Source organism: Kribbella deserti (assembly GCF_042434725.1).
In the GTDB taxonomy this organism is placed as follows: domain Bacteria; phylum Actinomycetota; class Actinomycetes; order Propionibacteriales; family Kribbellaceae; genus Kribbella; species Kribbella deserti.
In genome coordinates this window covers 55812-113482 of record NZ_JBHLTC010000010.1, presented here as the reverse complement: position 1 = coordinate 113482, position 57671 = coordinate 55812, and the positions used below count along the sequence as shown (strand labels likewise).

Below are 57671 nucleotides of genomic sequence, written 5' to 3'. Positions count from 1 at the left end.
AGCAACGCCCACGCCCGGCCGGTCATCCGGTCGGTGGCGCTGGCGAGTGGGGTAGGCACGGAAAGGCTCCTCGGTTCTCGAAACAGAGGTCGGTTACCTCTTGTAACTGAACCCATCGTGCGGAACCATCAGGATTTATGGAAGAAGGCACTTTGAAGGAACCGAGTTCCTCCTGCTACACCGAGGAGGCGTTCCAGTGGGACACTCGCGAGGACTGCGAGGTCCGCCAGATCCTCGACCGGATCGGCGACAAGTGGTCGTTGCTGGTGATCGCGCTGCTCGACAACCACAAACTGCGATTCACCGAACTCAAGCGCACCATCGACGGCATCAGCCAGCGAATGCTGACCGTCACCTTGCGCCAGCTCGAACGCGATGGCCTGGTCCGGCGCACCGTGCACCCGGTCGTACCGCCGCGGGTCGACTACGAACTCACCCCGCTCGGCGTCACCCTGCACGCCACCATCCAGTCCCTCGTCACCTGGACCGAAACCCACCAACGCGAGATCGCCGAAGCCCGAGCCGCCTATGACGCTGCCGAGGCCCTCACAGCCTCATCCGCGAAGGAGTCCCCACGCCCCCTCACGGCGCTCGGGCGGGGTTAGCCGTTACTGCGAGGCTTATCGCGACCAGGCGGGGGTTAGGTTTGGGGGATGGAACTCGCCGTGCGGATCGCGTCCGCTCAGCTGCAAGGACGAATCCGCTCGCGCCGTCAGATCGTCGCCGGGCCGCTGGTGGGACTGCTGCACGATGAGGACGTCTGGTTCCTCTCGGGCGCGGTGGCCGCCGAACCCGGCGTCGCGTTCGACCCGGAGGAAGTCCCCTGGGCGCTGGAGACCGTTCGGAAGGCCTTCGCGGCCGAAGGCCGTTGGCTGCACGCGGAGCTGATCGAAGAGGCCAACCCAGGTCTAGCCGACGCGCTCGCGTCCGAAGGCATGACGATCGTGTCGCGCCCTCCGCTCCTCACGGTCGAGCCGGACGGCCTGCGCGTACCGGAGCTTCCAGCCTCGGTCACCGCCTCGGTAGTGCTGTCGGAGGCGGAACAGGCCGAGGCCGATCGCGTAGCCGTCGCGTCGTACGACGATGAGGACGTGGCCTCGCCGTTCAAGGCAGATCCGGCCGAGGGCGGTAGCGTCCTGATCCGGTGGGACGGCGTACCGGTCGCGACGGCCCTCTGGACCGCCGTGGCGGACGGGGTTACCGAGATCGCCGGCGTCGGCACGCTGCCGGAATACCGTCGCCGCGGTCTAGGCGCTCTCGCAACGGCCTACGCCACTCAAACCGCCTTCAAATCCGCCGGCGCCACCCTCGCCTGGCTGACCCCCGGCGACGACGGCGCCGACCGCGTCTACCGCACCATCGGCTACACGCCCACCGCCACCGCCGTACACCTAGGCGACCCCGGCGGCCACCTAGCCTCCCTCCGCTGACAGCGACAAGGTACGGGTCTCCACGGTGATGAAGTACGGCCAGCCGTGGCGAGGGGTGCGGACCGCCGTGGCCCGGATTCGCGAGTCCTGGCAGGAGGAACGGGTTCCTAGCAGGGGTATCCGCGTCTGAGCAGCCGTTATTACCCCTGCTCGGACGCGATTACGGGTGCTCGGTTCCCACGAGGTGTCCCCAGTGCAACGGGCGCGGGGTCGCTACGACGCGCGCGGCGTCGGGTGGTGCGTCACCCCAAAGGTGTACGGCGGCGGCGTGAGGCGGCCTCCAACTGTGGCGAGGCCTGGCCGGGTACCGAGCGGAAGGGCCGAGCGGAAGGGCCGAGCGAGAGGGCTTAGCGGCGGGCGTTGCGGTTGCGGGGGTGGTTGCGGGCGACTCGTTCGTTGCCGTGTTTGTAGGCGCCGGTCCAGCGGGCCATCACCATTTGCGGGTCGTCGTCGACCTCTTCAAGGAACTCCGCCGCCCGGCCTCCGCGCAACGTGGTGGCGGGCTTGCCGTGGTGGGTGATCCGGATGACGCCGTCGGACTGCACGGTGTAGTCGAATCCATGGGGAGCGGGCATCGCCGTATTCCACCAGCGCTGCCACCACCGGGCAACCCGATTACCCGGCCAGCACTGAAAACGGCGATCGGCCCGGCCCCCTCAACGTGGAAACCGGGCCGATCGCCGTACAAAACCTCAGCCTGGTGCCGCCAATCGATGGCGCCAGTCAGCCGACAACAACCCCGACTCCCCGACGACCAGTCGTCCAACGGCGGGAGGCCTTAACGCACGGTGAAGCCTGCGCGGCGGAAGGCGTCTGCGAGCGAGCCTTCGTCCATCGGCTGCTTCGGGTCGGCACCCTTGCCCTGACCGCCCGCGCCACCGCGTCCACCGGAACCACCCGGCCGACCGGAACCGCCCGAGCCGCCACGGCCCGGACCGCCGGAACCGCCGCGCCCTTGACCGCCAGGCCCGCGACCCTGACCGCCTTGACCACCCGGACCGCCTTGGCCCCCTTGGGCGGAGCCGCCCCGGGGACCACGAGCCGGGGCTGCGCCGGGCTCGTCGTCGAGGCGCAGGGTGAGGGAGATGCGCTTGCGTTCGGTGTCGACCTCGAGCACCTTCACCTTGACGATGTCGCCGGGCTTGACCACCTCGCGCGGGTCCTTGACGAAGTTCTTCGACAGGGCCGAAACGTGGGCCAGACCGTCCTGGTGCACGCCGATGTCGATGAAGGCACCAAAGGCTGCGACGTTGGTGACCTGGCCTTCCAGCCGCATACCGGGCTTGAGGTCCGCGATCTTGTCGACGCCCTCCGCGAAGGTGGCGGTCTTGAACGCGGGCCGCGGGTCACGCCCGGGCTTCTCTAGCTCGCTCAGGATGTCCGTCACCGTGGGCAGACCGAACTTGTCGTCCACGAAGTCGGTCGGCTTCAGCGACTTCAGCGCGGACGAGTTGCCGATCAGGGTCTTCAGCTCCTGCCCGGTCGCGGCCAGGATGCGCCGCACGACGGGATAGGCCTCCGGGTGCACGCTGGAGGAGTCGAGTGGGTCGTCGCCGCCGGGAATCCGGAGGAAGCCGGCCGCCTGCTCGAAGGCCTTCGGCCCAAGGCGCGGGACCTCCTTGAGCGCGGAACGCGAACGGAAGGGCCCGTTCTGATCGCGGTGGCTGACGATGTTCTCCGCGAGACCGGTGGTGATACCGGAAACGCGGGTGAGCAGCGGCGCCGAGGCGGTGTTGACGTCCACGCCGACGGCGTTCACACAGTCTTCGACGACGGCGTCCAGCGAACGCGACAGCGACGACTCGGACAGATCGTGCTGGTACTGCCCGACGCCGATGGACTTCGGGTCGATCTTCACCAGTTCGGCCAGTGGGTCCTGCAGGCGGCGGGCGATCGAGACCGCGCCGCGCAGCGAAACGTCCATGCCGGGCAGCTCGGCGGACGCGAAGGCCGACGCCGAGTAGACCGAAGCGCCCGCCTCGGACACGACCACCTTGGTGAGCTTGAGCTCCGGGTGCTTCGCGATCAGCTCCGCGGCCAGCTTGTCGGTCTCCCGCGACGCCGTTCCGTTGCCGATGGCGATCAGTTCGACGTTGTGCGCGGCGGCCAGCTGGGCCAGCTGCGCGATCGACTTGTCCCACTGGTTCTGCGGCACGTGCGGGTAGATGACGCCGGTCGCGGTGACCTTGCCGGTGGCGTCGACGACGGCCACCTTGACGCCCGTACGAAAACCGGGGTCGAGTCCCATCGTCGCGCGTGTCCCGGCGGGGGCGGCCAGCAGCAGGTCGCGCAGGTTGGACGCGAACACGCGCACAGCCTCGTCCTCAGCGACCTGGCGCAACCGCATCCGCAGGTCGATGCCGAGGTGGACCAGGATCTTCGTGCGCCAGGCCCAGCGAACCGTGTCGATCAGCCACGCGTCGGCCGGGCGGCCGTTGTTCTCAACGCCGACCTTGCGGGCGATGGTCGCCTCATACTCACTGGGGCCTTCGACCGGCTCGGCGTCGGCCGGAGCCGGCTCGATCGTCAGCGAGAGCACGTCCTCCTTCTCGCCGCGGAACAGCGCGAGGATCCGGTGCGACGGCATCTTCGTGAACGGCTCGTCGAACTCGAAGTAGTCCGAGAACTTCGCGCCCTCGACCTCCTTGCCCTCGCGCACCGCCGAGGCCAGCCGGCCTTGGCTCCACAGGCGCTCGCGCAGCTCACCGATCAGGTCCGCGTCTTCGGCGAAGCGCTCGACCAGGATCGACCGCGCGCCGTCCAGCGCGGCCTGCGCGTCCACGACGCCCAGCTCGGGATTGACGAACACGGCCGCGGCGGCCTGCGGGTCGACAGTCGGGTCCGACATCAGGCCGTCGGCGAGCGGCTCCAGCCCGGCCTCGCGGGCGATCATCGCCTTGGTCCGGCGCTTCGGCTTGAACGGGAGGTAGATGTCCTCCAGTCGCGACTTGGTATCGGCCGCGAGGATCGACGCCTTCAGCGCGTCGTCGAGCTTGCCCTGGCTCTCGATCGACTCGAGCACCGTCTGGCGGCGCTCCTCCAGCTCACGCAGGTAGCGCAGCCGCTCCTCGATGGTGCGCAGTTGCGCGTCGTCGAGCATGCCGGTGATCTCTTTGCGGTACCGCGCGATGAACGGCACGGTGGATCCCTCGTCGAGCAGGGCGACCGCCGCGCGGATCTGATTCTCCCCGACCTCTAGCTCTTCGGCGATCTTCTGCTCGATCGACTGCAAAACCACTGTTTCGGTTCCCCTCTTCGGTGCCACCACGAATGCCTCCGTGCATTCTGCCGTTCACCACCGACAACACGAAGTCGCCCCCGCCGCCCTGTGGAAAACCACCGCCGCCACTACGCCGTACGCGCCTCTCCGGCGGCAACTTTGTGACTCCACGACGGTCTCCGCAGCGGGAGGGGTCAGGCATCGTCCCCGGTCGGCCACAACCTGAGCAGCGCCATCCCCGTCACCATCACCGCGGCCTGAAGGAACTTCGACAACAAGAAGCTCTCGGCGCCGGGGGAGCAAGCCCTGGCGCCGAGAGCGAGAAGAAGCGTTAGGTCAGGCCGCTTCGAGGCTTACCTCGGAAGACGCGGCCTCAGCCTCGTCGGACGGGCGCTCCGGCCGCATCACCGTGAGGGCGATGACGATGGCGGCGGCGACGATGACCGCCGCGATGCCGAAGGCGAACTGGTAGCCGCCGGTCAGGGCCGCCTCGACGGAACGACCCGTGCCTTCCAGACCGGCGCTCTGCGTGGCCGCCAGCGTCGCGAGTACGGCGAGACCCAGCGCGGCGCCGACCTCGGCCGTCGTACCGATCAGGCCGGAGGCAAGACCCGCGTCCTCTTCGGTGGCCCCCGACATCGCGAGTGTCATCACGGCAGGGAAGCACACGCCGCCACCGAGGCCTAGCAGGATCATCACCGGCAGCACGTGTACGACGTACGTGCCGTCGACCGGCGCCTGCGTGAAGTAGGCCAGGCCGAGCACGATCAGCGCCAGTCCGGCGATCAGCGAGCGGCGGGCGCCGTACCGCATCACGAGCTTCTCCGAGTACCGCACCGACAGCAGGCCCATCATGATCGTGGTCGGCAGGAAGGCCAGGCCGATCTCCAGGGCGTCGTACCCGAGGACGCGCTGCAGGTAGAGCGAGCCGAGGAAGAAGATGCCGAACATGCCCGAGCTGGACAGGGCCTGGATCAGGTTGGATCCGGTCAGATTGCGCGAACGGAAGATCCGCAGCGGTACCAACGGGCTGGCCGCGGTCGCCTCGCGGGCGATGAATCCGGCCAGCAGCACCAGCGTGATCACACCGAGCACGAGCGTTTCACCGGCGGTCCAGCCGAGTTCGGCGGCGGGCTTCACGATCGTGTAGACACCGACCATCAGAGCCGCGGTGATCAGCACCGCGCCGGGCAGATCCGCGCCGCGCTGCCAGCCGATGCCGCTGTCCTTGTCGATCAGCTTGATCGCGAGTGCGCCGGTGATCAGCCCGATCGGCAGATTGATGAAGAAGATCCAGTGCCAGTTGATCGCCTGGGTCAGCACGCCACCGGCCAGCAGGCCGATCGAGCCACCCGCCGAGGCCACGAACGCGTAGATACCGATGGCCTTCGCCTGCTCACGCGGTTCGGGGAAGAGCGTCACGATCATGCCGAGAATGACCGCGGACGTGAGCGCACCGCCGACGCCCTGCAGGAATCGGGCCGCGACGAGCACTTCCTGGGTCTGGGCCAGCCCGCACAGCAGCGAGGCGACGGTGAAAACGGCGAGACCCGCGACGAAGATCGTGCGCCGGCCGAGCAGGTCACCGAGGCGTCCGGCCAGCAGGAGCAGACCGCCGAAGGGGATCAGATAGCCGTTCACCACCCAGGCCAGGCTGGAGCTGCTGAAGCCCAGGTCGTCCTGGATCGCGGGCAGCGCCACGTTCACCACGGTGACGTCGAGCACGATCATCAGCATGCCCGCGCAGAGAACGTAGAGCGCGAGCCATCGGGAGCGGTTCGCTGTCCGCTGACTTGTGCTGGTGCTCAATGCGTCGTTCACAGCTTCTCCTCGACACCGTGACCAGGGCGTCTCCCGGGTCTCTACAGATAAGTCGGATGAGAAGTCGCGATTTAGACATCGGGTCCAAAATTTTTTTTTGGATTCGGCCGCTTACTGCCCGGTAGAGCCCGCCGGCGGTACGGCGAGAGGCCAGCTCGGCCCGTCGGGATCATCCAGCCACAGCCGCTGGCCATCGGCGTCAACGGTCAGGCCGAAACGGTCGCGCTCAGGTTTGCCGTGCTCGAGCTGGATCTGCCGGATCTCCTCCAGCCGGGACCACAGCCGGGTCGGACCGGCCTCCAGCACCTCGTCGCCGCGCACCTCGGCGATCGAGCCGTCGACCGACCAGATCCGCGCGGCCGTCGGTTTACCGTGCGCGTCGAGGGTGTCCACGTCGTACTGGTAGACGAATCGCGGCATCAGCAGGCTGGTCAGGAAGCGCAGGCTGTTCCCGGTGAGCACGCTCGCCCGTACGTCGGTGGGCCGGGGCATGCCGGTCGGCAGGTCGGGCCGGACCAGGTTCTGCGCGACCTCGACACCGCGCAACGGCATGAAATACGCGGGCGTACGCAGGAACCGGCCGTCCGCCTGGATCGCCGTACCGTCGCCGTGGTTCTCCAGGCGGATCACGCCCGCGCCGAGCGGTGCCACCACCAGGCCGCCCGGCGTGAGCTGCTCGAGCCAGGCGGTTGGCACGTACTCCAGGCCTACCGTGGCGATGATCCGCTGGTACGGCGCACGGCCCTCGTACCCCTCCAGGCCGTTGCCGGTAGCAACCAAGGGCTGGTAGCCGACATCCGCGAGGCGGGACCGGGCCAGGCTGGTGATATCGGGGTCGACGTCGATCGTCACCACCCGGTACTCCCCGAGCCGGTGGCACAGCAGCGCGGCGTTGTAGCCGGTGCCGGTTCCGATCTCCAGGACTCGCTCGTTGCCCTCCAGCCGTAAGGCCTCCAGCATGATCGCCATCAGGCTCGGCTGGCTGCTCGACGACACCACGATGCCCTCGGCCAACTGGGTGGCCAGGGCCTCGTCGGTATAAACCTCGGCGAGCCAGGTCGTCACCTGTTCCGGCTGGTGCCGGCTGACCGGATTCTGCTGCTTGTCGTAGAACAGCGGAACGAACTCGTGCCGCGGTACCTCCTCGAACGCCCGCCGCCAGGCCGGATCCGCCAGATCACCACGGGTCACCATGGCAGCCACCAGCCGGCGACGATGTTCCGCCGCCCGCCGAGCCACCTCGTCCCCGCTAATCCGAACCGCCTCCTGCCATTGCCGCAAGCGTCACCGGATGCCTTGTCGGTTCACTTCCGAGTGTGGCGGAACCTGACACGTAAACCATGCAACCCGCCCACTTTTCTCGCCCACCGGCACTCTTTCCCCGCCCAACGGTCGTTCCCCGTCAACCCCCTGGTACCCGGCCCGCGCCATCCCACCTCCCCGAAACCCCGCCACACCGCCCATTCCAGTCCGCACGGGCGCTCAGGCGGTTTGGGTGATGAGGATTCGGGCGTGGGTGTAGTGCTCCAGGTGGGTTTTGAGGGGGGAGCCGTGGCCGCCCAGGTGGGCGAGGCTGGGGACGAGGACCAGGCGGATGCCGCGGCGTTGCAGGGCCTCGATCAGGGCGTGGTACGCCTCGGGCTGACTCTCCGGGCGGTCGACGTAGACCCGGTCGAGCGTGAGGTCTTCCTTGACGGCGTACGCCGCGAGGTGTTCTTTGGCGGCGGTGATCTCGCCGCGGGTGGTGAGCGGGTTGGTACGGACATATCCGAGCGCGATGGGCTTCATCAGCAATTCCCCAGAAATCGGCAATCGACAAACCCAACCCTCGGCTCTGTACGGCCGTCCGGGGAGGCCATTTCGCCGGGCAACCCGGGGCATTCCGGGGCAGATCGCCCCTCCGCTGACGCACCCCTTTCACGAGCGGCCGCGTCCGCACCGATGAGGCGTCTTGGTGAGTCCACTGGACGTTCTCGCGGCCGGAAAACGTCCAGTGGGCTCACCAAGCTAGGCTTTCCGCCCCCGCGTCGAGGTGGCGAGAAAGTGACGGGGCGTCTCGTGGCCGGGAAGGAATCTCCCGCTCGGCTCTGCGGGTGTATATGATTCGCGGCGTGCGGCACCTTGGGGAGGGAATTCAGCAGCTCGTGGGCGTTCCGCCGCACCTTTTTAATGCTTATCTGGTCGACGGCGTGCTCGTGGACGCCTGTACGCCGGCCGCGTCGCGCCGCCTGCTGCGGCAGTTGAAGGGCGCCGAGGTCAACGCTCATCTCGTCACCCACGCACACCCGGACCACTTCGGCTCGAGTCACGCCGTCTGCGAAGCGCTGGACCTTCCGCTATGGGCCGGCGCCGGTGACGTCGAGGCGATCGAGACGGCGACACCCGTGACCGGCCCGGGCCGGATTCCCGCGCTGATGTCGAAGATGAAGATGCCGCCACCGCATCCGGTCGCCCGGGCGCTTCGCGAGGGTGACGAGGTCGGCAGTTTCACCGTGCTCGACGTACCGGGTCACTCACCCGGGCACATCGCGTTGTGGCGCGAGAAGGACCGGACCCTGATCTGCGGCGACGTGTTCTACCGGCTGCCGAAGGTCAGCGGGCCATGGGCGATCACCACCGCGGACATGGAACGCAACCGCGAGTCCATGCGCCGGCTGGCCGCGCTCCGCCCGCGGCTGGTGCTCTTCGGGCACGGCCGGCCGCTGCGCGATGACCCCGACCGGCTCACCCGTGCCGCAGGATGAGCCCGTGGACACGACCCTGGAACGCCCGGACGAGCTGAATCGCATCGCCGCCGCGCTCGACGCGGCGGCGGCCGGCAACGGGCAGGTCGTGGTCATCGAGGGGCAGGCCGGTATCGGCAAGACCCACCTCGTGCGCGAGACCCGGGCGATGGCGAAGCAGCGCGGGTTCGTCCGGATGCAGGCCGTCGGCGACGAGCTGGAGAGCGCGATGGCCTGGGGCGTCGTACGCCAGATGGTCGAGCGGTCCATCTCGCGCTACTCCGGCGCCACTCGCGAGGCGATCATCGCCGGGCCGACCGGTCGCGCGCTGGAGGCACTGGCGAACGCCCGTCCCGACGCCGGGGACGCCGAGGTCGCCCGGACGTTGCACGCCTTGTGGTGGGTGGCGGTGGATCTCGCCTCGCCGCGGCCGTTGCTGGTCACGGTGGACGACGCGCAGTGGTCGGACCTGCCGTCACAGCGCTTCCTCTCGTACTTGTCGCGCCGCGTGAGTGATCTCCCGATCGCCCTGGTGGTCGCGACCCGGCCGCCGCCGGACCGGTTCGGCCCGCTCGCGGAGCTGACGGTGTCGCGTCACGTCGAGCGGTTGTTGCCGCGTCCGCTGACGCGCCGGGCCGTGGCCGAGATGAGCACTTTGCGTGGCACGAAACCTGCCGCGAAGGTGGTCGACGCCGTGCACGCCGCGAGTGGCGGAAACCCCTTCCTGGCCGAGGCTTTGTACGACGAACTGATCGCCATGGACCGGCCGGTGGACGATCCGGAAACCGCGAAGGCCGTCACCGGTCTCGGCCCGAGTACGGTCTCGCGCGCCATGCTCGGGCGGCTCACCCCGGACGCGTTGCGCCTGGCCGGGGCGGTCGCCGTACTGGGCACGCGTACGGATCCCTGGCTCGCCGGGAACGTCGCCGGGCTCGAGGCTGAACAACTCGGCGCGGCGGTCGAAGCCCTTGTCGCGGCGAACGTCGTCGAGGCGGATTCGGGCCAACTGAACTTCCTGCATCCGGTGATTCACGAGGCGATGCTGTCCACGCTCGGCGCCTTCGAGTGTGCCGCGCTGCACGGCAAAGCCGCCGTCGCCCTGTACGCCGAACGCGCGCAGGCCGACCGGATCGCGGCTCATCTCGCGCTCGCCCCGAACGGCGTATTGCCCGAGGCCGCGACCGTCTTCCAGGAGGCGGCGACCAGGTCGTTGGCGGCGGGGGATACCGCTACGGCCTCGAAATACCTGGCCCGTGCGCTTGAGGCCGATCCCGAAAACGCTTCCCTGCAACGCGATCTGGGCCTCACGCTGATGCGCGCGGGTGATGCGCGAGCCGCCCGGGAGCACTTCCGCGCCGCAGCCGAGGCCACGGACGACGTACAGCAGCGAGCCGAACTTCTCGGCGCGGTGGCCTCCGCGACGGCGGCGGTGGACGGCGCACTGACGGCGATCGCGGAATTGCAGGGCTGGCTCGACGGGTGGCCGGGTGATCCGTACGACCCGGCGCGGCTGACCTTGGAAGCACGGCTTGGCGTGACCCGGTCGTTCCTGCCCGGCGAACGGCGGATCGCCTCGGTGCACCTGCATCGCTTCAAGGATCTGCCCGGCAATACGCCGCACGCGAGGACCTTGCTCGCGCTGCTCGCGCAGTCCGGGCGGTACGAGGTGAGTCCGCATCTGGAGGTCGCGAACACCGCCGAGCGCGCATTGCGGCATGGCGCGCTGTTCAAGGATTCCGCGGGTAGCGCCGACACGCTGGTGAGCTGGCTGCTCGCGATGATGTCGCTGATCGCGGCCGACGGTATCGATCTGGCCCGCGAGGAGATCGCGCAGGCGCAGGCCTGGGTTCGCCGCCACGGTTCGCCGATCGAGTTCGCGATGGTTGCCAACGTCAACGATTTCCTGGCCTGGCGATGCGGTGATCTGACCGCGGTCGAGGCCGACTCGGACGGTGTACTGGCCGCGGTCGCGCCGGAGGAACTCACGCCGCAGGTGGTCGCCTTGCGGGCCACCGCCGTGCACTTCGGGGTGTACGCCGCACTGGAGCGAGGGGATCTCGCCGGCGCGGCGGCGTTGCTGAACAGCTTCGACGAGCAATGCGCCGGTGCGCCGCCGGTGATCGCGATGTTGTGGTTGCACGAGGCAAGGGCCCGGTTGGCGCTGGACCAGGACGATCCGGATCTCGCGCTGATGCACGCGTACCGGCTGCGTGACGAGATGGCCGCGGCCCAGATGGACGCACCCGCCGTACCGTGGCGAGCGCCGGCCGCGTTGGCGCTGCTGCGCTTCGGCGACGAGACGACGGCCCGCGCGCTGGCCGCCGATCACCTGGCGCTCGCACAGCAGTGGGGTGGTTCCGCCGATCTCGGTACGGCGCTGCGGCTCGTGGCGAAGGTGGGCGAGAGCGGCAGCCGGATCGACACCCTGACCGAGGCGATCGCCATGCTCGAGCGGTCCCCGTCCCAGCTCGAACTCGCGAAGGCTCTGGTCGATCTCGGCGAGGCCTACCGCGTTGCGAACCGCCGTACGGAAGCGCGGGAGCCGTTGCTGCGTGGCGGCGAACTAGCGGCCAAGTGTGGTTCGCCGGTACAGCGTCAGCGGGCTGCCGAGGCTCTGGAGGCGTTGGGGGACAGGCCGCGCACGCTCACCTCGTCGGGCCAGGACTCGCTCACGGCGAGTGAACGCCGGGTAGCGGGGCTGGCACTCAGTGGGCGTACCAACCGGGATATCGCGCAGGAGCTGTTCGTATCGCCCAAGACGGTGGAGAACCACCTAGGCCGGATCTACGTGAAACTCGGCATTACCGGGCGGCGGGAGCTGGCCCGGGCTATGACCTGAGCAACCGGTTCGTGTACGTGACCGAGGGGCGGCCCGTTGTGGGCCGCCCCTCGATCTCCCTCCCCCCGGAGTTCTGTCTGGCTCAGCCGACCGGCGGGGCCGCGGCGAACCAGTTGAAGCCCTCCACGAACTGCGTGGTGGTGCCGACGTAGTTGTCGCCGGTCAGCTTCCAGTAGGTGCGCTGGACGACGTACGGCTCGCCTTCCTCGGGGACGACCTTCACGTTCACCAGCTGGCGGGTCAGCTTCACGGTCTCGTAGCGGTAGTCCGACTGGGTGTCGAGGTAGCCGTCGGTCTTGTGGTCCGCGGCGCGGCCCGGGTCGGCCAGCGTCAGCTCGACCACTCCGGTGCCGAGATCACCCTTGGCCGAGACGACCGTGGTGATGTGACCACCATCCCGGGTGTAGGTGCGGTCGCCGTTGGCGTTGTATCGGCCGTACCAGATCTGCACCGGAGCATGGGCCGTCTTCTTCGCGATCTCCAGCCCGAACTCCGGGTTGTCGTGGGAGTTGATCTGGCCGCGATCCACGAACCAGCCGTTGGCCTTCGCCGTTTCGGTCGCCGCGTCGAAGGCGGCCCGGTTCTCCCCAGCGCTCGAACCGGTCGGGTTGGCGCCCATGCCGGCCTTCGAGCCGAGCCAGCCGATCCACGCGGTCACCATCGGGTAGTGCGCCGGCGTCTTCGGGTTGTACTCGGTCAGGTTCTGCCCGTTCGGCAGGATCCGGGCCGGCAGGCCCTTCCTCTCGCCGAGGTAGTAGAGCACGTTGTACAGGCTGGCCGGGCCGCAGTGGGTGCTGCCGTTCTTGGCCAGGTTGGTGCGGAACTGGTCGACGTCGGTGACACCGCACAGCCGGACCTCGAAGTGCGAGCCGATGGTGTCGCGGACCTCGGCACAGGCCGGTCCAATCGGCAGATCGGCGTGGGCGACGGTCGGGGCCAAGGTGGCGGCGGCGAATCCGGAGATGACGAGCGTGGTGACGGCTGATCGGAAGACGGTGCGGTTCATGACTGGTACCCCCAAGGTAAGTGGTTTGCTTTTGCTTGCGTTTGGTTTGGTGCGGGCTCAGCCGACGGGCGGAGCTGCTTCGAAGTAGTTGAAGGCCTCGACGTAGGCCAGGCTCGGACCCGGGTACTCCGGGCCGATCAGCCGCCAGTAGGTGCGGATGACGTTGTACGGCTCGCCCTGCTCGGGCACGACCTTGACGCGGATCGACGTCCGGTAGAGCGTGACCTTCTCTTCGCGCACCGACGACTGGCTGTCGAGGTATCCGGCCGTCTTGTGGTCGTCGGACCGGGCCGGGTCGTGCAGCGTCAGTTCGACCTTGCCGGAGCCGACGTCACCCTTGGCCGCGACGACGGTGACAGCGTGTCCACCGGTCCGCGTGTGGGTGAGGTCGCTCGAGTCGTAGCTGTAGCGCCCGTACCAAAGCTGGACGGGAGCGTGCTTGAGCCGCTTGGCGAGCTCGAGGCCGAACTCCGGCGTGTTGTTGGTACCGACCCCCGCACTGTTGACCGTCCATCCGGCCTCCTTCGCGCCGACCGTCGCTGCGGCGAAGGCCTCGCGGTTCTCGGCGGCGCTGGAACCACCGCCGTTCGGGCCCATGCCCGCCTTGTAGCCGAGCCAGCCGATCCAGGCCGTCGCCGCGTCGTAGTCCGCCGGCTTGGCCGGGTCGTACTCGTCCATGCGCTGGCCGTTCGGCGTGACCCGGGCTGGCAGGCCCCGGTGCTCGGCGAGGTAGTACATGGCGTTGTAGAGGCTGGACGGGCCGCAGTGGCTGTTGCCGCTCGCCGCGAGGTGGGTACGGAACTGGTCGACGTCGGTGACGTCGCAAAGCTTCACGTTGAACTGCGTGCCGACCGTGTCCCGAACCTCCGAGCAGGGCGTGCCCAGCGGCAGATTCGTGGTGGCGGCTTGGGCCGGTACGGCGATGCCGCCGGCCGCGATTCCCAGTGCCAACGCGAGGCCTGTGTAGCGCTTCATATCCCTGAACCCCCAGAGTGTGCGTCGGGCCTTTCCGTCCGGCCCGTCTCGATGCCTCAACTCTGGCTGGGGTGGCACCCCCACGGCATGAGGGTCAACCCCTCATTCCCAGCCCTGGGGGTGGGTGGGGGTGCCTAGGGGAAGGCTCCGACGGAGTCCGACCGGCGGTCGGGCACCACGGACGGACGACGGCGATCGTGCGCCCTACTCGCGAGTCGTCACCTGTAGCTTCCCGCGAGTGGACGCGTATGCACGCCGCGAGTGATGCACTGCTTTGGCGTGCGGCCTGTTCCGGGCTGAAAATGTGGGTGGGTGGCCGTGGACTCGGTGTTGCTGTGGTTCGTTTGGGCTGTCTTGGGAGTGGTTGTGTCGGTGTTCGGTGGGGTTGCCGGGTTGTGGTGCGGCTGCCCGGTTGCAGCCGGGTAGCCGGTACAAAACTCGGTAGCGGGCTCGCGGGAAGCCGGTAGCCGCGCTGGAACTCGGTAGCCAGGCCCAGCGGACGCCGCGCGGCGGGGGTGGTGGCCGAAGGCTTTTCCGCGAGTGGACGCGTATGCACGCGTCCACTCGCGGGACGTGGGGCGTATCGGTGCGGCAGGTCGTACGGCGTATGACCCCACCCTGTTCGTTGATGCCGGAGGTGTGTTGCGCGGGTGGCTTTTCGGGTTTAGGGTTCTTGTTATGACTGCCGGGTCGGCCTTTGGCCATCAGCGAATTGGTTACCCGGCGACGGCTTGATCGCCCGGTGGGCTCGCGGCCCACCCATTCTTCTCTTTCTTTCTCTTTCTTCCTTTGCGTGCGCTGATTCCTCAACGCAGCAAGGCCTCCCGCTCATTGTTGAGGCGGGTGATTCGTCATGCCCTTTTCCCGAACAGAAAGCAGAGAATGCCACTAGATTTCAACGCGCAGGTCATTGAGGAATTCCGGGCGAACAACGGCCGCGTCGGCGGCTATTTCGAAGGCGCCCGCCTCATCCTGCTCACCACCACCGGCGCCCAGACCGGCGTACGGCACACCACGCCGCTGGGTTTCCTGCCCGATGGTGGCGAACGCATCATCGTGATCGGCTCGGCCGGCGGCTCCCCGAAACACCCCGCCTGGTACTATAACGTGCTGGCCAATCCCGTCGTGACGGTCGAAGACGGCGTCTTCACGTACGAGGCCGAGGCCGTCGTACTGCAAGGCGCCGACCGCGACGAGGCCTTCGCCCGCGCCGTCGAGGCCGATCCGGCCTGGGCCGAGTACGAGACCAAGGCCGCGCGCACCCTGCCGGTCGTCGCGCTCACCGAGGTGGCGAGCGGCCCGCCCAACGCCTCGTCGTTCGCCGAGGCCCTCCGACTGATCCACAACGCCTTCCGCCGGGAGATCGGCCTGATCCGCAAGGAGGTGGCCGAGTCCGGTCCGGGACTGGGCGCGCAGCTGCGGATCAACTGCCTGACCCTGTGCAAGGGCCTCCACAACCACCACACCGGCGAAGACCTCGGCATGTTCCCGGCGCTGGCCAACCAGTACCCGGAACTGGCTCCCACCATCGAACGCCTCTCGGCCGAGCACGACCAGATCGCCGTACTCATCGAAGACCTGCAAACGGTCATCTCCACCCCCACCGCCGACCTGGCCGCCGTACGCGCCGAAGTCAACCGCCTGGCCGACGCCCTGGAAGCCCACCTCAGCTACGAAGAATCCCAACTAATCCCTCTCCTCCAACCCGCCTAGTGTCCTGAGTCTGAAGCACGAACTTCCGACTCAGGGCACTAGCAGTGCTCATGTGAAACCAGCGAGCACGGCTCCGCAACCGCCGCGCGGCATCCTCGGCATGGGGGTGGCTGGCCATCGACGAGGTGGGTTACCACCTCGGATTCCCAGGTGGTAACCCACCTTCCGAATGGCCAGCCACTCCAGAGGCACTACTAATCGCAGTAGTGACCTCACTTCTTGTCACACTCGCTGGATGGCTAAAGAACCAACCGCCAAACTGTGGTGGGTGCTCGGGGCGGTTTGTGTCGCGGTGGCGGCGATTCTCCCTTTCGTCTGGCTTCACACGGGCGCGGACCTGAAGGTCTATCGCCTCGGAGGCTCGGCGCTTCTCGATGACCCCAGCACGATTTACACGGCGCGGTTGGTGCATATCTCGATGCCGTTCACATATCCGATCTTCGGCGCGCTCGTGATGGTCCCGGCCGCCCTTTTACCTTGGCCGGTCTCGTACGGCGCCGCGATCGCCCTCTCGCTGGTCGCGCTCTTCGTCATCTGGAAGCTCTGCATCGGCCGGACCCACATCGCGCTCCTGACGGCAGTGGTCGCGGCGTCCATGCTGCTCGACCCGGTCCGCGAAACCATCTCCTACGGCCAGATCAACCTCATCCTGTGCGCGATCGTCCTGTACGACGTACTACGCGTCGGCAAATCCCGCCGCGGGATCCTGATCGGACTCGCGGCCGGGATCAAGCTGACCCCGCTGGTCTTCTTCGGCCTGCTCCTGGTGACCCGGCAATGGCGAGCCCTCTTCAATGCGACAGCCGCGTTCGTCGCCACAGTGGCCTTCGGATTCCTGCTGGCGCCGCGAACCGCCTTGCAGTACTGGACCGAGATCCTCCTCGACAGCGGCCGCATCGGCGCCCTCGCCTACTCCGGCAACCAATCCTGGAACGGCTTCCTCGTCCGCTTCACCAACAACCAGGACGGCGGCGGCCCGTACTGGCTCATCCTCGTCGCCCTAACCGTCGCAGCCGGCCTCTGGGCCTGCCGGCTCCTGTGGATCCGCGGCGAACACCTCGGCGCCGTAGCCGTCTGCGGCCTGATCAGCCTCTTCTGCTCCCCAGTCTCCTGGAGCCACCACTGGGTCTGGATCATCCCGCTTGGCGTAGCCCTGGCCCGGCAATTCCAAGGCCGCACCATGTACGCCGTAGCCGCCACCTGGTTCGCCCTCTTCGCCCTAGCCCCCATCTGGTGGCCCCCACGCGGCGGCGACCAAGAACTCCAGTGGTCCCTCCTAGCCCACCTAGCCGGCGACTCCTACCTCTGGCTCTCCATAACCGCGGTCGCCACCCTTCTGCTAACCACCCGAATTCCCCACCATTCTCGGGAACCCGTTGTCCTGATCCCCCGGAGTTGACCTTCACGCCGTGTCAAGGCCCACGCTGGAGCCATGTTCACCATCGGAGATTTCGCCGCCTTCGGCCGGGTGTCGGCGCGGATGCTGCGGCACTATGACGCGCTCGGGTTGCTCCGGCCGGCTGTCATCGACAGCGCCAGCGGCTACCGGTACTACAGCGCCGACCAGCTGAAGCGGCTCAACCGGATCATCGCGCTCAAGGATCTGGGCTTCACTCTGCGGCAGGTCCAGGACATCGTCGACGCCAAGATCGGTCCGGAGGAACTGCGCGGCATGCTGCGTCTGCGCCGGGCAGAGCTCGAGGCGCGGCTGGCCGATGACGCGCTGCGGCTGGACGCCGTCGAGGCGAGGCTCCGAATCATCGAGAAGGAGGGTCACATGTCAACCGAAGACGTCGTCCTGAAGTCGGTACCGGCGATCCGGGTCGCCGAGTTGTCTGCCACCGCCGCAAGCTACGACGGGGTGGATATCGGTCCGGTCATCCAGCCCCTGTACGCGCAGGTCTGGGAGCGGATCAACGCCGCCGGGATGCAACCGGCGGGGCCGCCGGTCGCCTACTACGAGCAGGCCGAGGGCGACGCGGTCGTCGTCCACGCCGCTGTCACCGTCGGCGCGGCCGAGCAGGGCGGCGCCGACCTCCAGGTGCTCGACCTGCCGGAGCTTTCGACGGCGGCCACCATCGTCCACCAAGGCTCGATGGACCAGGCAGACGAGAGCATGCAACTGCTGGCCCGCTGGATCGACGACGGGGGCTACCGCAGCGTCGGCTACGCCCGCGAGGTCTGCCTCGCCTTCGACCCGGACAACCCGGACAACTGGGTCCACGAGTTCCAGATCGAGGTCATCCGCCCCTGAACAGGTGACGTCAGCCATGGCCAGTAACGGTTGGCGCCGCGCCATCCCTGCCTAGATTCGTGCGGGCGCACCCTGCGTTCACGAGCCCGGCTGCACTCCGACCCGGTTGCCGCCGGGCTCCCTGCCGCCCGGGCGATGCCGTCGATCGGTCAGCCTGGCTGCTCGTTGGCGGCGAGGATTTCTTCGAGGACGTACGACGCTTCCGCGGGTAGGCCTTCGCCATCGTTCACGGCTCCCGCGCAAACGAGCAGGGCCTTCCAGAGGGCCCACCCCTGTCCGCGGAGCCAGGTGGCGTCGTCCACGCCTAGGCGATCGCGGAAGGCGGCGCGGCTCGTACCGGTCAACATCGTCCAGGCAATCGCCAGATCGCAGGCCGGATCGCCGACGCCGCACGTACCGAAGTCGATGACCGCCGCGAGCGAACCGTCCTTCAGCAAAAGGTTGCCCGAGGCCACATCACCGTGGAACCACACCGGCCGTTCATCCCACGGAGCCTTCAACGCCCGTTCCCAGATCTCCTCGGCGGCGTCGGTCCGAACCAGGCCATCGAGCGTCTCGAGGGAACTCCGCGCCCATCCGTCGTAAGTCGCCAACGGTCCACCGCGGTGCCAGTTATGCAGCCCCGGTTCTGGTCCATCCGTCGGGTCGATCCGCTGCAGCGCTTTGAGAAAGTCCGCAACGTCGAGCGCGAACGCCGTCATATCGTTGATAACGGCACCGTCCGCGGGCTCGCCCTCAATCCATTGATAGACCGACCAAGGATGCCGGAATTCGTCATCAGGTACGCCCTTGGCCAACGGCACAGGGATCTCGAACGGCACCGCGGGCGCGAGAACCGGCAACCACCGGTGCTCCTTCTCCACCGCGAGCGCGTACTCCTTGGCCGTCGGCAACCGAACCAGCATCTCGTCGCCAAGGCGGAACGTACGGTTGTCCCACCCCTGCGAGTTCACCGACCGAACCTCAAGCCCGGCCCACTGCGGGAACTGCGCGGCAATCAACCTCCGCGCCACCGCAGCATTCGCCGGCTTCCGATCGGGCAACGGCACCTCCACAGTCGTCTCATTCATTACCCGCGACCGTACGGCGCCCCACCAATCCCGGCAAGGCGATTTCCCCTCACGCGGCAAGTCGAAAACCAGAGGGATCGAGGAGGATCACGGATGTAGCCTGCCCAAACCATGGAGACATCCGAGATCAAGCGTGCGATCGCTGTTACGACTTCAATCGCCGCATCGCTCGATCTGCAAGCCGATGACGCAATAGTTCTGCACAACTCGAACAAGCTGGCGCTGCGCCTGACGCCGTGCGACGTCTTCGCCCGCGTCGCCTATGTAGGGCAAGAGGTTGCACAGTTCGAGATCGAACTCGCGCAACGGCTCGCCGAGGTTGGAGCCCCGGTAGGCGCCTTGGAGCCTCGGGTGGACCCGCTCGTCTACACGCGCGATGGCTTCGCCGTGACGCTGTGGACGTTCTACAAACCGGTGACACCTAGCGTCTCGCCAAGCGAGTGCGCCGAGGTGCTGGAGCGGCTGCACGCCGGCATGCGCCAGATCGACGTACCAAGCCCAAGCTTCATGGACCGAATCACGGAGGCGCAGGACGTCGTCGCCAACCCGGATCTCTCGCCGGAGCTCGCCGAGGCAGACCGCACCTTCCTCAGCAGCAGACTGGCCGACCTACGCCGATCGATCGAGAAGCGCGACGCCCCAGCACAGCTGCTCCACGGCGAGCCGCACCCAGGCAACGTGCTCAGCACGAAAGATGGCCCGCTGTTCATCGACCTGGAAACCTGCTGCCGCGGACCAATCGAGTTCGACCTCGCCCACGCCCCCGAAGAGGTCTGCGACCACTACCCGAACATCGACCAAGCCCTACTGGCCGACTGCCGCCAACTCGTCCTCGCCATGATCGCCGCCTGGCGCTGGGAACGCGGCGACCAATTCCCAAACGGAAGACAATTCGGCGAAGAGCTCCTCCACTCCCTGCGCGAGCACTCCCCTTGACCGACCTCCCACGCCCCAGCTGCGCGACCGGGCGCCGTGGAAGTCGCCGAAGACCATTGAGTGCGGCCGGTCAATCAGAGAGCTGTCGCGGTCACCGCCCTTCAATGCGTCAGCACCAGGCGCAGCATCCAAATGAGACCCGGATTGAGACCGCGCACGGGAAACGGCCCGGTCGCTGGTGCGACCGGGCCGTTTCCACTTCGTTCCCTCAGAGGGCCGGATAGTGCGTGTGACCAGCGGAAACACTGGTCGTCGGCCGCTCGGAGAGTGGCGGAGGATACGAGATTCGAACTCGTGAGGGGTTGCCCCCAACACGCTTTCCAAGCGTGCGCCCTAGGCCACTAGGCGAATCCTCCAAGGCAGGAGAATACGCGGTTCGGGCTCGGAGTCGAAATCGAGGGTCTGGGCGGGACCAATCGAGGGTCCAGGGGTGGCGGGACGGCTGCGGGGGCGCGGGCCGGCCGGCATAGCCGGTTCGGCCTGGGGGCAGGGGTGGGGACCCTGGGTTGAGGGCGAGTGGGGATCGCGTATGCTTTTCTCTGGTTCCCCGCGTGGCGGTATCTCGCCCAACTCCCCCAGGGCCGGAAGGCAGCAAGGGTAAGTGAGCTCTTCCGGGTGCGCGGGGAATCCTTATGTCCGGATACTTGCGCCCGATCGGTGCGCAGAGCGGCCTAGAGCCCGCGCGGATGTAGCGCCCGGTGAGTTTGACCCGATGTGGTGGGCGGAGACGTTGAGGCCGGCGAGGTTCGCCCGGTGCGGCGTACGAGGTGGTGGGCGCGGACGGCCCGCTGGGCGGTGGGGCCCGGCGACGCGCTGGTTGGCGGGGCCCGGCGACGCTGTGGTGGTGGGCGGGTGAGTGGGGGTGGGGGCGCCTAGGCTTGGGGTTCCATCTAGTTGAGGAGTCGGATGAGCGAGTACGGGAGCCGGCAGGAGTTGATCAGGACCGAGCTGGGGGTGCCGAGCGGGTTCGACCTGGACGGCGAGATCGAGCGCCGGATCAGCTTTCTCACCGGGATGCTGGCCAGTGCTGGCGCGAAGGCTTACGTGCTCGGGATCAGCGGGGGCGTGGACTCGGCCGTGGCTGGGCGGTTGTGCCAGCTTGCCGTGGAGCGGGTCCGGGCGGATGGTGGCGAGGCGTCGTTCGTGGCGGTTCGGTTGCCGTACGGCGTACAGCATGATGAGGCGGACGCTCAGCGTGCGCTCGCGTTCATCCAGCCCGACGAGACCCTCACGGTGGATATCAAGCCGGCGTCCGACGCGATGCGCGACGCCCTCGCCAAGGCCGGGGCCGACCCGGGGGTCAAGGCGGACTTCCACCACGGCAACGTGAAGGCCCGGCAGCGGATGATCGCGCAGTACGCCGTTGGCGCGGCCCGGGGTGGTCTGGTCGTTGGGACGGATCACGCGGCCGAGGCGGTGATGGGGTTCTTCACCAAGTACGGCGATGGCGCGTGCGACCTGACTCCGCTCGCCGGGTTGAACAAGCGGCGCGTACGGGCGATCGGCGCGGCCCTCGGTGCGCCCGCGGAACTGGTGGGCAAGGTGCCGACGGCCGATCTCGAATCGGATGCGCCGGGGTTGCCGGACGAAGAGGTGTTCGGGCTGAGTTACGACGATATCGACGACTTCCTCGAGGGCAAGCCGGTGGATGACAACGTGGCCGCGACGATCATCGAGTGGCACGGGCGTACCGCGCACAAGCGCAGTACGCCGATCGAGCCCCCGCACATCCACTGATCGGCAACCCACCCAACACCTGAGCCAGCCGCCTCCGAAGCGATCCCGCCGCAACGCGAGCGCCCGCAACGCGAGCAGGCGCATCCGAGGTGAGCGCCCGCAACGCGAGCAGCCGGATCCGAAGCGGGCCGGTCGGCTGAACACGTCCGTTGATCTGGCGGTTGTGCCGACGCACGGGCAGAATCGACACCCTGTCGAAAAACCGGCACCTCGTCGAAAACCGATGCCAGGAGGACCGCAGCCCATGGTCGACTTCTCCCTCACCGACGAACAGCGCGCCATCCGCGAAACCACCCGCGAGTTCGTCCGCCGTGAACTGATGCCGCTGGAGAACGAGGTGCTGCGGCGGGAGCGCTCCGGCCGGCCCGGTGTCGAACCAGGCGTGATCCGGGACCTGCAGCTGAAGGCGAAATCGTTCGGCTTCTGGGGTCTCGGCACGCCCGAGGAGTACGGCGGCATGGCCTTGCCCGCCGTCGATCAGGCGTTGATCTCGGCGGAGCTGGGCCGGTCGTTCCTGCCGTTCTCGTTCGGTGGCGAGGCCGACAACATTCTCTTCGAGTGCAACGACGAGCAGGCCGCGGCGTACCTGCTGCCGACGATCTCGGGTGAGCGGAAATCCTGCTTCGCGATCACCGAACCGGGCGCCGGTTCCGACACCCGCTCGATCCGGACCACCGCCAAGCGCGACGGGTCCGACTGGGTGATCCGGGGCGAGAAGACCTTCATCACCGGCGGGCATGAGGCCGACTTCGCCATCGTCATCGCCGTCACGGATCCCGAACTCGGCTCGAAGGGCGGGTTCACCGCGTTCCTGGTGGACCGGGAGCAGGGCTGGACGTCCGATCCGATCATCACGATGGGCCCGGCCGCGCCGGCGACGCTGAACTTCGACGACGTACGGGTGCCGGCCGATCGGGTGCTCGGGGAGATCGGCCAGGGCTACGAACTGGCCATGCGTTGGATCATGCGCGGCCGGTACATCATTCCGGCACGTGGCATCGGCGCCTGCGAACGGCTGCTGCAGCTGGCGGTCGACCACGCGAACAGCCGGGAGACGTTCGGCCGGCCGATCGGGGACAACCAGGCCATCCAGTGGATGATCGCCGATTCCGAGGTCGAGCTGGAGGCGGCCCGCTGGCTGGTGCTGTACGCCGCGTGGGTGGTCGATCAGGGTCGTCATCCGCAGCACGACTCCGCGATCGCCAAGCTGTACGGCACGAACACCGCCAACCGGATCGCCGACCGGGTGCTGCAGATCCATGGCGGCATGGGGTACACGAAGGAGCTGCCGGTCGAGCGCTGGTTCCGCGAGGTCCGGCTGTGGCGCATCTTCGAGGGCACCGACGAAATGCAGCGGCTGATCATCTCCCGCGACCTGCTGCGCGGCCACCGCAAGATCGGTCAGCACTTCCACTAGTTGCCCTCAGCCCTTGTGCACGAGTGGTCGCGTCCTGCCCCGCTGATCCCGACGATCACCTGACCGCACCTGCCCAAGGGCCAAGACACGACCACTCGTGCACAAGTTGTGGACATGGTGGTCAGGGTTTGCCCGGCCTGGCACAGTGTGTCCATGAAGGGTCTGATGCAGGACTTCCCGCTCACGCTCGAGTCGATCTTTCACCGGGCGGAGCAGCTCTATCCGGACAAGACGATCGTCACCGGCGGGCCGGCCCCACAGCGCGTGACGTACGGCGAATGGGCCGCGCGGACCAGACGCCTGGGCGGTGTGCTGAACACGCTCGGCATCAGCGCGGACGGCCGTGTCGGCACCTTCGCGTGGAACTCCGCGCGCCACCTCGAGCTGTACTTCGCCGCGCCCTGTACCGGCCGGGTCCTGCACACGCTGAACATCCGGCTCTTCCCGGACCAGGTCACCTACATCGCGAACCACGCCGAGGACGAGGTCATCTTCGTCGATCGCTCGCTGCTCGGGTTGTTCCTGCCGCTGCTGGAGCGGTTCGAGACGGTCCAGCACGTCGTGGTGATGGACGATCTGCCGCCAGGTGCGCCGAGCGCCGTGGCGATTCCCGACGACCCGAGGTTCCACGACTACGAGGAACTGCTGGCCGCCGCGGAACCGGTCGACTTCCAGGTCGAGGACGAGAACCAGGCCGCCGCCATGTGCTACACCAGCGGCACGACCGGTAATCCGAAGGGCGTCGTCTACTCCCATCGGTCCACTTGGCTGCACTCGATCGCCGTACTGACGAACGCCGGAATCGGGCTGACCGAGACGGACACGGTGATGCCCGTTGTACCGATGTTCCACGCCAACGCTTGGGGACTGGCCCACGCGGCGCCGATGGCCGGGGCGAACCTGGTGTTCCCTGGGCCCGACATGAGCCCGCAGGGCATTCTCAAACTCCTGCAGGAAGAAGAAGTCACCCTGACGGCTGGAGTGCCCACTATCTGGCAAGGCCTGTTGCCGTTGCTGGACGGCGCGGAACTGCCCAAGCTTCGCCGAATCCCTTGTGGTGGTTCGGCCGTGCCGCAGGCGTTGTCGGAGGCTTTCCGCGAAAAGCTGGGTAAGCCGATCCTTCAGGCATGGGGGATGACCGAGACGAGTCCGGTGGCTACGGCCGCTCATGTGCCCGCGAGGTACACCGACCTGTCCGAGGAAGAACAAGCCGGTCTACGCGCTCGACAGGGTTTGCCCTTGCCTGGCGTGGAAATCCGCATCGTCGAGCCTGGTACGACGAACCCGTTGCCCTGGAACGACGAGGCGACAGGCGAGTTGCAGGTCCGAGGGCCGTGGATCGCCGCCGAGTATTACCGCCCGGACGAAGGCGTACAACTCAACACCGACGACGGCTGGATGAAAACCGGTGACGTCGCGGCCGTGGACCAGTTCGGCTCGGTCCGGCTGGTCGACCGGACGAAGGACCTGGTCAAGTCCGGTGGCGAGTGGATCAGCTCAGTCGAACTCGAGAACCTGCTGATGGCTCATCCCAAGATCAAGGAAGCGGCCGTTGTCGGCGTACCGCATCCCAAGTGGGACGAGCGTCCGCTGGCCTGTGTTGTCCTGCAGGAAGGCGAATCGGCCACTGGTGAGGAGATCCTGGCCTACCTGGAGCCGCTGGTGGCGAAGTGGTGGCTGCCGGACGCGGTCGAGTTCATCGACGAGGTGCCGAAGACCAGCGTCGGCAAGTTCTCCAAGAAGGATCTACGTTCGCGCTTCGCCGGATACCACTTGGAGAGCTGAGCCTCAGCCGCCGTAGAGCGTCCGCAGCCAAACCGTCGCGAGGGTGTCGACCACCTCGCGATCGGCGGCCGCGGACCGCTTGGCGCGCGAGTGGTGGAAGCAGACCTCGTCGTTCATCGCGATCAGTACGGTCGCGAGCGCCTTCGCCGGTGGGCCGTCGAGCGCGATACCGGCGGCTCGTTCGGCCTCGATCCGGGCCGTGACCGCGGTCAATAGTCGACGGCCCGTCTCGGCCCAGAACCGCCGGATCTCCGGATCGATGTCGCGGGCCCGGACGGCGCCACGCAGCACGGGTCCGTGGCGGCGCCAGACGGCCACCGTCGCGGCGAGGCCGCGTCGTACCTGGTCGGTCGGCTGGTCCCCGATCGGGCCGTCCAGCCAGACGGCGGCGGCCTCGAACAACTCGGCGACGACCTTTTCGGCCAGTTGGCGTAGTACGGCCTCGCGGGATTCGAAGTGGAAGTAGAACGCCGACCGGGAGATCCCGGCTCCGGCGGTCAGGCCGTCGATGGTGATCTCGGTGATGTCGTGCTCGGCCAGCAGGCGCTCCGCGTGCGCGAGAATCGCCTGGGAGGTCAGGTCGCCCTTGCTCGGCTTGCGCCGGCCGACGCCCGGAGCCGCTGCGGTGGACATGGCGCTGATTGTGCTCGACGGCCCGGTCTCGGGCAACGAGTCCGGCTGGTCCGGACAAAGCCGCTGGTCTGGCCCACCCTGGAAGGTCGGTAGGGTTCGGTCACATGCGAGGCATCATCCTTGCCGGTGGTTCCGGCACCCGGCTGCATCCGCTCACCCTGGCCGCGAGTAAGCAGCTCTTGCCGGTCTACGACAAGCCGATGATCTACTACCCGCTCTCCACGTTGATGCTGGCCAACATCCGTGAGGTGCTGGTCATCACGACTCCGGAGGACGCGACCCAGTTCCAGCGCCTGCTCGGCGACGGCTCCCAGTTCGGTATGGCCATCACGTACGCCGTACAGCCGAAGCCGGAAGGTCTCGCGCAGGCGTTCCTGATCGGGGCGGACTTCATCGGCGACGAGTCGGTGGCGCTCGCTCTCGGCGACAACATCTTCTACGGGCCCGGGCTCGGTCTGCACCTGCAGCGGTTCAACGAGGTCGACGGTGGGGTCGTGTTCGCCTACCGGGTGGCCGATCCCCGCGCGTACGGCGTGGTCGAGTTCGACGCGGACGGGCAGGCGCTCAGCATCGAGGAGAAGCCGGCCAACCCGCGCAGCAACTACGCCGTGCCCGGGTTGTACTTCTACTCCAGCGATGTCGTCGACGTGGCCCGCGAGATCAAGCCGTCGGCCCGTGGCGAGCTGGAGATCTCAACCATCAACGAGGTCTACCTGCAGGCCAAGCGGCTACAGGTCGAGGTACTGCCCCGCGGCACGGCCTGGCTCGACACCGGAACGTTCGACTCGCTGATGTCCGCGGGCGAGTTCGTCCGGGCGGTCGAGGAACGGCAGGGCATGAAGATCGGCTGCCCCGAGGAAATCGCGTGGCGTCGCGGGTTCATCAACGATGACGGCCTGAAGTTGCGGGCCGAAACCCTGGCCAAGTCCGGCTACGGGGACTACTTGCTCGGACTGTTGGAGGAATGAGCGTGGACACGCGGATCGAGCAGGCCAACAAGGCGTACGAGCAGACCGTCTTCGGCGCGGACGCCTCGGGCCTGCCCGCAGCGGCTCGGGAACTGACCGCGCTGGAGGCCGATCTCGCGCTGGCGCAAGGGCAGAACCTGCACGCCGTTTATCTGGACCAACGCCGGCTCGATCAGGCCGTCGAGGACCCGCGTGAGCTGGAACTCTTCCAACGCGCCGCCGAGTTGTACCGCTCGCTGGTCGACCGCCGGGGCGAGGGCGAGGCGACGTTCTGGATCGGGTGCTTCCATCAGGTGGTCCGCGACGACCATGAGACGGCCATCCCACTGTTCGAGCAGGCCCTGGCGCTGGCGACCGAGGCCGGCGACGACCTGACCAAGTCGTACGCGCTGCGGCACCTCGGCTTCGTCAACCACGCGGCCGGACGGCTGGACGAGGCCCGGGAACACCTGGAGGAGTCCACCCGGCTCCGGCGGGAGCTCGGTTTCACGGCCGGAGTGGCGGCGAACCTGATCGGTCTCGCCTATCTCGCGTTCGCCCAGGAGCGGGGTCAGGACTGCGCGGCGCTGCTCGACGAGGCCGACGAACTGGCGGCCGAGGTCGGCGCGAAGGCGGTCCGGGACATGGTCGAAGAGGCCCGCCAGGAGATGTAGGCCGTCTGCTGCCCCGGCCGGGCGGCTTTTGTCGGTGCGCCCCGCTAGGGTGGCCGACGTGGAAGCTCCTCTCGCACTGTATCGCCGGTACCGCCCGGAGACGTTCGCCGAGGTCATCGGCCAGGAGCACGTCACCGACCCACTGCGGAACGCACTGACCAACAACCGGGTCAATCACGCGTACCTGTTCTCGGGTCCGCGCGGTTGTGGCAAGACGACCAGCGCGCGGATTCTGGCGCGCGCGATCAACTGCGAGCAGGGGCCGATCGCCGAGCCGTGCGGTCAGTGCCAGTCGTGCACCGACCTGGCCCGCGGCGGCCCGGGCAGTATCGACGTGATCGAGATCGACGCCGCGTCGCACGGTGGTGTCGACGACGCGCGCGATCTGCGCGAGCGGGCCTTCTTCGCGCCGGTGCAGAGCCGCTACAAGATCTACATCATCGACGAGGCCCACATGGTCACGACGCAGGGCTTCAACGCCCTGCTGAAGCTGGTCGAGGAGCCCCCGCCGCATCTGAAGTTCATCTTCGCCACCACCGAGCCGGACAAGGTCATCGGCACGATCCGGTCCCGCACGCACCACTACCCCTTCCGGCTGGTTCCGCCGAAGGTGCTGGCCGACTACATGGCCAAGCTGTGCGGCCAGGAGAAGGTCGCGATCGAGCCCGCCGCGCTGCCGCTGGTCGTGCGCGCCGGCGCGGGTTCGGTTCGTGACTCGCTGAGCGTGCTGGACCAGCTGATCGGTGGCGCCGGGCCCGACGGCGTGACGTACCAACTGGCCGTCAACCTGCTCGGTTACACGCCGGACTCCCTGCTCGACGCCTGCGTGGACGGATTCGCCGCGCACGACAGCGGGGCCGTGTTCGAAGTGATCGACAAGGTGATCGAGACCGGCCAGGACCCGAAGCGGTTCGCCGAGGACCTGCTGCGCCGCCTGCGCGATCTGGTCATCCTGGCCGCCGTTCCGACCGCCGTGGCGACGGGCCTGATCGACGTGGCCGAGGACCAGGGCGAGCGGCTGCAGAGCCAGGTCGCCGGTATCGGGGCGGCCGAGCTGACCCGCGCGGCGGACATCGTCGCGGCCGGGCTGCTCGAGATGCGCGGCGCGACGGCTCCCCGGTTGCAGCTCGAACTGATCTGCGCGAAGGTCCTGCTGCCCGGCGCCGACGACTCCACCAACGGCATTCAGGCCCGCCTCGACCGGATCGAGCGCCGCATCTCCCTCGGCCTCCCGGTCGAAACCGCGGGCGACTCGGCTCCCGCCGCCATGTCCCCGGACGCGGCCCGCGCCGCTGCCCGTGCCGCCGTTTCGAGCGGTACGACGGCTCCGGTCGCGGGTGGTTCGCCTGCCTCAGCTGGTACGACGCCGGGAGACGCGCCTTCCGCAGCGACCTCATCGCCTCCGCTCAGCCAGTCCGCACCGGCCGAGGCCGAACCGGCCGCAGCTCAGTCGGCCCTGGGCCAGTCGGCCTCAGGCCAGTCCGGCCCGGGCCACGCGGTCTCGGGTCAGCCGGCTTCGAGTCAGTCGGCCCCGGGCCAGGAGTCCTCCGGTCAGCCGTCCTCCGGTCAGTCGGCCTCGGGCGCGGCGGATGACTGGTCAACGCCGGCGGCGAGTCATGCCCAGGCTTCGGCGCCGGCTGAGATTCCGGCCGCGAGCCAGGCACAGGCTCCGGCGGCGGCTCAGCCGAGCGGGTCTTCGGCGACCGGGACCGGGCTCGGACTGGCGGATATTCGCCGCCTCTGGCCGGACATCTTGCAGCGGGTCAAGGAGCGCAAGAAGGTCAGCTGGATGATCATCAGCCAGAACGCCCAGGTTCTGGCCATCGACGACAAGACCCTGACGATCGGGCTGGCCCACGCGGGCGTCCGGGAGAACTTCCTGCGTTCGGGACATGACGAGATCCTGCGCGAGGCCGTTCGCGACACGATCATGCTGGACCGCCGGATCGACGCCGTGATCGATCCTTCTACGGATCCCAGCAGTGGTTCCGGCGGCTCATCCCGGCCAAGCGGGGCCGCTTTTGGCGGCACTGCCTCGGGTGGGGCCGCCGCTGGCGGAGCTCCCGCTGGCGGGGGCAGTTCTGGCGGGGGTTCGTACGGCGACTCGTCGCAAGGCGGTTTGAACGCGAGCGCGACCGGCTCTGCCGCAGCCCTGGCGGCGGCCGGCACAGCCACCGGCTTCGCGCCCAGCGGGGGCATTGCGGCCGGTGGAGGCAACGCGCCCGGCGCGGGTTTCGCGGGAGACGCGAGTCCTGCGGGGGTTGGCTCCGCGGCCAACGGTCACTCGTCCGGTGCCACCGACTCGGCGCCTGCGACCAACTCCGGCCCTGGCAGTGCCTCAGGCCACGCGGCCAGTGCGGCGCCAGCCGGTTCGGCGCCGGCCGGTTCGGCGCCGGCCGGTTCGGCGCCGGCCGGTTCGGCGTCGGCCGGTTCAGCCGGTGGCGCTTCAGCCGGTTTGCCCGGCGCGCCGGCTCCAGCAGGCTCGGCCCCGGCGGCATCGTCTCCGGCTGCATCCGCTCCGGCCGCCTCGACGAATGCGGGCGGCTCGATCCCGATCCGGACTACCGGTGCGTGGGATGACGAGCCGCCGCCGCCCTTCGACGAGCCGGACCCGGGCCCCGAGGACCCGCAGGCGTACGGCTACTCCGGCCAGATCCAGTCGAATGGCGCGAGCGCACAGTCCGCCGGTGCCGGAGTCGGCACGTTGACTGCTCCAGCCGGGACCAACCCGAACGGCTCGAACTCCACCCAAGGCGACGTACCGCCTGGCCAAGCGTCGGAGACCAAGGCCGCCGAGCCAACCGGTGCTCCGGTCAACCCGCGTCGCGCGGCTGAAGCGGCCTATGCGGCCGAACAGGCCAAGCGGGCGCAGGCGGCCCCGGTCGTGGTCGAGAAGTCCCTCAGCCCAGAAGAAGAGACGGAGGTCGTTGGCGACGACGATCCCGTGCTGGAAGAGGATTCCCGCTCCACCACGGACCTACTGCGCGAGGCCCTCGGCGCCCAGATCATCGACGAACAACCGAACTAGGCCCCACCCCAGAATCCGCCCGCCCTAACCTCACCTCGCTGAGCAGGGGGAGACGGATGAGTCGAGGTTGCCGGGTGCGCCTACGGAGCCGAGGTGGCCGGTTGAGATGGCTGGGGCCGCTGAGCCGGACCAGCCGGGTTGGCTGGTGGGAGCAGGCGGCCGGTGAGTAGGAGCCAGCCGCTGATAACCGCCAGCGGGACGAGCATGAGCAGGGTGACGAGGATGGCGTCGAGTGCGCCGCCTTCGCCTGCAGTGAGCAGTACGGCGGTCAGGACCGACAGGACCAGGTTGTTACCGGCGTGAGCAAGGCTGGCGGTCCAGATCGTTCCACTGCGTAGGCGCAGCCAGCTCAGGATTACCTCCTGCAAGAGGAACGAGACCGTCCAGACCGCTAGACCCGCCACTACGTTGGAGAACTCGGCATACCCGAGGAAGGCCAGCGGGTAGTGCCATACCGCCCAGATGAGCCCGGTAGCCAGCAAAGCCCGGTAAGGCCGTCCCGGGAACAGCCGTAGCCGCAAGTAGCTAGTCCAGCCGAACTCCTCCCCGAAATACACAGGCGTTAGTACAAGCGCCGCAAGCATCCACCCGGCCACAGTGACCCACCACGGCAGACCGCCGTTCTCCAGCCCCGACAGGTTGGGAGTCCACAAGCCCAGTCCTGCGGCCAGTAGGCAGGTTGCGACCGCTATGGCCAGTGGACCGAGGTAAGCGGCGAGGTAGTGCGGCCAGGCCGTCCGGAGCTTCAATGCCAGCCCAGCGTCTCCAAAGCCTTCGCGCGTTACCCAGCGGCGTACGACGAAGGCGGCGATCGCAGGGCTGAAGGCGATCGGTAGTTGGACCAACGGGTTGACGAGAGATAGCCCGAGACCGAGCCGGGCGATGAACAGCCATGGCCAGGTCAGCCCGAAGGCGAGAACGACGAACACGATGATGCCGGTGCGGTGCGAGACCCGGGACAAGTCATTGCCTTTCTGCGCGGAGTTCACTCCACAAAGGTCTCGGCGTTCGGCCTGGCGCACATCGCGCCGCCGAGCGACCCCGATCGGGCTAGCCGGGTCTCCCCCTGATGAGGGAGGGCGTGAGCCGGCCGAGTCGGCAGACTGATGGCCATGGGCAAATACGCAAAAGGCTGGCTGCATCTGCTGATCGGTTCGGCCATGGCGGCACTACCGCTGCTGTTCGCGCTGATCTTCGTCTGGGCGATCAAGCCGCCGCGGGCGATCCAGCTCGGCGTTCTGCTGGTGGTCGGTGCCGCGCTGCTGGCGTTGTTCGGTCTGCCGGCCCGGGCCCGGACGGCCGGCGTGGCCGGGGCGAACGGACTACTCGGCTTGCAACTGCCGGCTCCGCACCGCAAGACCCGTGCCCGCACGGCTCTTTGGATGACCCTGCACGGGATGATCGGTGCCGCGGCAGTCGGTGCCGCGGCTTTCCTCGGGCTGCTCGCGGCGACGGCGCTGGTGCTGGCGGTGACCCAGCCCGGAGAACGGATGGACTTCGGCTGGACGGAGATCAGCAATGGGCCGATCACCCTGCTGCTCGGGGTGGCAATGGCCGTCCTGGCAGTGCTGACGGGATTCGCCGCGCCAGCCCTGTTGAGATTGGTCGCGCCGGCTCTGCTCGGGCATCAACCCGCTGAACGCATCGCCGCGCTCGAGCACCGAACCGAGGTGCTTGCCCACCGCAACCATCTCGCGCAGGAGCTGCACGACTCGATCGGGCACACCCTGACCACTTCCACGATCCAGGCGGCCGTCGCGGCCAAACTACTGGACGACGATCCGGCCGGCGCGCGGCAAGCCCTGGCGGGGATCGAGGATTCGTCCCGCCTGGCGCTGGAAGAGCTGGACCACGTGATCGAGTTGCTGCGCGAGGAGCCGGCGCCGCGAGCGCCTCAGCGCGGGCTGGCCGACGTACCCGCGCTGGTGGAGCACGTACGCCGTACGGGCCGCGTGATCGAGGCCGTGCTGCCGACGGACCTGTCCGCCGTACCGCAGGTCATCTCGCGGGAGGCCTATCGCATCATCCAGGAGGCCCTCACAAACGCCCTCCGCCACGGCACTGCGAACAGCACCGACAACGAGATTCGCCTGGCCATCGCGATTGAGGCGGATCGGCTCGTGCTGGCGGTCAGCAATCCCGTCGAGGCCCCAGCGGTACGGCGCACCGGGCGCGGCACCAGTGGTATCGAGGAACGTGCCCGGGTACTCGGCGGCGAAGCCTCGGCTGGTGCGAACGGCGCTCGCTGGGAGGTCGTCGTACGTCTCCCGCTGGCGCGGACCGCAGGCACTCGCGGATGAGCGATCGCGTCTCGGTCCTGCTCGCCGACGATGACGAGCTGACCCGAACCGGCCTGCGGGCCTTGCTCACCGGCGAGCCCGACATCGACGTGGTGGGCGAGGCCGCGGACGGCGCCGAGGTGCTCGGCCTGGTCAAGGAGCTGCGGCCCGACGTCGTACTGATGGATGTGCGAATGCCATTGCTCGACGGCATCGCCGCGACCCGGTTGTTGCGAAGTGAGCTGGCCGATCCGCCGAAGGTCGTGGTGATCACCACCTTCGGGCACGACGAATACGTGTACGAGGCGCTGCGGGCCGGGGCGGCCGGGTTCTTGCTCAAGCGGTCGAAGGCGGCTCAGATCGCGCATGCGCTCCGGCTGGTCGCGGCGGGCGACACCGTGTTGTTTCCGGCGGCGGTCCGTCAGATGGCCGCGCGTCGTCCGATGCCGCTGGCTGGTCCGGGCGCGGTCGAGCTGACCGAACGCGAGGCCGACGTACTGCGCCTGATGGCCGCGGGCCTTTCGAACGCGGAGATCGCCGAACGGGCCTACGTCACCATTGAGACGGTCAAAACCCACGTCGGCAACGTGCTGGCGAAACTGGGCGCGGCCAATCGCACCCACGCGGTGGTGATCGCCTACGAGTCCGGGTTCGTCAGCCCGGGCGAGGGATAGCTCGCGGCCAGATCCCTCAGCTCGGCGGCCAGCGCGGCGGTGAGCTTGTCCCGCTCGGAAAGCACTTCGTGAATCACATGCGCGCAGGTGGCCGCGTGGAAGTCCGCGAAGATCTCCTCCGGCCAGGCCAGCAGTTCCTGCCAGGGCGATTCGATCCAGATGTCCAGCTGGGGAATGCCGTCGACGGAGATCGAGTTCTCGTGGCTCCAGTGCCAGCGGTTGCCGAGCTGCAGGATCAAGCAGATCGAGGTCAGGCCAGGCGGCAGGCCGATGCGCTTGACCAGGTCGTTCAGCGGACCGGCAGCGGCACCTTCGTAGAACTCGGGCCGCTCCTGGTTCCGCAGCAGCGGTACGACGTTGCCACCCCAGCTGATCGTGACCGGCTCGTTCGGCTCCATCACGCCGCCCGCGTCGGCCTCGGAGTCGTTCAGCTGCCCGGTGATTCGCCGCTTCGCGCCGAAGAACCCCTGGAACAGGCCGCTGAGCGCCTTGCCGGTCGCGTCCCAGACGGCATCCGCGATCGTGCCCTCCGGCTGCCTCTCCGCGGCTCGACCACTCTGCCCGGCGTGGTCAGTCTGGCCGGCGGAGTCGCCCACGTCGGAAGGATTCGCTTCGCCCGTTCCAGCGGCCCGGTCGTCGTCTCCAGCCGGAGCCGGGCGCCCGCAGTCGGCCGGCCAGTGCGCCTTGCTGGACCCGGTCTCGTAGCTGATCGGACTCTGGTGCAGCCAGGGCAGTTCGGTCGAGGCCTCCCACGCGGTGGCGGCGGCGTACAGCAGGGGTTCGCCGAGCTCGACCTCGACCCGGTTCAGCAGCGTGGGCTCGGCCACGATCGCGGCGTGCCGGTTGCGGCCGAGGGCGACCACGTCGCAGCGCAGGTAGAGGAAGCCGTCGTCGCCGAGGTGGGAGGCGATGGGCTGCTGGTAGTGCTCGTAGGTGTCGAGCGCGGCCAGTGCCTCGGCCAGCCGGTCGGCGAAACCGGTGATGCCGTCAGGTGGAAGGTCGGCGAGGAACTGCTCGAGCTGGGTGACCCGGTCAGCGGTGGCCAGACCGCCGAGCGTCGCGATCAGCGCCCAGAACTCTTCCTCGTCCACTGCTCTCCTTGCCACCTAGTACTGCGAAACGCCGATTTGATCCTGCAACCACCGCCGCGTTCCTGACCCCTCAGCCGGAACTCGCGGCCTCCTCACACCCCGCTGACGGAACCCTGCCAGCCAATCCACCCACACCCCAAAAGCAGCCATCAAGCCGCGCTGTGGGGGACATCCTGCCGGTAAGTCGCCGGTCCGCGGGTATCGGGCCCACTTAGTGGTCCGAGCCTGAAGTTGCTCGGCGCTTGCGTCGCCCGGGCACGCACCTCGCGGCACTGGCGAATCGTCGACGATGCGCCGCATCGAGAACGCTCCGCCGGCACCGCGATGCACGCACCTGAACACCGCAATCACTCGAGCAACTTCGGGCTCGGACCACTACCGGATAGGCTCAAGGCGGAAAGACGACGTGGAGCAGGGGAGACGACGGTGTTCGACGGTGGCGGTGCGCAGGGCGCTGGGGGCTTCGACATGTCGAATCTGCTCGCCCAGGCGCAGGCGATGCAGAGCCAGTTGATGGAGGCCCAGGCCAACCTGGAGAGTGCCGAGGTCGAGGGCACCGCGGGTGGTGGCATGGTGACCGCGCTGGTTTCCGGTACCGGGGAGCTGCTCAGCCTGACCATCAGCAAGCACGCCGTGGACCCCGACGACACCGAGACACTGGCCGACCTCATCGTCGCCGCCGTCCGGGACGCCTCGGAGAACGCCAAGGAGCTCGCCGCCGAGGCGATGGGCCCGCTGGCCGGTGGCCTTGGTGGTGGCATGGGCGGGGGACTGCCGGGCATGCCCGGGATTCCCGGGCCGCCAGGGCAAGGCTGACGTGTACGAAGGAGCCGTACAGGACCTCATCGACGAACTCGGGCGCTTGCCGGGCGTCGGACCGAAGTCCGCCCAGCGCATCGCCTTCCACCTGCTCGCCGCCGATCCGACCGATGTCCGGCGGCTCGCGCATGTGCTGGTCCAGGTGAAGGAGCGGGTCAAGTTCTGCGAGGTCTGCGGCAACGTGACCGAGGAAGAGCTTTGCCGGATCTGCCGGGACGAGCGTCGCGACCGCGCGGTGATCTGCGTGGTCGAAGAGGCGAAGGATGTTGTGGCGGTCGAGCGGACCCGCGAGTTCCGCGGCCGCTACCACGTGCTCGGCGGGGCCATCTCGCCGATCGAGGGCATCGGGCCGGACGAGCTGCGGATCAAGGAACTGATGCTGCGGCTGGCCGACGGCGTGGTCACGGAGATCATCCTGGCCACCGATCCCAATCTCGAGGGTGAAGCGACAGCCACCTATCTGAGCCGGTTGCTCCGGCCCATGGGGTTGCGTGTTACCCGGCTTGCTAGTGGACTGCCAGTAGGCGGTGATCTCGAATACGCCGACGAGGTCACACTCGGACGGGCGTTTGAAGGGCGGCGATCCATCGATGACTGAAACAACCGATATGGCTGAGGTCGAGACCGACGCGGGGGAGCTCGCCGAGTTCGCCGAGCAGATCGCGGACCAGGTCCAGAGCTTTCTGATCTCAGTGCGCGACATCGCGGCCCAGCCCGATGAAGAAGGTGTCGACGAAGGCCTGGCCTCGTTGCCGTATCTGCTGCTGGAAGTGAGCCAGCTGCTGCTGGCCGGTGGCCGGCTTGGCGCGTTCGAGGACTTCGTACCGAAGGAGCGGTTCGAGAGCGACGCGGGACCGGATCCGGATCTGGACGCCATGCGCGACCGGCTGGCCGTGCTGTTCGAAGGTCTCGACGAGTACGCCGAGGTCTTCGACCCCTACGCGGCGCCGCCGGAGATCACCGTCAACCGGCTCTCCGACGACCTGACCGCGATCGCGACCGACCTGGTGCACGGGCTCGCGCACTACCAGTCGGGCCGGGTGACCGAGGCGCTGTGGTGGTGGCAGTTCTCCTACGTCTCCACCTGGGGCGCGGCCGCGAGCGCGGTACTGCGGGCGATTCAGTCGCTGATCGCGCACGACCGGCTGGAGCCGGCCCACGACCCGGAGACCGAGGCCACCGACCGCGAACTGGTCGAGGTCGCGGAGAAGGTCGTTCAGCGCCGCTGAGTGCATCAGCTGCCGGCACCCGCTAGTCCGGTAGTAGTGGCACGGTGAGACCCGGGTCGCGTCCCAACAGGACCGCCCGGGTCACGGCCTTCGAGCCGAACTTGTTCTTCACGTGATCGACCGCCGTGTCGAGTTCGTCGTTGCTGGCCTTGTCGAACGGCAGGGCCAGTTGCACCGCCTGCACGTTCTCCAGATTGCCGACGGCCACGCCGATCAAGGTGATGCCGTCGGCTGCGATCATCGGCTCGGCCTTCGCCAGTAACGCCCGCGCCGTACTCAGCAGGATCCGGGTTTGCGAAGTCGCCTGCGGCAGTGTGTGCGACCGGGTGGCCCGGGTGAAATCCCCGAACCGCAGCCGCAGCGTGACCGTCCGCCCGGCCCGATCCGCCGCCCGCATCCGCCGGCTGACCCGATCCACCAGGCCGGCCAATACGGCGTCGAGCGTGGCGGGCGATTTCGGCGAACGACCCAGCGCGCTCTGCGAACCGATCGACCGGCGTCTTCGCCCCACCTCGATCGGCCGGGGATCCCGGTTGTGCGCAAGCGCGTGCAGGTGGCGCCCGGAGGCCCGGCCGAGCATCGCGATCAGCGCCGCCTCGGGTAGTTCGGCGACATCGCCGACGGTTCGCATGCCACGCTCGCGCAGTTTGACCGCGGTCTTCTCGCCGACACCCCAGAGCCGCTCGACCGCCAGCGGATGCAGGAACGCCAGCTCGCGATCGGGTGGCACCAGCAGCAGGCCATCCGGTTTGGCCACGCCGCTGGCGACCTTCGCCAGGAACTTCGTCCGGGCGACGCCGACGGTGATCGGCAGGCCGACCTCGCGGAGCACCTTCGCCCGGAGCTCGGCGGCGATCTGCACCGGCGGTCCCGCGATCCGCCACAGGCCGCCCACGTCGAGGAAGGCCTCGTCGATCGAGAGCCCTTCGACCAGGGGCGTGGTGTTCTCGAAAACCTTGAACACGGCCTTGCTGGCCTCGGAGTACGCCGACATGCGGGGCTCGACGACGATCGCCTGTGGACAGTGCTGCCGGGCCTGGGCGCCGTTCATCGCCGTACGCACACCACAGGCCTTGGCCTCGTAGCTGGCAGCCAGCACCACGCCCGCGCCGACGATCACCGGCCGACCGCGCAGACGCGGGTCATCACGCTGCTCGACCGACGCGTAAAAGGCGTCGAGATCGGCATGCAAGATGGTCGCTTCACCAGCTGACACGAACATATGTTCGCATATCCATCGTCTTAACGCCAATCTTGCCGGAAGTTGCGCTCACAACCACCGTCTTCAAGCCTTGTAGCCAAAGCCGGGGCGGCTTACGTTGCTTCCATCTATCCGCCCTAGTCGCAAGGAGCATCAAGTTGTCTGGGTCAGACGCTTCGGGTGAGACCTGGCTCGTCCTCGGAAGCGCTGTGATCACGCTCGCCGTCATCGTGCTGATCGTTGCCCCGGCGAACCCCATGGTGGGCGGCGCCTTTCTCGGCGCCGGTGCCGGCCTGCTGCTGTTCGGCGTACTGCGCGCCTGGCTCGACCGCGAGCGCAAACAAGTCACCCGCCGCCACTGATCACCCGCCGCCACTGATCACCCGCCGCCACTGATCACCCGCCGCCACTGATCACCCGCCGCCACTGATCACCCGCCGCCACTGATCACCCGCCGCCACTGACTTGTCCGCCTAAGCCGTCCGCCTCGCCCAGCCGCCTGCCACGAGCCCACCGAGCCTGTGGATCCCTTTCCCACGGTCGGACGCGCTTTGCGGGTCCGACCGTGGGCAGGTTTTCCACAGCCGGCGCCGGACGCGCTGAAGGCCTGGGCGGCGGAGGGTGTAATCGGTCCGGGATTGCCCTCCCTGGCTGGCACATTTGGCCTTGTGATCAGCCTCCGGATGTGCGCGGCCGTCGTGCTCGGCTCCGCGCTCTGCCTCTCGGCAGCCGCGCTCCCCACTGGCCCGGCCAAGGCGGCCACTCGGACGGGTGCGGTGTCGGCTGGGACGGGCGACGAGCTCCCGCGATCGGTTGCCGCACCTGTGGTGGTCGTCGGTATTGCCGGCCTGACCTGGGCCAACCTCAGCGAGCGGGATACTCCCACGCTCTGGCGGCTACTCGACAACGGCGCCGACGCCGCGGCTATGACCGTCCGCACCGTGCACTCGCCGCCCTGCCCGCTCGACGGCTGGCTCTCGCTCTCGGCGGGCCGTGCCGCCACGGATCCGCAACCACATCGCGACCGCGGCTGCTCGCCGATGCCGACCGTGACCGGAGGTGCCGTCCAGGGTTGGCCGGACCTGGTCAACGGCCAACAGGCGTCCCTATTCGACCCCGAACTCGGACTGCTCGGCTCAACCCTCGCCGCCGGTGGAGCCTGCGCGACCGCGATCGGCCCGGGCGCCGCGCTGGCGCTCGCCGACCGGCAAGGCCAGGTGGCCCGGTACTACCCGGACCCGGCAACGGCACGCTGGGATTGCCCGGTGACGGTAGTCGACGCCGGCGTGGTGGACCGGCGCAACGACCCGGGCGCGGCCCTGCGAATCGCCGACGAGACTGTCCGGCAGGTGCTCGACCGGGCACCGCGCGACGCGACCGTGATGGTGCTGGGCATTTCCCAGCCGCTGCACTCCACCTTGGCCATGGGCGCGGTCGTCGTCACGGGACCGCAGGCCGGCCGACGCTATCTGACCGTGCAATCGACCCGCTGGAAGGGCATCGTCCGCCTGCTCGACATCCCGTCGACGCTGGTCGCCGCGGCCGGGGTCGACGAACCCAACCAGTTCAACGGCGCACCCCTGGTTCCCGCGGCCGAGCGCCCTGCCACGCCGGACACCGTGCGCAAACTCCGCGACGCCACCCAGCGCGACCGGGACCTGCGCCGGAGCTCCGGCCCGTTCATCAACGGGTTGGCCGTAGCGGCCGTACTGGCCTTTGGTGCGCTGGCGCTGTGGCGACGTACCCGGCGCGGCACTAGAGCCATAGAGCTCGCTCTACTCCTTCTGGCCGCCTTGCCGCTGTGTTCGTACTTGGTGCGGCTAATCCAGTGGTGGCGCTGGGAGGGGCCGTTAGTCGTCTTGTGGGTCGGCATGATCCTCGCGGCGGTAGGGGTGGCCCTGGCGCTCCGACGCCTACCGCGGGTGCCGGTGTGGACCACGGTCACCGTTCTGTCGGGGATCACTGCCGCGGTGCTCGCCGTGGACGCGATGACCGGCACGATCCTGCACCACGGCAGTCCGCTCGGGCCGTCGCCACTGTCGGGCGGCCGGTACTACGGCTTCGGCAACACCACCTTCGTCGTGTTCGCCGTACATGCCGTGGTGTTCGCCGCCGGGTTGGCCAGCTGGCTGCGATCCCGGTACGGCCCGGCGGTTGCGACCATCGCTGTCGCGGTGATCGGCCTGGCCGCCGTACTGGTCGATGTCTGGCCGACGTGGGGTGCGGACGTCGGAGGTGGGCTCGCCATCGTGCCGGCGTTCGTGCTGCTCGGGATGGACGTACTCGGGCGGCGGATCAGTGCGGCCCGTCTCCTACTTACGGGCGTGGTCGCGGTGGCAGCGGTGGCACTGATCAGCGTGCTCGACTGGCTTCGGCCGGCCGAAGCGCGGTCCCACGCCGGACGGTTCGTCGAGGACCTGATCCACGGAGACGGAACCGCCGTGGTCACTCGCAAGGCGGGATACGCCCTCGGCTCGCTGTCCGCCGGTCCGCACCTGTGGCTGGTCGGCGTACTACTGCTCTATCTGGTCGCCGTGGTGCTGGCGAGGCGGCAGCTGTCGCCGGAGTGGTTCGAAACCGCCGTGGCGCGTTGGCCGCAACTGTGGGGCTGCTTCGTCGCCGTGGTCACTATCGCGGTGATCGGCTCGACCGCCAACGACTACGGGCTGCGGGTGGCGCTGCTCACCGTGGGTATCGCCGGCCCACCGCTGATGCTCGCCTGGCTCCGCTGTCATCCACCCACTGGTAATTGATGCGCCGACTGCCGGCATGACAGGTGAGAATGGCCGGTATGGACCTGTCGGCGTACCGAAACCTCTGGCGGACTCGAGGCGTCGCGGCGCTGCTGAGTTCCGCGTTGCTCGCCCGTCTGCCGGCGACGGCGTCGATGGTGCCGATGGCCTATCTCGCCAAGGACGCGGCCGGATCGTTCGGCTGGGCCGGCGTGGTCGCGGGCGCGTACTCGGTCGGTATGGCGATCGGCGGGCCGGCCTGGTCCCGCTGGGCGGATCGCTGCGGCGGTAAGGGCGTTCTGCTGGTCACCGGGCTGGCGTGGAGCGTTTTGATCGCCGCGCTGGCGCTGTTGCCGACGGACCTGTACCGCTGGATGCCCGTGGTGGCGCTGGTGGCGGGCGCGTTCGTGCCGCCGGTGACGTCAACCCTGCGTGCGGGCTGGCCGCGGCTCGTGCGTGGTCGCGACCTGCGCGCCGCCTACGCCCTGGACGCGACGGCCCAGGAGTTGGTGTTCGTGGCGGGCCCGATGCTGGGTGCGTTGGTGGTGAGCGTGGCCAGTCCGCGAACGGGCCTGCTGACGGCGGCCGTGGCGGCGGGTATCTCGATCTGGTGGTTCTCCGCGAACCAGCCCGCGCCGAAGGCTCATGACGAGTCGACCGGCACCAGGCTGACCGCGCGCGGATTGCTCTGGCATCGGTACCGGTTGCCGTTGATCGCGTCGTTCGGCCTGATGGTGATGGCCTTCGGCGCGGTGTCGATCGGCGTGGTGGCGTTCGCTGACGAGCAGGGCAACCGGCTGATCGCGGGCGGTCTGGAGGCAGTCTGGGCGCTCGGCAGTCTGCTCGGTGGCGTCGTCGCGGGCGCGCTGCCAGGTCGTCGTACGTCGGCCGTCTGGCGGCGCGGCCTGATGGTCTCGGCCGGAATGCTGCTGTGCGTTTTCGCCACTGGTTCGGCCTGGACGCTGGGCGCCGCCTTGTTCGTTTCGGGCTGTTTCCTCGCACCGACGGTCGGCGCGCTGTACGAACGCCTGGGCACGTTCACCCCGGATTCCGTCCGTACCGAGGTCTTCGGCTGGATGGGCAGCGCGGGAATGGCCGGCGGCGCGATCGGCTCGTCGGTCGCGGGTGGTCTCGTCGAGGCCTTCGGTGTACCGGCGGCCTGGATCGCCGCGACGGCGCTCACCGCCGCCGCGGCTCTCCTGCTGATCCGCATCCCACCGCATCGCCCCGCTGAGCACGATGCCGTCGACCCGGTGGACGCGGTTCCCGTTCGACCAGTGGATGCGGTCCCTTTCAGCTAGTGCATTTCGGGCGAATCCTTCATCAGCTCGCGGATCTCCGTCATCGTTGCTGAGGGCAACGGACCGGTATCGAGCGCGCCCGCGTGCTCGATCGCCTGGGCTGGTGTCCGCGCGCCTGGCAACGGGATGGCGTCCAGCGCCCAGACGTACGCCAGTGCACCCTGGGTGAGCGTCCGGCCGCCGGTCCGCAGGAGCTCCCGTACGGCGTCGAGGCGCTTGAGCCAGTCGGCCATCGCGTCGTCGTCGAAGTACGTCCACCACGGAGTGTCCCGTCGTACGTCGTCCGCCGCGGGCCGGTTCGTCAGGTCGTACTTGCCGGTGAGCAGGCCCATCGCGAGCGGCGAACGCGCCAGCACGGTCTGCCCCGTACGCCGGGCCGTCTCGAACACCTCGGCCTGATAGCCGAAGACGTTCGCCTGGGTCTGCACGCTCACGCTGTTCGGCGAAGCCGCGAAGGCCTCGATCACCGAAGGCGCGTCCACGCTGGTACCGAAGGCCTTGATCTTGCCCTCGGCAACAAGTTCCTCCAGTACGGCGATGACGCCGGCCGCCTCCGTACCGTTGGCCACTCCGCCGTGCAACTGCAAGATGTCGATCGCGTCCACGCCAAGCCGGTTCAGACTGGCCTCGCAGGCCTTGCGGATATACGCCGGGCTGACGTCCTGCCCGCCGCCGCTACAGGTCTCCTCGTGGAAGAGGTTGCCGAACTTGGTGGCGATCACCACGTCGTCCCGGACTTCCGGCGGCAGTTGCGCGAGCGCCTTGCCAAGTACGCGCTCGCTGGTCCCGGTGCCGTAACAGTCGGCCGTATCGAACAACCGGATCCCACCGTCAACCGCGGCATGGATCGTCGCCACACTCTCCGCCTCGTCCACCGCGCCCCACCCGGCAGGACGCCCATCAAACGTCCAAGGCCCACCAATCGCCCAGGTGCCAATCCCGAGCGGACGCCCCTGCAAAATCTCCTGTGTCGATTCCATGCACGCCAGCCTCCAACCTAGAGCGCGCTCCAGGTCAACCCCCAATTCGGCGCTCAGGTCCAGCGCTCGGGGCGCGACGACCGGTCAGCGTCCGTGTCCGCGCACGCTCAGGTTGGCCGTCACTTTGTCCGGGTGGTTGATGGCGACCGGTGGTCCAGGCGCGTCGGCTGCCGGCTTTTAGCGCGACTACCTGGTTGCAACCGGGTAGCGGTACCAAAACTCGGTAGCGGTCGCGCCACATCCGGGTAGCCGCGCGGAATCCCGGCACCCCGCCCGCGGCACCCCGCCCGCGGCGCCCCGCGCGCGACACCCCGCCCGCGTTGCGCCGCCCAAGGTGGCGGCTGATCCGTCGCCGATGGCCAGCCACTGCCACGCCGGCCCGGCGGTCGTCCAGCGCTGTTCGGGTGGTTAGGGTTTGGGGGTGCGGCGGCCGCGGTGGAGTTCGGTGTCCAGGGCGTCCAGGCGTTGGGTCCAGAAGGAGCGGTAGCGGTCCAGCCAGGTGTCGATCTCGCGGAGGGGGGCGGGGTCGACGGCGTACAGGCGGCGGGTGCCTTCGGCGGTGACGGTGGCGAAGCCGTTGTCGCGCAGTACCCGCAGGTGCTGGGAGACGGCGGGCTGGCTGATGCCGAACTCGGCGCCGATCACGTCCGCGATGTGGCCTGCGGGCAGGCGGCCGTCGGCGAGCAGATCGAGGATCCGCCGCCGTACCGGGTCACCGAGAACGTCGAACGCGTGCACAACGCCATTATTCAGCGCGGACTTATATAAGTCCAGCAGCGTTCGCCGGACCGGTCGGCGGAAGGTCTGCGGCCGGGAGCGCCGTGCGGCGTGGTTCCTGCGGGGGCGGAGCCCGGCGTACGGAAGGCCTGGACCGGGGTTTGGTCAGCCCGTCCACGGACGACGCGCCCCAGCTAGAATGACCCGGGTCAACTACGTATGGTGCAGTGCGGCACCGCGTTCCGGATCCAGTTCACAAGCTGGGATTCACACAATGCGAGGAGACAGATCAGTGGGACGCGTCGTGCACAAGTACGGCGGTTCTTCGGTCGCTGACGCCGATTGCATCAAGCGCGTCGCGCAACGAATCGTCGCGACGAAGAAGGCCGGTAACGACGTGGTGGTCGTGATCTCCGCGATGGGCGACACCACCGACGAACTGATGGACCTGGCGCAGCAGGTATCACCGCTGCCGCCACCGCGAGAACTGGACATGCTGCTCACCTCGGGTGAGCGGATCTCGGCCGCACTGCTGGCGATGGCGATCGCGAACCTGGGTTACCAGGCGCGCTCGTTCACCGGCTCGCAGGCGGGCGTGATCACCACCTCCGCGCACGGTAACGCGCGCATCATCGACATCACCCCGAGCCGGATCGAGGACGCCCTCGCCGAGGGGCATGTCGCGATCGTGGCCGGTTTCCAGGGCGTCGCCCAGGACACCAAGGACATCACCACTCTTGGCCGGGGTGCCTCCGACACCACCGCGGTGGCGCTGGCGGCGGCGCTCGAGGCCGACTACTGCGAGATCTACACCGACGTGGACGGCATCTTCACCGCTGATCCGCGCATCGTGCCGTCGGCCAGGCAGATCCCGAAGATCTCCTACGAGGAGATGCTCGAGATGGCGGCGTGCGGCGCCAAAGTACTGCACCTGCGCTGCGTGGAGTACGCGCGGCGCTACAACGTCCCCGTCCACGTGCGTTCCTCCTTCTCGCAGAAGGAAGGCACCTGGGTCGTCGATGCGAAGGAATTGGATCCGATGGAACAGGCGATCATCTCCGGCGTGGCCCAGGACCGTGGCGAGGCCAAGATCACCGTGGTCGGCGTGCCCGACAAGCCGGGTGAGGCCGCGCGCATCTTCGAGACCGTCGCCAAGGCCGAGACGAACATCGACATGATCGTGCAGAACGTGTCGGCCGTCGCCACCAACCGGACCGACATCTCCTTCACCCTGCCGCGTTCGGACGGCTCCCGCGCGATGTCGGCGCTGGCGCGGATGAAGGACGAGGTCGGTTACGAGCAGCTGCTGTACGACGACCAGATCGGCAAGGTCTCGGTCGTCGGTGTCGGCATGCGGTCGCACCCCGGTGTCTCCGCGAAGTTCTTCTCCGCGCTGGCCGATGCCGGCGTCAACATCGAGATGATCTCGACATCCGAAATCCGGATCTCGGTGGTCGTCGACGAGAACCTGGTGGACGCGGCGGTTCAGGCCGCGCACACCGCATTCGACCTGGACGACGACCAGACCCAGGCCGTCGTCTACGGAGGAACAGGACGGTGACCCCAGTGAGCGCTGCTCTCGAACAGACCGAGGATAGGTCCGGACTGCCGTCACTGGCGGTCGTCGGTGCCACCGGCGCCGTCGGCACGGTGATGCTGGCCCTGCTCTCCACCCGGCAGAACGTCTGGGGGGAGATCCGTCTGATCGCGTCGCCGCGCTCCGCCGGTAAGAAACTCAAGGTCCGCGGCGAGGAGGTCGAGGTCGTCGCGATCAGCGCGGAGGCCTTCGACGGTATCGACGTGGCCATGTTCGACGTACCGGACGAGGTCTCGGCCGAGTGGGCGCCGATCGCCGCCGCGCGTGGTGCCGTCGTGGTCGACAACTCGGGCGCCTTCCGGATGGACCCGGACGTGCCACTGGTGGTGCCCGAGGTGAACGCGGAGGCGGTTCGCAGCCGGCCCAAGGGCATCATCGCGAACCCGAACTGCACCACCTTGTCGATGATCGTGGCGATGGGCGCGCTGCACCACCGGTACGAGCTGGACCAGCTGGTCGTCTCGTCGTACCAGGCGGCCTCGGGTGCTGGGCAGGAAGGCATCGACACCCTGCACGACCAGTTGATGAAGGTGGCGGGCAACCGCGACCTCGGCACCACCCCGGGCGACGTACGACGCGTGGTGGGTAGCGCGCTCGGGCCGTTCCCGGCGCCGCTCGTGCTCAACGTCGTGCCGTGGGCCGGTTCGCTCAAGGACGACGGCTGGTCCTCGGAGGAGCTGAAGGTCCGCAACGAGTCCCGCAAGATCCTCGGCCTGCCGAACCTGAAGGTCTCCGCGACCTGCGTGCGGGTTCCGGTCGTGACCACGCACTCGTTGTCCGTGCACGCGCGGTTCAACACCGAGGTGGACGTGGACGAGGCCCGCGAGGTGCTTCGCGATGCCCCGGGCGTGCTGCTGTTCGACAACCCGGCGGAGGGCGAATTCCCCACTCCCGCGGACGTTGTCGGCACCGACCCGACCTGGGTCGGCCGGATCCGCAAGTCCCTGGACGACCCGCAGGCGCTGGAGCTCTTCGTCTGCGGCGACAACCTCCGCAAGGGCGCGGCGCTCAACACCGCGCAGATCGCCGAGGTCGTCGCCAAGGAACTCACCCAGGCCTAGTCCCCACTTCTGCATTCATTCGTCGCAAACCGCCCTCCAGTGCCGCCGACCTCTACCGGTCAGCGTGTGGGAGAAGCGGATTGCGACGAACGAATGCCAAGAAACTGGTCTAGAGCCAGTTTTCGCGGGCGGCGTGTAGGGCCAGTTGGAAGCGGGTGCTGGCGCCGGTTCGGTTCATCAGGCGTTCCAGGTAACGGAAGAACGTGCGCCGGCTGATGCCGAGGGTGCGGGCGATGGTGTCGTCGGCCGCGCCGGTGGCCAGCAGTGAGAGCAGGCGTCGTTCGATCGGCTCCAGGCGATCGTCCTCGGCGCCCGCGGAAGCGTGCAGGGGCAGGGCGTTTCGCCAGCAGAGCTCGAACATGCCGATCAGCGCGGTGAGCAGACTGCTCGGCCGGATGATCAGCAACGACCGGTTCACATCGGTATCGCGGACCGACATCGAGACGAACGCGATCGAGCCGTCGATGATGGTCAGCTTCGCCGGTACGTCGGGCAGCACGCGGGCCTGCTCGCCGGCTTCCACGCAGGGCAGGATGTTCTCGGTCAGATAGCCCGGCACCTCGACCGACTCCGGCGAGTAGACCACTCGATAGGCCACACCGCGATTGAGCTGCTCGATCTCGGTCGCGTTCGGACCCGCGCCGAGATAGTACGGCGGACTGTCGATGGCGAGGATCTCCCGCTGGGCGCTGCCCTTGATCTGGTGGATCCGCTCCACGATGGCCGTGCCGGTGACCACCTCGATCAGGTGCGCGGTCGACTCGTTGTGGACGGTACGGCGGAATTCGTCGTACGCGTTGAGCACCTCGATCCGGGCCTGCTTCAGCTCGGATTCGCGGCGCAACGTCAGGGCCTCGAGCCCGGCGTCGGGCGGCACCGGCAGGAACCGGGTGTGATCCGAACCCGAGCGGCGGGCTAGACCAGCCTGAACCAGACCGCCCAAGGCGTCACTGAGCGTGCCTGTCAGGTCGGCGGTTGCCGCCTCGAGATCGCTCACCGAAGCCGGTCCCGAGCGCAAGAGATGCTGGTACACCCGGATTTCGTCATCGCCGAGCCCCAGCACGCGTAAATGCTGGGTACGCTCCGTGTCGGACGAGCGCATGCCTCTCCCCTCCCTCCCGAGCGCGGTCACTGCCTGCCACCGACAGTAGAGGGTAAATCGAAGCCGATGGCCAGGCCAGCACTGTCCGTATCGCGGCGGGCGCAGGCAGCGATATTCCCTGCTGTGTCAGCATTCTTGTGCCGTGTCACCATCAGGCCACCATTTCTGCGCAGTCTCGCGCGATGATTGTGGTCCAGCACCCCGGCGCCGGACCACCTGAGCGGCGCCGGGGTGCTGATCCAATTTCCGGCCATCGCCGCCACCATTGTCTTCCGCATCAGGAAATGCTGTTTCGGTTGCCTCATCATCCCGGCAAATCCGTGCCTCCGCACTTCCGTGCCATCACCGAGCGTGTGTGTGGGTGTACAAACTGTGCATCTCACTCGTGAGGTCGTAGAGGAGGAGTCCCAATGCGATGTCTCCAACTGCTCAAGGCCGCCGGCACCGTGCTGATGACCGCCGCCCTGGTCGTCGTGCCGGCCCATACGGCCAGTGCCCAGAACACTTCCGCCCAAGATGATCCGGGCCCCACGGTGGTCGGTGGAACCCGGGCGGCGCAAGGCGAGTTTCCGTGGATGGTGAGGCTGTCCATGGGATGCGGTGGCTCGATGCTCACCAATCAGCTGGTGCTGACCGCCGCGCACTGCGTGGGTTCCACCGGTAACAACTCGTCGATCACCGCCACCGTCGGCGTGGTCGACCTGCAGGACACCACGGCGATCAAGCGCACGTCGAACTACGTGCACCGCTCGCCAACGTACGGCACCAGCACCGGTGGCGACTGGGCGCTGATCCGCCTGTCCAGCCCGATCACCGGTGTCGCCACACTGCCGATCACCACCACCACGGCGTACGACTCGGGCACCTTCACGGTGGCCGGCTGGGGCGCCGCGTCCGAGGGTGGTTCGCAGCAGCGCTACCTGCTCAAGGCCCAGGTGCCGTTCGTGGACGACGTGACCTGCCGCAACGCCAGCCCGTACTACTCGGACCTGATCTTCGCCGCGGAGATCTGCGCCGGCAAGATGGACACCGGTGGCGTCGACACCTGCCAGGGTGACTCCGGTGGCCCGATGTTCCGCCGGGACGCGAACAACGCCTGGATCCAGGTCGGCATCGTCAGCCACGGCGAGGGTTGTGCCCGGCCGAACGCGCCTGGCGTGTACACCCAGGTCAGCACCTTCCACACGGCGATCAAGGCCGCCGCGGACAGCCTGAGTGGTGGCACTGGTCCCGGGCCGAACTGTGGCCCGTTCAGCAACGCCAGCAACGTGAACATCCCGGACGCCGGTACTGCCGTCACCAGCACCGTGACCGCCGCGGGATGCTCCGGCAACGCCTCCAGCACCACGAAGGTCGCGGTCGACATCAAGCACACCTACCGCGGTGACCTGGTGATCGATCTGATCGCGCCGGACGGTTCGTCGTACCGGCTGAAGAACTCCAGCTCGAGCGACTCGGCCGACAACGTCATCGCCACCTACACGGTGAACGCGTCCGCAGAGGTCAAGAACGGCGCCTGGAAGCTCCAGGTCAGGGATGTCTACAGCACCGACACCGGCTACATCGACAGCTGGAGCCTGACGGTCTGACCTGACGTTCCTCAACGCAACTCTCAACGCGACGGCACGCGGCCCCGGGTGATCCACCCGGGGCCTCGTGTTGTCCAGCTCAGGTTTCAACGGATTCAGCGCGACGCCTCGACGAACTGGCGCATCAGCTCGGCCGGGTCCTTCTCCGGCTCAGGCTGCGCAAGCACGCTGCCAGGCACTCGCTCGGCCGGGCCAACTTCAGCCAGGCTTGAGGTCGCACCAGTCAGGGGAAGCGTTAGTGACGACTTGGACGGGTCCAGCGTCACAGTGGCGCCGGTGAACGGCACCGAGGGGTTGTCCGGCTCAACCGTCAGTACCAGGCCGAGGCGGTGGCCGGCGGCGAAGACGACGTCGTCGGCGTTGAGCTCGAACGTCAGCTCGTACCACTTGCCGGACTGCAGCGATTCCTTGCGGTTCAGCGACTTGTAGTGGCCGATGTCCGCCAGAGTCCGTACGACGACTGATACGTCCGAGGTGGACTTGGTGATCCGGGTTTCGGGGTAGCAGCCGGTGTCGGCCGTATTGCCGTCTCCCCAGCACACCCGGGTGTCCGGAACGTTGCTGACGTTGGCGAATCGCGTCGCCGTGCCGTAGTCGACAAGACGCGCCTTGATGCCTGAGGCCACCTTGTTGACCTTGACCCGCACTGTCACCTTGGCCGTGCCAGAGACGCGTACAGCCTGGCTCAGCTCGTTGCTGAGGAAGACCGCGCGCTCGGGCTTCACCACCGTCGGATCGAGTACGGCGGCGTCGGTCGACTCCTTGTCCGTACCGGTGAAGCTGACCGGCGTGGAGTTGCCCGTGCCGATCGAGAGGCCACCCGGCTGCGAGCCGGCCGCCTTGCTCAGGTTGAGCTTGGTCTGCCGTACGCCGACCGCCGGCCACTTCGGCTCGTCGACGAAGGTCCCGTTCTCCCGCTGGATCGTGGCCTGCGGGGTTTTCATCACGTCGTTCTTGAGGCCCTGCAGCCAGTAGTCGAACCACGGGTGCAGGCGTTTCACCCACTCGTCGCGGAAGCTGAACCCGTCGAGGTGCACGCCCTGGTGCAGGAAGATCTTGCGCGGCACGTTGTGGCGGGCGAGCTCGTCCCACCATTCACCGAAGTGCCGGGTCTTCACGTTCTCGTCGCCGAGGCCGTGCACGACGTACACGCTGGAGCGGACCTTGCCGGCGTCCAGGTTGTAGTTCCGCGGGTCCCACCACCGGCTGTACGAACCGGTGCGGGTGTCGGAGTCCTGCTCGATCTCGTTCGTCATCTCCACACAGCGCGGGCTGGCGTCGTTGCTGACGTAGTCGTGCAGGAAGCCCATGTACTCGTCGTAGAAGGGCACGCCGTGACCGCGGGTGTAGTCGTACCAGCTGGAGATCGCCGCGATCGGCACGATCGTCTCCAGGCCGCGTACGCCGGTGCTCGCGACGGAGTTCGCGATGGTGCCATTCCAGGAGACGCCGATCATGCCGGTCTTGCCGGTGGACCAGTCGGGCCTCGCGATCGCTCCAGTGGGCGTGTAGGCCTTGCCACGGTTGTTCAGCCAGTCGACGACAGCCTTTGTGCCCAGCACTTCGAAGTCGGCGCCGACATCACTGCAGCCGGTGGACCGGAACGTGCCCGGCATGTCGACGAACGCGACGGCATAACCGCGCGGCACGAAGTAGTTGTCCAGCCAGCTGCCGAAGACCTGGCGGGTGCCGTTGGCGTCGAAGTAGGTCTTCGGGTCCCGCGCGTAGTACGGCGAGGCCTGGATGATGACCGGCACGTCGATACCGGCCTGGGCGGCTTCGCCCGGGCGGATCAGGTCGACGGTGACCCGGTCGGTCTTGCCGTTGGCGTCGGCGTCGGTGTTCGGCACCTCCACCTCGATCCGTTCCCGGATCGCGTTGTCGTAGTCGTAGGCGGCGACGGTCTGCGTGCCCTGAACGAACGGCTTACCGGCCGTGTCAGTGGCTGGAGCGGTTGGCGTGGCCGGGCGGGCGGTCGCGGTGAGCGAGGCCGGCACGGCCAGGGTCGCGGTGGCGATCAGCGCCACCGAAGTACGGAAGGCGGTTCGCGCCCGATGTCGAGACATGCGCATGCGCAGTGACTCCCCTTTTGGCGGTAGGTGGAGCACCACGGCCCTCCCTCGATAGGGCCGTGAGCGTAGTCAGGCGCACCTTAATACGTGATGACAGCGTTGTCTGCACAGATCACGATCATTCGGTGACTTTGCGTATATGTCACGGGAAATACTTCATCCCGCGCCATCCTTGACCGTTCGGTCGGCTGGCCACTAGCTTCCTTTCCAGCCATCACGGGGCCCGCGGTACAACAGCCAAGAGGAGATTCGCCATGAGCGATCCCCGCCATGCGAGCCGGACTGATCGTCGGGTCTTCGCGGTGGAGACGACAGGTATCGACGTTGTCCGAGGATCTCACCGCCGAGGCCGGGCCCGGGAGTTGTTCTGGCCCTGGTTCGGCGCGAACGTCTCGATCCTCGGCCTGAGCTACGGCGCCTTCGCGCTGGGGTTCGGTATCTCGTTCTGGCAGGCGGCGGTGGCCGGCCTGTTCGGCATCGTCTTCTCGTTCTTCCTCTGCGGCCTGATCGCCCTGGCCGGCAAGCGTGGTTCGGCGCCGACGATGGTGCTCAGCCGGGCGCCGTTCGGCGTGCGCGGTAACCGGATCCCCGCCGCGCTGTCCTGGATCCTGACCGTCGGCTGGGAGACCTTCCTGACCGTCACGGCGACCCTGGCGACCGCCACGGTGTTCCGGGAGCTCGGCTGGGGTGGTGGCACGGTCACGAAGGCCGTCGCGCTCGCGGTGGTCGGCACGCTGATCGTGGTCGCCGGCGTGATCGGCTTCAACCTGATCATCTGGCTGCAGACCGGTATCACCATCATCACCGGCGTACTGACCGTTGTGTACGTGCTGCTGGTGGCCGACCAGGTCGACTGGGCCACCGTCGCGGCGATGCCGAACGGCTCCACCCAGCAGGTCATCGGCGCGCTGATCTTCCTGATGACCGGTTTCGGCCTCGGCTGGGTCAACCTCGCCGCCGACTACTCCCGGTACCTGCCGCGCGAGACCTCGAACCGCGGCGTGATCGGCTGGACCACCTTCGGCGCCGCCGCGGCTCCGATCGTGCTGTTCACGTTCGGTCTGCTGCTCGCGGGTTCGTCGCCCGACCTGAGCACCGCGATCGCGAACGACCCGATCGGTGCGCTGGCCGCGGCGCTGCCGACCTGGTTCCTGCTGCCGTTCGCCACCGTCGCCGTACTCGGCCTGGTCGGTGGCGCGGTGCTCGACATCTACTCGTCCGGGCTTGCGCTGCTGGCGGCCGGGGTCCGGGTCCGCAGGCACATCGCGGCGCTGATCGACGGCATCATCATGGTGATCGGCACGATCGCGATCGTGTTCGTCGGCTCGAACTTCCTCAGTCAGTTCACCGGCTTCCTGATCACGCTGGGCGTTCCGATCGCGGCCTGGTGCGGCATCATGCTGGCCGACATGCTCTCGCGGAAGCGCGACTACGCCGACGAGGAGCTGTTCACCCCGCGCGGCCGGTACGGCAACATCCAGTGGCTGCCGATCATCATCCTGGGCCTCTGCACCGTTCTCGGCTGGGGCCTGGTCACGAACACCACGGCGGGCTGGCTCGACTGGCAGGGCTACCTGCTCTGGATCGGCCTCGGCGGCCGTGAAGGCGACTGGGCCTACGCCAACGTCGGCGTCCTGGTGGCCCTTGTCCTCAGCTTCGTGCTCCAGTACGCCCTCGGTCGGTCCCGCGTCCGCCAGCAGGAAAGCATCGACCACCAACCGGTCTACACACACTGATCAACCCCGCACGTGCGGCGACGGTTCGCCTCAAGAACGCGAACCGCCGCCGCAGCTACGGTTGGTTGTCAGTCTTGCGGGCGGGGATCGGCGCGTGGCAGCGCCCTTGCCATCACGTCGAAGTGCCGCTGCGGAGCCCAAGCCGCGTGGTCACCGATCACGTAAAGCCTCCGTTTGGCCCTGCTGACCGCCACGTTGAGCAAATTCGGTTTGCTCGCCGCCCAGCGTCGCGCCCCCACACTGTTCGGATCGCTCCCGAGTATCAGAATGACGATGTCGGCTTGCTTACCTTGAGCGGTGTGAACGGTGCCTGCAACAGTCTCTCGCGGCGCGATCTGGCGAACTCTCCGCGCAACATCGCGAAAGGGGGCGATGATCATGACCTTGGACATATCGACCCCAAGGCCCCGGAGCTTCAGCAGGATGCGCTCCAGTACCGCGCCCTCAGCGGGTATCCAGTGTCCCTGTGCGTTATCGCTCGGCACATCGATCCACTTCGACTCCGGAAGCGCGCTATGGGCGGCCCTGAACTCGGCGGATTTCGCCACCGGGGTGCCATCGATCATCAGCCCGTCGTAGGCGATCGTGTTGGCGATATCGAACATCGGAGCGTCACAGCGACGGTGCACGGTGAGAGGACTACCCACCCAGATCATGCCGTCGGTCTCGTGCAGATAGGTACCGAGGCGGTTCAGTCGGTCGGCGACGCGCTGGACTGAGGTACGCCCCGTCAGCCATTGCTCGTCAACGTCGTATTCCTGCCGGATCGCCTGCTCAGCCCTGTGCGGTATCGAGGTGACGGGCTCCAGTTGGAGCGGATCGCCGACCACCACGGCATGCTGAGATCGCCAAAGAGCGCCTACCGCCGCCTGCGGTGTCGCCTGGCCGGCCTCGTCGATGAACAACCATCCCAGTGATTCCTGATCCAGGTGACTGAACAACCGGGCGAAGGAGGCGAAGGTGGTGGAGACGACCGGGACCACGAAGAACAAGGTTTGCCAGGCGGCAAGCGCACTCTTGGCTGGCAAGTCGCGTGGCGCGCTGCCGCTGACGACGTCCATTGCGGCTTGCAAACCCTGCCGCATCTGGGTAGGCACGTGTTGTAAGAAGTCCTTGTGCAACCTCAGCGCGGCCAGTAGGAACTCACTACGAGCGCGATCCCACGACTGATCGATCCAGAGTGTGCCGAGCTCGCGGGTTTCGCGGTCTTTCCACCAGGTGTCGCTGGGGAAAGCGGGCCCCAGTGCGGCAGCAACATCCTTAAGGTCCGCCGAAGCCTTGGCGAGATCTCGATCGGCCGCTTCTTTCGCGGCCTGTTTCTCGGTCAGCGCCGCGCCCGCATGCTCCGCCGTCAGCCGCATCCTCGTCAGCTCTACATGGGCCTGCTCGACCTGTCCCTCACCGGCCATCACACGGTGGGCCAGGTCGCGATCCGACTCCTGCCAGGCTCGGTACGCTCGACCCAGCGTGATCACTGTCTCGAGCAGGTTGGGCCGGAATCGGCGGTTCTCCGCTCGTCGGTTCAGCTGCCGGTCGCGCTCGGCCTCTGCTTCGATCAGCGCACGTCGTGCTGCCTCAGTTCGGCGCTGCGCGTCGGAGTACTGAGCTTGTAGGTTCGCGAGCGTCGTCGCGGCCTCCTCGACCTCGCGTTGCAGGCCAGGCATAGCGGACAGGGCGTCGTATACCTTTTGCCGCTGTTGCCGGAAGCGGAGGGATCGCAGGCGCGCGGCCCGGAAGTTCGCGACGGCGGCTTTCCAGTCGTGTTCTGGGGTGGCTGCTTCGTACTCCCTGAGCTGGGCCTCAATTCCCGGTAGCGGTTCACCCTGTTCGACCTTGGAGGGCCACCAAAAGGCGTTGACGAATGAACTGCGGTTTTTCTTGTTCCCCAATCGCGCCGCGAGCAAGGCCCAGGCCTCGATCTCGGCGGCGCCGGTCTCGTTGCCCGCGTTGATCGTCCTGGCGGCGATGTCCGCGAAGTATCCGACGTTGGTGGCCTCCTGATGCCAGCGGCGGTCGATGGCGTCCAGAGCGGGGATCTCGTTGGTGATGTTCTCGACGGCACCGTTGTTGGCGGAAGTCACAACCATCTCGAACCCAGTGAGTTCTGGTCGCCACCGCGGAACCGTCCGACGGTAGCCGTTGGTGGACCATCGCAGCGTCCCGGTGAAGGCATCGGCAGGATGGGACAGCTCGCTAAGCCGGGTTGCGCGCTCGACTATGAGAGCCGCCATCAAATCACGCAGCATAGTCGTCTTGCCTGTGCCCGGAGGACCGTTGACAGCGAGCAAGCCCGAGGATTCGCGCGGCATGGCCAGGGCCGTGTTCACCGCCAGTTGCTGACTCAGAACCAGCGGCTGGTCAAGGGTACTCGGCCAGCGACCTAACGGCGCCTTCGCGGGCGCGGTCGCGCTCAGCACAGCATCGAGGTCGTTCCGGATATCGATCCGGTCCTGCCGATTCAGGCCCTCGTTCGCAGTCAGATAGGCATGGAGGGTGGTTCCGATGTCGCCCTGCCGAACCCGTTTGGCGACCATCTCGAGGTCGTCGGCGATGAAGCTGTTCAGGAAGTCCAGGCCGGTTGAAGCCTCGGCTGTTCGTGAGCTGACGATCTCACTGCGGATCCTGATCTCCGCCGTGCCAAGAAGCGTGCGGACGCCGAGTAGAGCGCCCGCGAGGTCACGAATGGTGGCAAGCCCCTCGAAATCCAATGGCTCGACGACAGCCGGTACAGGGGCGTCAACGTCTTCCTCCCCGCTTACTGACCAGAGTTCGGCGAGGTGTTCGGAGAACTTGGCCTGGACTTCTTCGAACCCGTCGAGCCAGCCTCGCTGAGACGGTCCGGGAGAGCGTGAGCGGCCGGTGGCCCACGCGCAGCTCGACAGAATCGCGGAGTCCAGCGCCGGACGGCCGTCCGGCCCGACGAGGAAGGCAGCCAACGCCGATTCTCCGTTGGGACGCTCGTCGAAAGCATGCTCTGCCGCCGGAAAGGCGGTCTGCAATACCTCAAAGACGGCTGTCAGCGGAAAGAGGCCCAGGAAAACCGTGTGCCGCCACTGTTGCTTCTCGCGCAGTCGAATCCTTTGGATGGGATGCCCTGCCTGCCACGGCAACGGCCGATCAGCTGAGGCCAGGTAGACCCGTTGGTCGAAGTCGACCTTTGGCACGGACTGCGGACTGAAAAGTTCGACGGCCCGCCAGTACCGAATGATGTCAGCTCTTCGTGCGTCCCCAGCCGCCACCGAGCGAGCTCCCTCCCCTTGAGATATCTCTGCCACAGAGGCTATCGGAGGGCACCGACAGTGCGTCTGGTGTGGCGAGGCGCCGCAGAGGAGCGGTTGAGTCACCGGATCAGGTTGAGGTGGACTTCGGCGACGGTGAGGTCGAGGCGCTGGCCCCAGCTCAGGGCCAGCGTGTCGGACTCGATGCCGTCGCCGAAGACGACCAGGTCGGACTCGGCGCTCACGGTGAGGGTTTCGTTCGCGGCCAGTAGGCCTTCGGTGTACGACGTACCGGTGGCGGGCGAAGGCCAGGCCTCCCGGACGAACCAGCACAGCGCCGGAGTGGTTGCCGAAGGCAAGCGAAGCGGGCTGCGCCGTTCCTGCCAGGCCGATCGGCACCAACCGGTCGCGCCGGTCCCGGTGCCGATCAGAATGCCCGATGACGACTGGCGTTCCTCGTCCGCCTGCGGAGCCCGGAGGCGGTAGCGCGCCGACTGGTGCGTGCGATGGCCGACATACACCTCGTTGAGCGCGATCAGTCGCTGGCCATCATCGGTGCTGGCGGCAACCATCGTGCGAGCTTCGATCGACTCGCGCAAGGTGGTTGCCGAGAGCAACTTCGGTACGTTGTTCGGCGCGTGTGGCACCAAGATGCCCGGGTTGCGTCGTGGCTCGGGGTTGACGCCGACGACGGGCTGGCCGTCGAGGTACTTGGCCACGTTCGCGACCAGGCCGTCCTGGCCGACCGCGACTACGACGTCCTCCGGGCCGAACACGAACCGGTCCAGGTCCGACCGCTCGGCGACGGCCCGGCGCCAGTCCAGCGGGATGGCCGCCGAAACCGTCGCGAGCGCCGCCTGCTGAGCCGCGTGGCGTTCGTCCAGCTCGGCCAGGGACCGGCCCCGGGTGGAGAGGAAGAACCCGGCCTGCTGGCGGGTGCCGTGCCGGGCGACCAGCTCGGCCAGCTCCGTCGCCCGGTGCACGATCACGGCCCGCGGTGGCAGGCTCATTGGGCCGCGCCATTGGTGAGACGGCTCAGCAGCGGCGTGAGCAGATCCGGCGTGACGTTGAGCGTGCCGATCTCCGGCAGCGCGCCCTGCTTGATCGCGAGCGCCAGGATCGTCGCCTGATCCAGATCCTGGTACGCCGCCAGCAAGGCCTTCTCGGCCTCGGCCTCCGCGGCGCCGAGTACGCGCTTCGCGTCAGCCTCGGCCTGGCTCAGCATGCGCTGCCGACCGGCCTGGGCCTCGGTCTGGATCTGGCCCGCGGCGGCGGCCTCGACCGCCCGCTGGCGCTCGTTCTGGCCTTTCTGCAGGACGAGTTGCTCCTCGCGACGGGCCAGCTCGATCTGGTTCTGCAGCTCGTTCTCGGCAATGGCCCGCTCGCGCTCGACGGCCATGGCGCGCCGTTCGTAGGTGGCCTTGTCAGCCGCCTGCTGGACCATCTCGCGGGTAGGCGTCTGCAACGCCCGCTCGACGTCGCTCTCGGCCCGTACGGCGACAACGCGCACGTCCACGATGCCGATGCCCATCCCGGTCAGCCGCTCATCCTCGCGCAGGCCTGATCCGACCTGGTCGCGAAGGGCCGCGCTGCCTTCGGAGAGGGCCTGGGTGAGCGACATCCGGGCGAGCAGATCGACCGCCGCCTGCTGGGCCAGCTCGGTCATCAAGCCGCCGAGTTGCTCCAGTGGAGTGGACCGCCAGTGACCGTGATCCGGGTCGATCCCGAAGTCGATCCGGGCCGCCGCCAGGGCGGGATCGGTGACCCGGTACGTCACGGTGGCCTGCACCGCGACGTCCTGGAAGTCGACGGTCCGGCCGTGGAACAACAACGGCTGCTCCCGGTCGTCGATCGGGATCTCGCTCAGGGCGGAGTTCAGCGGGCGGAACCAGAACGCCTGACCGGGTCCGTCGTGCACGAGCCGGCCCTTGCGCAGGTGCCGCACGTGCGTGGTCGGGTTGGCGCGCAGGTGGTTGATGAAGCGGAACCGGCTGATGTCGGCCATGGGCGGTGCCTCCTAGCACTTGTATTCGTCACGATGACGATAAGCCGGTTCTCGCTTTTC

General features: G+C 68.0%; 46 protein-coding genes, 1 tRNA gene, 1 other RNA gene and 1 pseudogene (1 of these 49 only partly in view). 27 read left to right on the top strand and 22 right to left on the bottom strand.

Features of this window, described 5'->3' with window-relative positions; genetic code table 11:
* On the bottom strand, window positions 1-59 hold the start of the coding sequence (locus tag ACFFGN_RS09390) for an MFS transporter (RefSeq protein WP_380045370.1). Its footprint begins 1339 nt before the window's first position; only the first 59 of its 1398 coding nucleotides appear in the window; it begins with the start codon at window positions 57-59; its stop codon lies off the left edge, out of view.
* A 93-nt stretch (window positions 60-152) separates the two neighbouring features.
* Between ACFFGN_RS09390 and ACFFGN_RS09385 the strand changes: the two genes are divergently transcribed.
* Window positions 153-605 carry a winged helix-turn-helix transcriptional regulator gene (locus tag ACFFGN_RS09385; protein WP_380045367.1) on the top strand — a complete coding sequence of 151 codons (453 nt, stop codon included), beginning with the start codon at window positions 153-155 and terminating at the stop codon, window positions 603-605.
* 48 nt (window positions 606-653) lie between these two features.
* Window positions 654-1430: a GNAT family N-acetyltransferase gene (locus ACFFGN_RS09380; RefSeq protein ID WP_380045364.1), complete on the top strand. Its 777-nt coding sequence runs from the start codon at window positions 654-656 to the stop codon at window positions 1428-1430.
* Window positions 1431-1777: 347 nt separating this feature from the next.
* Here the strand turns inward: ACFFGN_RS09380 and ACFFGN_RS09375 are convergent, their stop codons facing one another.
* From ACFFGN_RS09375 to ACFFGN_RS09355, 5 genes are all read right to left on the bottom strand, one after another.
* Entirely contained in the window at window positions 1778-2005 is a 228-nt protein-coding gene (locus tag ACFFGN_RS09375; protein WP_380045361.1) for a hypothetical protein, read from the bottom strand.
* Between the two features lie 203 nt (window positions 2006-2208).
* Window positions 2209-4668: a Tex family protein gene (locus ACFFGN_RS09370; RefSeq protein ID WP_380045358.1), complete on the bottom strand. Its 2460-nt coding sequence runs from the start codon at window positions 4666-4668 to the stop codon at window positions 2209-2211.
* Between the two features lie 318 nt (window positions 4669-4986).
* Window positions 4987-6471: a DHA2 family efflux MFS transporter permease subunit gene (locus ACFFGN_RS09365; RefSeq protein ID WP_380045355.1), complete on the bottom strand. Its 1485-nt coding sequence runs from the start codon at window positions 6469-6471 to the stop codon at window positions 4987-4989.
* Window positions 6472-6582: 111 nt separating this feature from the next.
* The gene (locus ACFFGN_RS09360; protein WP_380045352.1) at window positions 6583-7665 is read right to left on the bottom strand and encodes a methyltransferase domain-containing protein; all 1083 of its coding nucleotides are present in this window, start codon (window positions 7663-7665) and stop codon (window positions 6583-6585) included.
* Window positions 7666-7953: 288 nt separating this feature from the next.
* Window positions 7954-8259, bottom strand: coding sequence for a recombinase family protein (locus tag ACFFGN_RS09355; RefSeq protein WP_380045349.1), 306 nt, complete (start codon window positions 8257-8259; stop codon window positions 7954-7956).
* 323 nt (window positions 8260-8582) lie between these two features.
* Between ACFFGN_RS09355 and ACFFGN_RS09350 the strand changes: the two genes are divergently transcribed.
* Together ACFFGN_RS09350 and ACFFGN_RS09345 are read left to right on the top strand one after the other, a co-directional pair.
* Window positions 8583-9215, top strand: a complete 633-nt coding sequence (locus ACFFGN_RS09350; protein ID WP_380045346.1) for an MBL fold metallo-hydrolase — start codon at window positions 8583-8585, stop codon at window positions 9213-9215.
* Window positions 9216-9219: 4 nt separating this feature from the next.
* A complete protein-coding gene (locus ACFFGN_RS09345) occupies window positions 9220-12033 on the top strand; it encodes an ATP-binding protein (RefSeq protein ID WP_380045343.1) in 2814 nt (937 codons plus the stop codon).
* An 82-nt stretch (window positions 12034-12115) separates the two neighbouring features.
* Here the strand turns inward: ACFFGN_RS09345 and ACFFGN_RS09340 are convergent, their stop codons facing one another.
* Together ACFFGN_RS09340 and ACFFGN_RS09335 are read right to left on the bottom strand one after the other, a co-directional pair.
* On the bottom strand, window positions 12116-13039 hold the full coding sequence (locus ACFFGN_RS09340; RefSeq protein ID WP_380045341.1) for a hypothetical protein: 924 nt from the start codon (window positions 13037-13039) through the stop codon (window positions 12116-12118).
* Window positions 13040-13096: 57 nt separating this feature from the next.
* Window positions 13097-14014 (bottom strand): hypothetical protein, encoded by a 918-nt coding sequence (locus ACFFGN_RS09335; protein WP_380045338.1) that lies wholly within the window; start codon window positions 14012-14014, stop codon window positions 13097-13099.
* Window positions 14015-14896: 882 nt separating this feature from the next.
* Here ACFFGN_RS09335 and ACFFGN_RS09330 point away from each other — a divergent pair.
* The 3 genes from ACFFGN_RS09330 to ACFFGN_RS09320 all read left to right on the top strand — a co-directional run bounded on the left by ACFFGN_RS09330 (window position 14897) and on the right by ACFFGN_RS09320 (window position 17981).
* A complete protein-coding gene (locus ACFFGN_RS09330; protein ID WP_380045335.1) occupies window positions 14897-15727 on the top strand; it encodes a nitroreductase/quinone reductase family protein in 831 nt (276 codons plus the stop codon).
* Between the two features lie 235 nt (window positions 15728-15962).
* Entirely contained in the window at window positions 15963-17126 is a 1164-nt protein-coding gene (locus ACFFGN_RS09325) for a glycosyltransferase 87 family protein (RefSeq protein ID WP_380045332.1), read from the top strand.
* A 33-nt stretch (window positions 17127-17159) separates the two neighbouring features.
* A complete protein-coding gene (locus tag ACFFGN_RS09320) occupies window positions 17160-17981 on the top strand; it encodes a MerR family transcriptional regulator (RefSeq protein WP_380045329.1) in 822 nt (273 codons plus the stop codon).
* A gap of 149 nt (window positions 17982-18130) precedes the next feature.
* Here ACFFGN_RS09320 and ACFFGN_RS09315 read toward each other — a convergent pair whose 3' ends face one another.
* A complete protein-coding gene (locus ACFFGN_RS09315; protein ID WP_380045326.1) occupies window positions 18131-19051 on the bottom strand; it encodes an aminoglycoside phosphotransferase family protein in 921 nt (306 codons plus the stop codon).
* A gap of 111 nt (window positions 19052-19162) precedes the next feature.
* On the opposite strand from ACFFGN_RS09315, the gene ACFFGN_RS09310 reads away from it, so the two are divergent.
* Window positions 19163-19987, top strand: a complete 825-nt coding sequence (locus ACFFGN_RS09310; RefSeq protein WP_380045323.1) for a phosphotransferase enzyme family protein — start codon at window positions 19163-19165, stop codon at window positions 19985-19987.
* 268 nt (window positions 19988-20255) lie between these two features.
* On the opposite strand, the gene ACFFGN_RS09305 is transcribed toward ACFFGN_RS09310, so the two are convergent.
* Window positions 20256-20343, bottom strand: a tRNA-Ser gene (locus ACFFGN_RS09305).
* Window positions 20344-20525: 182 nt separating this feature from the next.
* Here ACFFGN_RS09305 and ffs point away from each other — a divergent pair.
* The 4 genes from ffs to ACFFGN_RS09285 all read left to right on the top strand — a co-directional run bounded on the left by ffs (window position 20526) and on the right by ACFFGN_RS09285 (window position 24926).
* Window positions 20526-20622: signal recognition particle sRNA small type (ffs, locus tag ACFFGN_RS09300), an RNA gene on the top strand.
* A gap of 271 nt (window positions 20623-20893) precedes the next feature.
* On the top strand, window positions 20894-21724 hold the full coding sequence (nadE, locus tag ACFFGN_RS09295; protein ID WP_380045320.1) for an NAD(+) synthase: 831 nt from the start codon (window positions 20894-20896) through the stop codon (window positions 21722-21724).
* 244 nt (window positions 21725-21968) lie between these two features.
* A complete protein-coding gene (locus ACFFGN_RS09290; protein ID WP_380045318.1) occupies window positions 21969-23141 on the top strand; it encodes an acyl-CoA dehydrogenase family protein in 1173 nt (390 codons plus the stop codon).
* A 153-nt stretch (window positions 23142-23294) separates the two neighbouring features.
* Window positions 23295-24926 (top strand): long-chain fatty acid--CoA ligase, encoded by a 1632-nt coding sequence (locus ACFFGN_RS09285; RefSeq protein WP_380045315.1) that lies wholly within the window; start codon window positions 23295-23297, stop codon window positions 24924-24926.
* Between the two features lie 3 nt (window positions 24927-24929).
* Here the strand turns inward: ACFFGN_RS09285 and ACFFGN_RS09280 are convergent, their stop codons facing one another.
* Window positions 24930-25559: a TetR/AcrR family transcriptional regulator gene (locus tag ACFFGN_RS09280; protein ID WP_380045312.1), complete on the bottom strand. Its 630-nt coding sequence runs from the start codon at window positions 25557-25559 to the stop codon at window positions 24930-24932.
* Between the two features lie 104 nt (window positions 25560-25663).
* On the opposite strand from ACFFGN_RS09280, the gene rfbA reads away from it, so the two are divergent.
* The 3 genes and pseudogenes from rfbA to ACFFGN_RS09265 form a co-directional block, all read left to right on the top strand.
* Window positions 25664-26527, top strand: a complete 864-nt coding sequence (rfbA, locus tag ACFFGN_RS09275; protein ID WP_380045309.1) for a glucose-1-phosphate thymidylyltransferase RfbA — start codon at window positions 25664-25666, stop codon at window positions 26525-26527.
* The gene (locus ACFFGN_RS09270) at window positions 26524-27180 is read left to right on the top strand and encodes a tetratricopeptide repeat protein (RefSeq protein ID WP_380045306.1); all 657 of its coding nucleotides are present in this window, start codon (window positions 26524-26526) and stop codon (window positions 27178-27180) included. The genes rfbA and ACFFGN_RS09270 overlap by 4 nt, the downstream gene beginning before the upstream one ends.
* Before the next feature lie 61 nt (window positions 27181-27241).
* Window positions 27242-29080, top strand: a pseudogene (locus tag ACFFGN_RS09265) (DNA polymerase III subunit gamma and tau); the annotation flags it as partial.
* Window positions 29081-30288: 1208 nt separating this feature from the next.
* Here the strand turns inward: ACFFGN_RS09265 and ACFFGN_RS09260 are convergent.
* Window positions 30289-31197 carry a CPBP family intramembrane glutamic endopeptidase gene (locus ACFFGN_RS09260; RefSeq protein WP_380045304.1) on the bottom strand — a complete coding sequence of 303 codons (909 nt, stop codon included), beginning with the start codon at window positions 31195-31197 and terminating at the stop codon, window positions 30289-30291.
* A gap of 123 nt (window positions 31198-31320) precedes the next feature.
* Here ACFFGN_RS09260 and ACFFGN_RS09255 point away from each other — a divergent pair, with 123 nt between their 5' ends.
* Together ACFFGN_RS09255 and ACFFGN_RS09250 are read left to right on the top strand one after the other, a co-directional pair.
* Entirely contained in the window at window positions 31321-32508 is a 1188-nt protein-coding gene (locus tag ACFFGN_RS09255) for a sensor histidine kinase (RefSeq protein ID WP_380045301.1), read from the top strand.
* The gene (locus ACFFGN_RS09250; protein WP_380045298.1) at window positions 32505-33161 is read left to right on the top strand and encodes a response regulator; all 657 of its coding nucleotides are present in this window, start codon (window positions 32505-32507) and stop codon (window positions 33159-33161) included. The genes ACFFGN_RS09255 and ACFFGN_RS09250 overlap by 4 nt, the downstream gene beginning before the upstream one ends.
* On the opposite strand, the gene ACFFGN_RS09245 is transcribed toward ACFFGN_RS09250, so the two are convergent.
* Window positions 33125-34252, bottom strand: coding sequence for a DUF4240 domain-containing protein (locus tag ACFFGN_RS09245; protein ID WP_380045295.1), 1128 nt, complete (start codon window positions 34250-34252; stop codon window positions 33125-33127). The two genes, ACFFGN_RS09250 and ACFFGN_RS09245, sit on opposite strands and share 37 nt — an antisense overlap.
* Window positions 34253-34678: 426 nt before the next feature.
* Between ACFFGN_RS09245 and ACFFGN_RS09240 the strand changes: the two genes are divergently transcribed.
* Genes ACFFGN_RS09240 through ACFFGN_RS09230 form a run of 3 tightly spaced genes read left to right on the top strand, consistent with a single transcriptional unit; the run spans window position 34679 to window position 36300 of the window.
* On the top strand, window positions 34679-35068 hold the full coding sequence (locus ACFFGN_RS09240) for a YbaB/EbfC family nucleoid-associated protein (protein WP_380045292.1): 390 nt from the start codon (window positions 34679-34681) through the stop codon (window positions 35066-35068).
* A gap of 1 nt (window position 35069) precedes the next feature.
* Complete coding sequence (gene recR, locus ACFFGN_RS09235) at window positions 35070-35669, top strand: recombination mediator RecR (protein ID WP_380045289.1); 600 nt, start codon at window positions 35070-35072, stop codon at window positions 35667-35669.
* A complete protein-coding gene (locus ACFFGN_RS09230) occupies window positions 35662-36300 on the top strand; it encodes a DUF5063 domain-containing protein (RefSeq protein WP_380045286.1) in 639 nt (212 codons plus the stop codon). The genes recR and ACFFGN_RS09230 overlap by 8 nt, the downstream gene beginning before the upstream one ends.
* A gap of 22 nt (window positions 36301-36322) precedes the next feature.
* Here ACFFGN_RS09230 and dinB read toward each other — a convergent pair whose 3' ends face one another.
* The gene (gene dinB / locus ACFFGN_RS09225; protein ID WP_380045283.1) at window positions 36323-37522 is read right to left on the bottom strand and encodes a DNA polymerase IV; all 1200 of its coding nucleotides are present in this window, start codon (window positions 37520-37522) and stop codon (window positions 36323-36325) included.
* Between the two features lie 137 nt (window positions 37523-37659).
* Between dinB and ACFFGN_RS09220 the strand changes: the two genes are divergently transcribed.
* The 3 genes from ACFFGN_RS09220 to ACFFGN_RS09210 all read left to right on the top strand — a co-directional run bounded on the left by ACFFGN_RS09220 (window position 37660) and on the right by ACFFGN_RS09210 (window position 41534).
* The gene (locus ACFFGN_RS09220; RefSeq protein WP_380045281.1) at window positions 37660-37863 is read left to right on the top strand and encodes a hypothetical protein; all 204 of its coding nucleotides are present in this window, start codon (window positions 37660-37662) and stop codon (window positions 37861-37863) included.
* 306 nt (window positions 37864-38169) lie between these two features.
* On the top strand, window positions 38170-40254 hold the full coding sequence (locus ACFFGN_RS09215; RefSeq protein ID WP_380045278.1) for a hypothetical protein: 2085 nt from the start codon (window positions 38170-38172) through the stop codon (window positions 40252-40254).
* 38 nt (window positions 40255-40292) lie between these two features.
* Window positions 40293-41534: an MFS transporter gene (locus tag ACFFGN_RS09210; RefSeq protein ID WP_380045275.1), complete on the top strand. Its 1242-nt coding sequence runs from the start codon at window positions 40293-40295 to the stop codon at window positions 41532-41534.
* On the opposite strand, the gene ACFFGN_RS09205 is transcribed toward ACFFGN_RS09210, so the two are convergent.
* Both ACFFGN_RS09205 and ACFFGN_RS09200 read right to left on the bottom strand, forming a co-directional pair.
* Entirely contained in the window at window positions 41531-42514 is a 984-nt protein-coding gene (locus tag ACFFGN_RS09205) for an aldo/keto reductase (RefSeq protein ID WP_380045272.1), read from the bottom strand. The two genes, ACFFGN_RS09210 and ACFFGN_RS09205, sit on opposite strands and share 4 nt — an antisense overlap.
* 408 nt (window positions 42515-42922) lie before the next feature.
* Window positions 42923-43252, bottom strand: a complete 330-nt coding sequence (locus tag ACFFGN_RS09200) for an ArsR/SmtB family transcription factor (protein ID WP_380045269.1) — start codon at window positions 43250-43252, stop codon at window positions 42923-42925.
* A gap of 271 nt (window positions 43253-43523) precedes the next feature.
* Between ACFFGN_RS09200 and ACFFGN_RS09195 the strand changes: the two genes are divergently transcribed.
* Both ACFFGN_RS09195 and ACFFGN_RS09190 read left to right on the top strand, forming a co-directional pair.
* A complete protein-coding gene (locus ACFFGN_RS09195; RefSeq protein ID WP_380045266.1) occupies window positions 43524-44792 on the top strand; it encodes an aspartate kinase in 1269 nt (422 codons plus the stop codon).
* Window positions 44789-45889 carry an aspartate-semialdehyde dehydrogenase gene (locus ACFFGN_RS09190; protein WP_380045263.1) on the top strand — a complete coding sequence of 367 codons (1101 nt, stop codon included), beginning with the start codon at window positions 44789-44791 and terminating at the stop codon, window positions 45887-45889. The genes ACFFGN_RS09195 and ACFFGN_RS09190 overlap by 4 nt, the downstream gene beginning before the upstream one ends.
* Window positions 45890-45998: 109 nt before the next feature.
* Here ACFFGN_RS09190 and ACFFGN_RS09185 read toward each other — a convergent pair whose 3' ends face one another.
* Window positions 45999-46991 (bottom strand): helix-turn-helix domain-containing protein, encoded by a 993-nt coding sequence (locus ACFFGN_RS09185; protein WP_380045260.1) that lies wholly within the window; start codon window positions 46989-46991, stop codon window positions 45999-46001.
* A gap of 26 nt (window positions 46992-47017) precedes the next feature.
* Window positions 47018-47269: a hypothetical protein gene (locus tag ACFFGN_RS09180; RefSeq protein WP_380045258.1), complete on the bottom strand. Its 252-nt coding sequence runs from the start codon at window positions 47267-47269 to the stop codon at window positions 47018-47020.
* A gap of 132 nt (window positions 47270-47401) precedes the next feature.
* On the opposite strand from ACFFGN_RS09180, the gene ACFFGN_RS09175 reads away from it, so the two are divergent.
* Entirely contained in the window at window positions 47402-48580 is a 1179-nt protein-coding gene (locus tag ACFFGN_RS09175; RefSeq protein ID WP_380045255.1) for a trypsin-like serine protease, read from the top strand.
* Window positions 48581-48675: 95 nt separating this feature from the next.
* Here the strand turns inward: ACFFGN_RS09175 and ACFFGN_RS09170 are convergent, their stop codons facing one another.
* Complete coding sequence (locus ACFFGN_RS09170; RefSeq protein WP_380045252.1) at window positions 48676-50652, bottom strand: CocE/NonD family hydrolase; 1977 nt, start codon at window positions 50650-50652, stop codon at window positions 48676-48678.
* Between the two features lie 254 nt (window positions 50653-50906).
* Between ACFFGN_RS09170 and ACFFGN_RS09165 the strand changes: the two genes are divergently transcribed.
* Window positions 50907-52388 carry a purine-cytosine permease family protein gene (locus ACFFGN_RS09165; protein WP_380045250.1) on the top strand — a complete coding sequence of 494 codons (1482 nt, stop codon included), beginning with the start codon at window positions 50907-50909 and terminating at the stop codon, window positions 52386-52388.
* A gap of 68 nt (window positions 52389-52456) precedes the next feature.
* On the opposite strand, the gene ACFFGN_RS09160 is transcribed toward ACFFGN_RS09165, so the two are convergent.
* From ACFFGN_RS09160 to ACFFGN_RS09150, 3 genes are all read right to left on the bottom strand, one after another.
* Window positions 52457-55552 (bottom strand): DEAD/DEAH box helicase, encoded by a 3096-nt coding sequence (locus ACFFGN_RS09160; protein WP_380045247.1) that lies wholly within the window; start codon window positions 55550-55552, stop codon window positions 52457-52459.
* Between the two features lie 176 nt (window positions 55553-55728).
* A complete protein-coding gene (locus tag ACFFGN_RS09155; RefSeq protein ID WP_380045244.1) occupies window positions 55729-56616 on the bottom strand; it encodes an NAD(+)/NADH kinase in 888 nt (295 codons plus the stop codon).
* Window positions 56613-57611 carry an SPFH domain-containing protein gene (locus ACFFGN_RS09150; protein ID WP_380045241.1) on the bottom strand — a complete coding sequence of 333 codons (999 nt, stop codon included), beginning with the start codon at window positions 57609-57611 and terminating at the stop codon, window positions 56613-56615. Before ACFFGN_RS09150 ends, ACFFGN_RS09155 begins: the two co-directional genes overlap by 4 nt.
* Window positions 57612-57671 lie beyond the last annotated feature (60 nt).

What these genes read in the sequence shown, in the direction of transcription:
- ACFFGN_RS09380 (WP_380045364.1), top strand. Translation starts at nt 654, where the DNA reads ATGGAACTCGCCGTGCGGATCGCGTCCGCTCAGCTGCAAGGACGAATC.
- ACFFGN_RS09340 (WP_380045341.1), bottom strand. Translation starts at nt 13,039, where the DNA reads ATGAACCGCACCGTCTTCCGATCAGCCGTCACCACGCTCGTCATCTCC.
- ACFFGN_RS09315 (WP_380045326.1), bottom strand. Translation starts at nt 19,051, where the DNA reads ATGAATGAGACGACTGTGGAGGTGCCGTTGCCCGATCGGAAGCCGGCG.
- ACFFGN_RS09205 (WP_380045272.1), bottom strand. Translation starts at nt 42,514, where the DNA reads ATGGAATCGACACAGGAGATTTTGCAGGGGCGTCCGCTCGGGATTGGC.
- ACFFGN_RS09320 (WP_380045329.1), top strand. Translation starts at nt 17,160, where the DNA reads ATGTTCACCATCGGAGATTTCGCCGCCTTCGGCCGGGTGTCGGCGCGG.
- ACFFGN_RS09325 (WP_380045332.1), top strand. Translation starts at nt 15,963, where the DNA reads ATGGCTAAAGAACCAACCGCCAAACTGTGGTGGGTGCTCGGGGCGGTT.
- ACFFGN_RS09375 (WP_380045361.1), bottom strand. Translation starts at nt 2,005, where the DNA reads ATGCCCGCTCCCCATGGATTCGACTACACCGTGCAGTCCGACGGCGTC.
- ACFFGN_RS09310 (WP_380045323.1), top strand. Translation starts at nt 19,163, where the DNA reads ATGGAGACATCCGAGATCAAGCGTGCGATCGCTGTTACGACTTCAATC.
- ACFFGN_RS09155 (WP_380045244.1), bottom strand. Translation starts at nt 56,616, where the DNA reads ATGAGCCTGCCACCGCGGGCCGTGATCGTGCACCGGGCGACGGAGCTG.
- ACFFGN_RS09185 (WP_380045260.1), bottom strand. Translation starts at nt 46,991, where the DNA reads ATGCGCTCGTCCGACACGGAGCGTACCCAGCATTTACGCGTGCTGGGG.
- ACFFGN_RS09255 (WP_380045301.1), top strand. Translation starts at nt 31,321, where the DNA reads ATGGGCAAATACGCAAAAGGCTGGCTGCATCTGCTGATCGGTTCGGCC.
- ACFFGN_RS09285 (WP_380045315.1), top strand. Translation starts at nt 23,295, where the DNA reads ATGAAGGGTCTGATGCAGGACTTCCCGCTCACGCTCGAGTCGATCTTT.
- ACFFGN_RS09270 (WP_380045306.1), top strand. Translation starts at nt 26,524, where the DNA reads ATGAGCGTGGACACGCGGATCGAGCAGGCCAACAAGGCGTACGAGCAG.
- rfbA (WP_380045309.1), top strand. Translation starts at nt 25,664, where the DNA reads ATGCGAGGCATCATCCTTGCCGGTGGTTCCGGCACCCGGCTGCATCCG.
- ACFFGN_RS09330 (WP_380045335.1), top strand. Translation starts at nt 14,897, where the DNA reads ATGCCACTAGATTTCAACGCGCAGGTCATTGAGGAATTCCGGGCGAAC.
- ACFFGN_RS09210 (WP_380045275.1), top strand. Translation starts at nt 40,293, where the DNA reads ATGGACCTGTCGGCGTACCGAAACCTCTGGCGGACTCGAGGCGTCGCG.
- ACFFGN_RS09230 (WP_380045286.1), top strand. Translation starts at nt 35,662, where the DNA reads ATGACTGAAACAACCGATATGGCTGAGGTCGAGACCGACGCGGGGGAG.
- ACFFGN_RS09165 (WP_380045250.1), top strand. Translation starts at nt 50,907, where the DNA reads ATGAGCGATCCCCGCCATGCGAGCCGGACTGATCGTCGGGTCTTCGCG.
- ACFFGN_RS09280 (WP_380045312.1), bottom strand. Translation starts at nt 25,559, where the DNA reads ATGTCCACCGCAGCGGCTCCGGGCGTCGGCCGGCGCAAGCCGAGCAAG.
- ACFFGN_RS09335 (WP_380045338.1), bottom strand. Translation starts at nt 14,014, where the DNA reads ATGAAGCGCTACACAGGCCTCGCGTTGGCACTGGGAATCGCGGCCGGC.
- ACFFGN_RS09170 (WP_380045252.1), bottom strand. Translation starts at nt 50,652, where the DNA reads ATGCGCATGTCTCGACATCGGGCGCGAACCGCCTTCCGTACTTCGGTG.
- nadE (WP_380045320.1), top strand. Translation starts at nt 20,894, where the DNA reads ATGAGCGAGTACGGGAGCCGGCAGGAGTTGATCAGGACCGAGCTGGGG.
- ACFFGN_RS09150 (WP_380045241.1), bottom strand. Translation starts at nt 57,611, where the DNA reads ATGGCCGACATCAGCCGGTTCCGCTTCATCAACCACCTGCGCGCCAAC.
- ACFFGN_RS09360 (WP_380045352.1), bottom strand. Translation starts at nt 7,665, where the DNA reads ATGGTGACCCGTGGTGATCTGGCGGATCCGGCCTGGCGGCGGGCGTTC.
- ACFFGN_RS09290 (WP_380045318.1), top strand. Translation starts at nt 21,969, where the DNA reads ATGGTCGACTTCTCCCTCACCGACGAACAGCGCGCCATCCGCGAAACC.
- ACFFGN_RS09180 (WP_380045258.1), bottom strand. Translation starts at nt 47,269, where the DNA reads ATGCGGAAGACAATGGTGGCGGCGATGGCCGGAAATTGGATCAGCACC.
- dinB (WP_380045283.1), bottom strand. Translation starts at nt 37,522, where the DNA reads ATGTTCGTGTCAGCTGGTGAAGCGACCATCTTGCATGCCGATCTCGAC.
- ACFFGN_RS09250 (WP_380045298.1), top strand. Translation starts at nt 32,505, where the DNA reads ATGAGCGATCGCGTCTCGGTCCTGCTCGCCGACGATGACGAGCTGACC.
- ACFFGN_RS09355 (WP_380045349.1), bottom strand. Translation starts at nt 8,259, where the DNA reads ATGAAGCCCATCGCGCTCGGATATGTCCGTACCAACCCGCTCACCACC.
- ACFFGN_RS09175 (WP_380045255.1), top strand. Translation starts at nt 47,402, where the DNA reads ATGCGATGTCTCCAACTGCTCAAGGCCGCCGGCACCGTGCTGATGACC.